Consider the following 57,671-nt stretch of genomic DNA (forward strand, 5'->3'; position numbering starts at 1 on the left):
GTGGCTCCAGCGGTACCAGTAGCTCCAGCCGGACCAGTGTCCCCAGCAGGACCAGTAGCTCCAACAGCACCAGTGGCTCCAGCGGTACCAGTAGCTCCAGCAGGACCAGTGTCCCCAGCAGGACCAGTAGCTCCAACAGCACCAGTGGCTCCAGCGGTACCAGTAGCTCCAGCCGGACCAGTGTCCCCAGCAGGACCAGTAGCTCCAACAGCACCAGTGGCTCCAGCGGCACCAGTGTCCCCAGCAGGACCAGTGGCTCCAGCGGCACCGGTAGCTCCAGCAGCACCAGTGGCTCCAGCGGCACCAGTGTCTCCAGCAGGACCAGTGGCTCCAGCGGCACCAGTAGCTCCAGCGGCACCAGTGTCTCCAGCAGGACCAGTGGCTCCAGCGGCACCAGTAGCTCCAGCGGCACCAGTAGCTCCAGCAGGACCAGTGTCTCCAGCGGCACCAGTAGCTCCAGCAGGACCAGTGTCTCCAGCGGCACCAGTAGCTCCAGCGGCACCAGTAGCTCCAGCAGGACCAGTGTCCCCAGCGGCACCAGTAGCTCCAGCGGCACCAGTAGCTCCAGCAGGACCAGTGTCCCCAGCAGCGCCAGGCGTACCAGGATCGCCGGTCGCTCCAGTCACACCGGTCGCACCAGTGTCTCCAGTAGCACCAGGCGTACCAGGATCACCGGTCGCACCAGTAGGGCCAGTAGGACCCCCAGGCTCACCAGGCGTTCCAGTGGCACCAGTCGCACCGGGCTCACCAGTCGCCCCGGTTGCGCCAGTAGCACCAGCAGCGCCAGGGTCACCAGTAGCACCGGTCGCGCCAGTCGCGCCAGGTGTACCAGTCGCGCCAGGCGTACCAGGCGTACCAGGAGTACCAGGCGTACCGGGGGCTCCAGTAGCGCCAGCAGCACCAGTAGCCCCGGTCGCACCAGCAGCGCCAGGCGTACCAGGAGTACCAGGAGTACCAGGGGCTCCAGTTGCCCCAGCGGCGCCAGGAGTACCAGTGGCACCTGTAGGTCCGGTCGCGCCAGTCGCCCCGGTTGCGCCGGTCGCCCCGCTAGCGTCAGTCCACAATTCGTTGGTAACCAAACGATGGGCGGCAACCAGTTCTCCATCATCATCTTTACCCCAAACAGAAATTTGAGCCGACGATGCTCCGACACCTGAGGTTGAGAAAACAAATTCAAAAGCATCCAAATCAGCGAAATAGGTTTTGGTAATGACCTGATTGGCAAAGACCACAAACAATTCTTCCACATATAGCGATCTGACAGTCCCTACATAATAGCCCGTAAGATAAAGGATATACGAGTTAGTAGAATGGCTGTTATCGATTTTGATAGTAACGGTTTGTGTAGGTCTAGTTCCGGTTTCTGGAACTATACTATTTTCAATCGGTCCAGTTGAGAATATAGGCAATTTATAATTCCTCCTTGTTAATTAAGATAACACCGCGACGAGTCGCTGAGTGTCAAGTAATCGGCCTGTGCCTGTTTTACCCCAAGCAGAGACCGCGGTTTGGTTGGCTCCTGCACCTCCGATAGTGAATTGGTACTCGTAGGCGTCAAAGTCGGCATAATACACTTTTAAAAACGTTTGGTTGGGTAATAAGCTAATCAATTCGCTGACATACATGGTGCGATCCCCGTTCAAGTAAAATCCATGAACAAGGACTGTGGACATGCTGAGCATGTCCCGGTTAACCATCCGCACCGTCAATTGCTGAACACGGTCAGTTGAGCCGACAGCATGATTAGCAACGGGGCCGGTTGACAGGAAGGGCATTGATTCTCCCCCCTCTCGATTTAGAGTAGTAAAACTCGTTGTAAACTAGTCGTGCAAGCAGAGGCTGCTAGACGAGGAACCTTAAGCATTGGACTACTTTTATGGCTCTATCTTAGTAGTATTCAATAGGGAATCATCTGTGTGGATAAACGAGTATAAATTACATAAATATTGTAAATCTAGGCGTATATCGATCTGAGAAATCCACTATTGGGATGGATGAAATGAAGGTTGACGCAGTATCCAATATTATCCTATAATTAATAAATCCAATGGAATAATTATATATAGCCATCTTTGTGATACTAGCAGCTTCACTAATTCGTTAGGGGGGTTCACTTATGTCCAAGATTTTCAGGCAACGAAAGCCGGCTATTCTCCTCATCCTCATTTCGCTTCTTGCTACCCTTTTCCCCACCATCAGCTTTGCCGCAACCAATCTCGCACTGAACAAAACAACCACCACATCATCCGTATGGGCAACCGGCTACGGAGGCGCCAAAGCCGTAGACGGCAACAGCACAGCCACTAGTTGGGCAAGTGCGCAATCCGAAGCAACCTCTTGGATTTACGTCAACCTGGGCTCCCTGCAAACGATTGACAGTGTTGTGGTCAAATGGCCGCAATACACGTATGCAACAGCTTTCAAGATCCAAACCTCCACAGATGCTTCAAACTGGGTCGATAAATACACGACAACTAGCGGAGCAGGAGGGACAACGACCGCGAATTTCACAGCTTCAAGCGCGCAATACGTCCGTGTCTACTTAACGGGCAAAGCCGACATTTACTACGAAATTTTTGAATTGGAAGTGTACAATAACGGCGGCGTTGGAGGTGGCGATACAATAGCACCAACTACACCTACTGGACTGACTTCTCCTTCGCAAACAGCTACAAGTGTAAGCCTCTCTTGGACGGCATCGACCGATAACGTGGCAGTAACAAGCTACGATGTGTACAAGAACGGTGCGAATCCGGTAAACGTATCGGGGACATCCGCCACCATTAGCGGCTTGTCAGCCAGCACGTCTTACTCGTTTACGGTCAAGGCGAAGGATGCCGCAGGCAACGCTTCTGCAGCAAGCACGCCGCTCTCCGTGACCACTTCTGCATCGGGAGGCGGCGGATGCTCCTCGAACTGCCATGTAAACAACGCTACATTTTTAAATTCGGCCTGGTTCGCTTCAGCGCAGAGCGCGGCAAACATCGCAACCTACGTCAATGAGCTTGCGGGTAAGAAGATCAAGTACCAATTTGCCGACATTGGCGTACTTGTCGATTCCGCTACATCCACTAACGGCACCTTGCCTGCGGCAGGCTATGCGGGTCTTGCGACTTGGATTAAGAACTCCAGGCTGACGGATCCGAATCAGTTGATTATTATCGACCTCAATTACGGCAGTCGGTTCACGAGAGTCGGCGGCACGAAGGTCGGAAATCCAAACTTCGGCAACACGACATTTAATACGAACGTCAATGCCATTATTAATACGCTCGTCAATGTTGGCGTCCAAGTCGGCGGAACAGGGCCATTCTATAAGGCGGACGGCGTTCATTTGGATATCGAAGGCTTTATGACGAATGACACGACGCTGTTGAATACACTGCAATATTTGCGCAACAACGCGCTGGCTTCGAACAATTATTTCTCCATCTCGACGCCTGCCGATCCTCCTTACAGCGGCGTGAGCAGCTACCAGTGGAGCAATGCGTATATCGGTCAAGTAGCCGCCATCGTCAACATGATGAACCCGATGATCTATGACGCGATGGGCTGGGGATCGGACATTACGACCGCCAATTCGTATAAGACGCTATGGACGAACGAGATTACAAGATACAGCAATGCAATCGGCAATACCGGCCCGGGCGGCGTTCGCAGTCAATTGGTACCAACCTTGCCTTCATATGAACTGAAATCCGCAGACGGCACAGTGTATCATGATCCGGCCGTGGAGAGCTTGCAGAAAGCAGCCGAAGGGTTAAATGCGGCTATTGCAGGCGGGGCGAATGTATATGGTGCAGGCATCTTCTGGTGGAGCAACTTTATTGGGCGCAATAGCGCGGTGTATGGTTCCTCGTTCTTCACACCGGACCAGACGAACTGGATGAGCTTGTGGGTCAATCATTCCTAAAGGCAAGGGATTAAAGTCAGGTCCCGATCCATGTCTAACGTGGGTCGGGATTTTTCTATATAACTATGAGGGGGCAGATCCAAATGATCGCATTCAACGAGGATAAAGTGCAAACGATGCTGGAGAAACTCAGTTTGAAGCAAAAGATATCACTTATGTGTGTAACAGGTGTGCCAGGACAACAAGTAACCGAGCAGGAACGAGGCAGAATCGGCAAAACTGAGGTAGGCGGGCTCGGTCTGTTCCCCCACAACATCAGCTCTGAGCCGCAGCTCAAACAGCTCGTGGCAGATATTCAAGCCGCATCGGCGAGGAATGGCCTTCCGTATCCGGCATTGCTGTCGATCGACGAAGAGGGCGGAAGTCTGTCCAACCTGACCGACTTCTATGTTTCAGTACCGGGTAATCGAGCGATTGGGTTAGCGGAGGATGCGGGCTTGGCCTATCTGACCGGTAAAGTAATCGGCAGCCAGCTATTCCACCTTGGCATTGGCATGGACTGGGCGCCTGTGCTCGATGTGAATACGAATCCGCTTAATCCGGTTATTGGCGTCCGCTCGTTTCATGAAGATGCTGCGATTGCGGCTGCATATGGACAAGCATTTATCTTAGGGATGCACCGCTCAGGCGTTGCGGCCACGGCTAAGCATTTTCCAGGCCATGGCGATGTTGCGGTTGATTCGCACAAGGCGCTGCCAACCTGCAGCTTAACGCTGGAACAGCTGCACCGTGAGGCGCTTATTCCATTCAAGGCGGCGATCGAGGCGGATGTAGATGCGATTATGGTGGCACATGTTGTGTTTGATCAAATTCCGGAAGCGGGAGGGCTGCCTGCATCGCTGTCACGTTATTTTGTCACGGAGCTGCTTCGAGGTGAGCTGGATTATCAAGGTGTGATTTGTACGGATGACATAGAGATGCATGCTATTGGACTGTACTTCAGTCCTGAGCAAGCAGGGGTGCTCGCGGTGAAAGCCGGCAACGATCAGATTCTGATGTGCCACACGCCGGAATTTCAAGATCGCGTAATGGCGGGCATTATAGCGGCTGTAGAGCAGGGGGATATCCCGATGCGGCAAATTGATGCGTCAGTCAGCCGAATACTCGCGCTCAAGCTGCGCATGGCCTCTTATAGACGCCTTGCGGCTCCGCTTACGCTGCAGGAGGCCGAAATGACCGCGCTGCATATTGCGACTTCCTCAATTGTCACAACCAGAGACCCGGCCGGACTGCTTCCGCTGTCGCACAATCCTGCTTATTTGCTCGTCGTACCAAGGCAGCGAAAGCTGACACAGGCCGACAGCACAGAGGGCAAAGAGATTGCACTGGCAGGCTACTTGGCGGAACAAGGCTATAACATGGTTACGGCTTATATCTCGCAACAGCCAACTGCGGATGAGATAGCCGCGATTATGGAGTTGCTTTCAAGTGTAGATGTCGTCATACAATGCTCGATTAACGCCCATATGTTCAAGGAACAGCTCAAGCTGGCGGCAATATGTGCCGAATCCAAGCCGCATCTATGCCTTATTCTTAGAAATCCATACGATGCAGATGAGCTTCCTGCAAGCAGCAGTGTCGTGTCCATTTGCTCAACATCAGAGATCAGCATGCGGGCGTTTATCGAACTACATACTCAGGACTAATTTATTAATCCAGTGGATTAATAAATTAGTAAAGGGCGTTGAATCGCAGACTCTTTTCGTTGTTAAAGGGAGTATTTCGCTGCACCGAATCACTTTATCATGAAGATACAAGAGAAACGAGATAGAAGGTGATTCCGGTGCAGAGTAAATCGTCGACAGAGAATCCGAAGATCAGCCGCTTCGCCGCACCAACGAGTGTACGTGCAGAACGGCCGCGCAAGAGCAAGCTGGTTATGTTTGGCCGACAGTGGGATTTGCAGCTTATGGTCCTTCCGGCACTGCTGTTCCTATTCGTATTCAGCTACATCCCGCTGTATGGCTTGTTAACGGCTTTCCAAGATTACGACATGTTCAAGGGGTTCTTCGCGAGTCCTTGGGTCGGCTTCAAGCACTTCCGCATCTTCTTCGAATCGCCTGAGTTCGGCGAGGTGCTCTCGAACACGATCTGGATCAGCGTCCTGAAGCTGCTCGTCTGCTTCCCGGCACCGATCGTACTCGCGCTAATGCTCAACGAAGTGAAGAACATGTACTTCAAGCGAATCGTGCAGACAATCAGCTACCTGCCTCATTTCTTCTCTTGGGTTATCGTGGCGGGCTTCGTCAGCTCCATGCTGGCAGTCGATAACGGAAGCTTGAATATGGCGCTTGAGAAGCTGAACCTCATCGATGAGCCGATCAATTTCCTCTCGCTGCCGGAATACTTCTGGACCATCTTAATCAGCGCGAACGTTTGGAAAGAGATCGGGTTTGCTTCCATCGTCTACTTAGCCGCAATCGCTGGTGTAGATCCAACGCTCTATGAAGCGGCCGCTATGGACGGCGCGAGCCGGTTCAAGCAAGTGTTTCTGGTCACGCTCCCGAGCATTCGACCGATCATTATTATTTTCATGATCCTGGCAGTCGGGAACATCCTTAATGCCGGATTCGAAGATATATTGCTGCTTGCCATCAGCCCTACATTGGCGGAAGTAGCAAACGTTGTAGATACCTATGTGTACCGAGTCGGGTTCAAGAATTCCAGATACTCTTACGCAACGGCGGTCGGCCTGCTCAAGTCCGTCATCAACCTTGGCTTGCTTATCGCAGCCAACGCAATCGCCAGAAGGAAGGGCTCAAGCCTATGGTAATCATTACACTACCGAGAGGAGGCAGCAGGCTATGAAACGCAGTACCGGAGATAAAATCTTTCACACATTCGTCTATACCCTGCTGGTCCTGCTGGCTTTCGTATGCTTCTATCCCTTCTGGAACTCGATTGTCATCTCGTTTAACCTCGGCTCCGACACAGAGCTTGGAGGCATCACCTTCTGGCCGCGCAGCTTCACGCTGCAGAACTACTCCATCGTCTTTCAAGACGGCAGGCTGCTGGACGCCTTCTATATATCCGTACTGCGGACGCTGATTGGTACCTTCGTCGCGATCCTCTGTACAGCGATTTTCTCCTTCGGGATGTCGCGAAAGAATCTCATCGGCCGCAAGGCATACATGCTCTTCTGCGTATTCACGATGTACTTCAGCGGCGGACTGATTCCGACTTACATGCTGATCCGCAACATGCACTTGCTGGATTCCTTCTGGGTGCTCGTTATCCCAGGCATCATAAACGTTTGGAATATGATTGTGTTTATCTCCTTCTTCAAGGATCTGCCCGATGGTTTAGAAGAATCTGCCCGCATCGACGGGTGCAGCAACTTCGGTGTTTTGTTCCGAATCGTGCTTCCATTATCCGGCCCCATCATCGCGACACTCTCTTTGTTTACGGCCGTCTCGCTCTGGAACGACTGGTTCTATGCGGGTCTGTACATTACGAAGACCGAGCTGTTGCCGATTCAGGCACTGCTCCAGCAAATTCTCAACTCCAACATCATGACGACTGAGCTTCTTAACTTGAACTCGGCTGCGCAAGATCGCATTACGGCAATGCAATCCATAACAACGAAGTCGTTATCGATGGCCACGATGATTGTGGCAGTGCTGCCCATTATGTTCACGTATCCGTTCGTTCAGAAGTATTTCGTGAAAGGCGTGCTTGTCGGTTCGCTGAAAGGCTAGCAATCGGCGAGATCGCAACTGCGATGCAAGCAGGTAGGAAAAGTGAGAATTTGTACAGCGGTTTTACGCGAAATAGCTTAATATAACAAGTACATGGAGGGTTATCGATGAAGAGAAAAAGAATCGCCACATCGCTCGGAGTTATGCTGCTTAGTACATCCATGTTAATGGCAGGATGCGCGTCAAAATCAGAAACGAACAACAACAACGATTCTACAGCCGCAACAACAGGCACGAATAACGAGGCAGCAGCAACGACGAATACACCTGAAGCTGCACCTGCATTTGAGTTTGGTGTTACGCCTGTCTCCTTCAGCTTCTATGGCAACTATGACTGGTATACCCAGAATCCATGGGGAGCCGATCCCGGCACGAAGTGGATTCAAGACAATAAGAAAGTAACGGTAACGGCTGTGCAAGCAGGCAGCTCGCCGGAAGTTAAACTCAATGCGATGATTGCATCCGATGAGCTGCCGGACGTCATCTGGGGCGAGCGCGATGCCAATGTCGAGAAGCTCAGAGCGGCAGGCAAGCTGGTTGCATTGGATGAGTACGTGGATAAATACCCGAACCTGAAGAAATGGGCCGGCGATGCTACGCTGAACATGCTCAAGGCAGAAGACGGTCACCTGTATGTATTCCCGAACTGGTATGCGAACTCCGCACGAGGTAACGGTGGATACATCGTCAATACGAAAATCTACACAGAGCTCGGTTCGCCGAAGCTGGAAACGTTCGATGATCTGTATGCTTATTTGAAGCTTGTGAAAGAGAAATATCCGAAGACCATTCCGTTTGAAACGAGTATCGGCGCACAAGGTATCTATGAGTTGTACTCCGGTTTCGCGGAAGATCATCCGGTGCAATTCGTCAGCCAGATGGCCGTGCCAAACGGCGACAAGCTGGAATCGATCTTCACCGATCCGACCTTCAAAGAAACGCTGCAATACGCAAGCAAGCTCTTCCGTGAGAAGCTTGTTACACAGGATGCGTTGACACAGAAAATCGAGCAAGTACGTGAGAAAGTAACGACCGGCAAAGTAGCCGTAGCAGCTGCTTATAACGTAACGGACTTGGGTGCAAGAGGTACGGTTGCCCTGAAGGCTGCAGACCCAACCGCTGGCTATACGATGATTTGGCCGCTGCAGAAAGGCGGATTGGATAAGAATAAGATTTTCGCAACGCAGTATGATTCCCTTGGCTGGAACGTCAACATGATTACAACATCGGCGAAAGATCCGGAAGGCATCTTCGCTTACCTGGACTGGCTGACAGGCGCTGAAGGACAACGCGTCGGCTTCTGGGGTCCTCCCGGTCTGTACTGGGATGGCGCTGACGAGACGGATGCACCGAAATTTACGGATAAATACGCAACAGATAAAGAAGGCTTGAGCAAAATGATGTCCACGATGGATTCCTTCAACTGGGCAGGCAACACAACCTTCATCGATCAAGCGAAATCGAAGCATGAATTGTCGCTGCCGGCTGATCAGCAAGAGTGGGCAACGATCGCACAGAATGCGGTAGCATGGAAAACAGCGTACAACATCACGCAATTTGCCAACATGGATCCGGCACCGACTTCGGAAGAAGGCGTAATTGCACAGCGGATCAGCGATATCTTTACACGAGTATTCGCGAAAGCGATCTTCGCGAAGGATGATGCCGAAGTGGAAGCGATGCTGAATACGGCGAGCGAAGAGGCAAACTCGGCGGGTTATGACAAGCTGCTTACCTTCAAAACAGCGAAGTGGCAGGACAACCTGAAACGTATCAACGCACAATAATTAACCATAGGTATATATGCCAAGAGAAGGTATACTAAGTATACCTTTTCTTGGCATTATTTGGAGGTGATGACGTGTACAGTGTTCTGGTTGTAGATGATGAAACGATGGATTTGATCGGACTGCAGCAGCATATCGACTGGGACAAGCTTGGCATGAACGTCGTCGCCGCAATTAACAACAGCTTTAGTGCGCTTGATTATATGAAGAATAACAAGGTGGATATCCTCGTAACGGACATCAACATGCCCATTATGTCGGGGCTCGAAATGGTTAGACAGATTATGGAGCAAAGACCGCAGCTTCGCGTTGTCTTTGTGAGCGGATATTCCGAATTCCATTATGCGAAGCAGGCGATCTCGCTCAGCGCGGCCGGATACGTGCTGAAGCCGGTTAATGATGATGAATTGTTCGAAGTGCTGCAAGGGGTCAAAGCGGAGCTCGACAGCGAGACGATTCGTTCCGAGTGGCACAAGAGCGAGGCGGTAAATCAACTGCTCAGCGGGCATTATGCGCGTACGGAGCTGACGCCGTCAATCGGCTTGTCCATCGGGATCATTGAGCTCGACGACATACACTGGAAGCTGCGTGCAGCGGGCGTGGAGAAACAAAGCACCGCCTTCGATAAGCAGCTGCAGCAAATTGCGGAGCTGCTCCTAGAGGAGAATCTGCCTTATTTCTGCAAAACCGATGAGAAACGTATGGTTGTCATCTTGGAAGGCACGCAGCCGCAGGAGCAGCTGAAGCTTGTCATGCATGCAGTCAGCTCGAAGCTGGATTGGTCGGTGACGGCAGGCCTCGGTACGCTCGTATATGAGCTCCATCAGCTTCCGGAATCGTATCAATGCGCGAAGGACGCGATCTCGAGCAAAATGTTTGTTGGCAAAGGCAAGGTCATTCCGTTCTCCGACATTAAACCCCAAACCGGCTTAAAGGCGAAACAGCTCAGCGAAGTGCTGGATTCGCTATTCACCGCCCTGATCCAATATCAACTCGTGCGAGTGGACGAATGTGTTGAGGATTTGTGCGCTTTGGTGAAAACATTCGATGATAAGCATGCCGTTTACGTTTATTTGCTTCATGTGATCTCCCAGCTTGATTTTCGCCTGCGCACCGTCAATGAGGACTTGTACCAGATTCTCGGCCTCAGCTTCGATAAGCTCGATATCGTCTTTCAATTCGAGACGGTGGAGGATATCCAGTGGTGGCTCAGAAGTCGGCTGTTCCAGCTCTCGGAGAGTCTCTATCAGCGGAAACAGAAGAAGAACCGGAAGCTGATTGAGGAAGTAGAGAAGTACATTATGGATCATGTCGAGGAAGAGCTGACGCTGAGGGACGTCGCGAACTATTTCTCCTTCTCGCCGAATTATTTGGGTTACATGTTCAAAGAGGAAGCGGGTCTGAACTTCAGCGATTATGTCATTGCCAAGCGCATGGAGCGGGCAAGTGTGCTGCTTCAGGTACCCAGCACGAAGGTGTACGAGGTGGCGAACCGCCTGGGCTACAAGAAGCTGAGCAGCTTTAACCGCCAGTTCAAGGATCAATTCGGCTTGACGCCAAGCGATTATCGAAAACAAGGATGAGTGACTCACATGGGGCCAGCCGCGCAGCATTCGAAATACCGTTCCGTCGGGAATAAGCTGTTTCTCTCTTATTTGATTCTGCTCCTCACACCCGTTCTGGCAATCGGCTACTATGCGTATACGTCTTCCGTTCGATCGGGGGAGGAGCAGACCAGCGCGGCCGTAAGCGGCACGCTGAGCCAGATTCATGACAATATCGCCTATCGAATGGAGGATATTAAACATATCTCCGACGAGCTGTACCTCGACCAAACGATGCAAAATAATTTGAGCAAGTACGAGGAAGGCTACTATAGCTATGAAAATATGTCACGCTACTTGCAACCGAAACTGACGAATATGCTCAGCTCCATGGTCAGTAATGTGTGGCTTGATATTTATACGGATAATCCGACCGTGCCTGAGGTATTCTTCGCTAGAGGAAGCGAGGTTGACCCGCTGTCCGCAGGACGAGACTTTGAAATTATGCATATGGATCGGTTGAGAGAGCTGGAATGGTATAAGCAGCTCGACTTCCCGCAAGAGATCTACGGGCAGACCTTCGTCTGGCGGCAAGTCGATAATGATGCGCGCTTTGGCAATATCTCGCTGATGCGCCGGTTGATCAATTTCGACGATGGCAGCAAGCAATTCGGGTTTATGCGGATTGTCACGAAGATCAGCGATCTGCTCCAGGCTGTCGATTATCGTAAAATCACAGACAAGAGCGTGCTGGTTGTAAGCGACTGGGACGGGAACACGCTGTATACCTCCGCGCCATCCTCGCTTGAAGCGACCTGGGACAGTGGGGCGGCGGGAAGCGATTATCTCGTCATTAAGAAGCCGATTGCGGGGCTGAACTGGCAGCTGTCCGCCTATATTCCCCGCAGCTATCTGAAGGAGAATGCGGTCTCTGTCCGGAATGTGTATATTATGATGTGCATGTTGGTGGTGGCTGTTCTTATCCTCATCAGTGCGCTGTTCTCGCGCTATTTTATCCGCAAAATGACGAAAATTATCGCGGCCATCGACTCCTTCCGCGAAGGGGATTTCTCCAAAAGAATTCATTTCAAGAGCCGCGACGAATTCGCCCAAATCGGTGATGCGTTTAACAATATGGGTCGGAACATGGAAGAGATGATTCAGAATTTGTATGTTGCGAATCTGCAGAAGAAGGAAGCGGAGCTGGAGTTTCTGCAAACGCAAATCAATCCGCATTTCTTATATAACACGCTGTCATCGATCAGCCGTTTGGCCAAGTTCGGGCAGAACGATAAACTGCAGAAGACGGTGTTTGGGCTTGCGAAGTTTTATCGTTTGTCGCTGAACGACGGGCGTATTCTTACTTCAATTACGAATGAGGTCGAGCACTGCAAGGTGTACACCGAGCTGCAGCAGGCCAAATACGAGAATCGACTGCGTGTTTATTACGAGATTGACCCTGAAATATTGGCGTATACGACCGTGAAGCTGATCTTGCAGCCTTTTATCGAGAATACGCTGAAGCATGCTTGGTATGGCGATCAAATCAACATTCGGATTACAGCGCAGAAGGAAGAGCATTATATTGCGTTTCGGATCATTGACGATGGCGTCGGCATTCGGCGCGACCTGCTGGAGCAGATCATGAATTCGCGCGGCGTGCAGGTTGGTTATGGCATCCGCAACGTCGATTCACGCATTAAGCTGCAATTCGGCGATGCGTATGGTGTCTCGTTATACAGCCGTCCGGGGATTGGAACCTCGGTAACGATTCGTATCCCCTTATATCAAGATCCGGCAATCATGCTCGGAGCTTGAGTTTATTACATGAACAGAAGGAGCAGCCGTCATGAAGCCGATCAAAGGAGACCTCCAGACGATGAAGGAGATGAATCGCGCCGCGATTCTTCGCTTATTTCATCGGAAAGGGACGTTAACCCGCGTGGAGATCGCGAAGTTAGCCCATTTGACACCGACAACCGTCTCTTCGCAGGTCGATGAATTGATTAGAGAAGGATTCATTGACGAGCTGGGGAAAACGGATACGACCGCCGTCGGGCGCAAAGCGGTGCAGCTCGAAATTACACGGAGCAAAGGATATGTCATCGTGATCGGCCTTGGCGGTCAAGCCTTTACATGCGCGCTGGTGAATTTCCACGGGGAGATCGTACATGTTGACGTATTGCCAAGCGTTCAAGGCAATGATGCTGTGGGACACTATCTGAGTGAGGCGATCCCTCGCATGATGAAGCAGGCTGGCATTGCCGAGCTGGCGCGGATTAAGGGCATCAGCATCGTGTCGCCCGGGATTATCGACGAGCAGAGCGGAACCATCAAGCTCTCGCGCGGCTTGCAGTTAAGCGGATTTGCGGTGAAAGCCCATCTGGCTGCAGATTATGATTGTGTCATTGAAGTGGTCAATGATATGAACGCATCGGTCTTCGCGGAGTATTATTATGGCCTGAACGCCGCGTATCGCAATGTCATTTACGTGTCCGTGGAGGAAGGGATCGGCGCTGGCATTATCATTAATGAGCAGATTTATGCCGGTTCTAATGGTGCCGCCGGCGAAATCGGTCATACGATCGCGGATTCGGGCGGCATGCTGTGCCAATGCGGCAATAGGGGCTGCATTGAAACGGTACTGACTGTGCCGTATATGCTGCAGCGTGCGCAGATGGCTGCGAGGGAGGCAGCGGATTCGGGCACCAATGTCGCTGTTGTTCCGCAGCATTTCGAGGATGTGCTGGCGTTATATGAGCAAGGCGCAGAGTGGCTGCTGCCGATGATGCAGCAAGCGGCGCAGGTCATGAGCCAGCTGATGGCTTCGATCTATAATTTCATGAGTCCGGAAATGTTAATTGTCGGCGGCTGGCCAAGCCGTTCGGCTGCCTTCATGCAGGAAGTGAAGCTGCGGCTTGATGCCTTTCCGTTCCCGACGGAGACGGGGGGCTCGCGATTTGTATTCAAGAGCGTAGAGCAGCATCAAATCCTCGCCGGTGCGGCGACGTGGCTGCTCCAGGATCTGTTCGGCGGCGTTCAATTCTCGCAGCGGTACAGCTAGTGATAGGTGGGGCGTCGAAACCGGTGCTCCCCGCCACCGACATACTAATTCGCATTTCGCCCCCTCGTTCAAAACGCTAACGAATCGCAGAGGTCTTATTTCAACCAAATGAGCGAGTTTGAAAATCTAACGAATCCTACATTAGCGCGCGTAACAGCGGAAAGAATGCCGAAGGATGTTTCGGGGGGGAGGAAACTAGCTCGCCCCATCGAAAGAAAATGAGCAAACCAATCATGCAATTATGATGGTGACTGGAATAAGAGGGAGCTGACATTGGAGATGAGCATCACTTTGCCCAAAATCACCACATTCTTAATGTTCGAAGGACATGCGGAAGCAGCCATGAACTTGTACACTTCCGTCATTGATGACTCCGAAATTGTCAGCATGCGCAAGTACGGGGCAGGGGAATCGGGCGCGGAGGGCAGCGTCATGCGTGCGGTGTTCAAACTGCAGGGCCAGACGTTTATGTGTATGGATAGCGATGTCAAGCATGCGTTTACCTTTACACCGTCGATATCGTTATTTGTAACATGCGGCTCGGAAGCGGAAATTGACCGCGTGTATGCGGCTCTGTCGGAGGGTGGCTCGGTTCTAATGCCGCTCGCAGCATACCCATTCAGCAAGAAATTCGCCTGGATCTCCGATAAGTTTGGCGTGACGTGGCAACTGACCTTGGCTTAACCGGACCTTGCAGGACCTTGCAGAGCTGGCTTTCAACTCTAACGAACCCCAGAGGCCTTATTTCAGCAAAATAACCGGGTTTGAAATTCTAACGAACCGTACAGGCGTTATATCGTCTCGAGATGCCCTTTTTTTCTTCATTTTCCCGAAATAAGGCCTACACGGTTCGTTAGATTTGATAAGGGGCTAATCTCGAGCAAATAAGACCCTCACGGTTCGTTAGAGCGTAACAGCGGCAACAAGTTGCTACCCCAGGAGTATTTTGCGGAATGACGGTTGGTGTCGCGCCCGCCGCAACACTTCATGCTGCAATAATCAAAAAAATGGCTGAACCGGATCATCCCAGTTCAGCCTCTTTCTAATAAAGTCTAGCGAGTAGCATAGGAGCCAATTGGCGCCGTCAAATAGGCAGCCAGCTTGTCCGCGCTTTGCGTGAGCTCTTCATCGGACAAACGAGGCGCGTGAAACACCATAAACGGCGGTACGTACTTCATCTCGGTCAGCAGAACCGTTGCTTGCAAAGGAAGCAGAAGCTGCTCCATCGTGTATAAGCTTTCGCCATCCGGACGATAGGACTCTTCAGCCCGACCAACGGAAATAGCGAGCACATACTCTTTGCCCTTCAACTGATTGCCTGTCCCGTAGCCGAAGCCATAGGTGTATACTTCATCCTGCCACTTCTTAAGCAGGGACGGCGTGCTGTACCAGTGAAACGGGAATTGAAACACGATGCGGTCATGCTGCAGCAGAAGCTGCTGTTCTTTCTCGACATCGATCATTTCATTCGGATAAGTTTGATATAAGTCATGTACCGTAATACCTGGCTCTCGCTCCAGACGTTCTTTCCACATCCGGTTAACGCGAGACTCCTGCATGTTAGGATGTGCGACAATCACAAGTGTTCTCATGGTGACGTAACTCCTCTAAGTAAGAAAATGATATAGGGATTATAGCATAGATCCGCAGCCGCTTATACCGCTCCGAAATAGATCTCCGTTGTATACTGGAAGCTAACTATACCGCCTTGTTGGTGCTTGGCGAACAACACCGTCAGAGCTTCCATATAAGGCTCGTAACTAGGTGAGCCGGGAAGCGGGACATAAGAGGACGAGAGGGTCCGCCCTTTAAGACCTTCCAGATCAAACCGCTGCTCGTTGGCAAATTCCACTTTCTTATAGCTGCCATCCCGGAAAAAGGAGGCAAAGTCCTCGTGATGAAGACGTCTATGGTTCACATCTTTATAATCCGGTGCGTAGTGTAGGAGAAGTTGGTCATAATCTGCCCCGAAAGGATCGTCGACCAGACGCGTGTTCCAGATCAGCGCTGCGTTGCCGTCAGCGCGCAGAATGCGTCGAAATTCAAGCCTTGTCGATTCCGGCTCAAACCAATGAAAGGCCTGCGCCGATACGATGCAATCAACCGAGCCGTCGTTCAGCGTGGTCGCTTCCGCCGAACCGTCGACGGATCGATAGCGATCGTAGCCGCCCAGCTGATCCTCTGCCGCAAGCCGCATATCTGTATTGGGCTCCACCGCGACGACGGTACTGCCCCGCTCGAGCAGCAGTCGAGTGAAAATCCCCGTACCTGCCCCAATATCGGCAATAACGGAGGTTGGGCTTAGGGCCGCTTCATTATAGAGAAAATCCAACGCCTCGGATGGATAACTTGGTCGATACTTCACGTATTGCTCTACACGATCTGAGAAACGTTTCGTATTATCCTTCATAGACAGAACCTCTCCTCTATACGCATTTATTGCAGTTCAAGTGATCCTCCACCGTCCGATTGAACCGTTGTAGCAGTTCACCGAACAGAGTAGATTCTTCCTCTGTCCATTCTTTCAGCACATCCGTAAAGAAGGTTTGGCGCAGCTGCCTTACTTTGAGCAGCATCTCGCTGCCCGAAGTGGTAACTTGGAGCAGGCTGACCCGGGCATCCTTCGGATCCACGGTTCGTTCCACATACCCCTTCGCTTCCAACGAGGCGGTCTGCCGACTGGCTGTTGAAATATCTAATTGAAAGGTATCGGCAAGTGCCTTAATACCGAGTGGTCCATGGTCAAACAGCCGCCTTAGCAATAAATAGGTAGAGCGATCAAGCCCGGTATTGGTAAAATAAGCAATACGGGCAGCCTCGGCTCTACGCATAAAAATAGCCATTTCGTGCTCAATTCGATGCAGGTTGTCTGGTTCTAAGTTCATGTTGGGTTCACCGCTTCTTTGGTTTGTGAATCGTAGTTATTCCAGCATATCGCTTCAATTTGCGCCGTGCAAGTGGAAGAGATAGACCGATTGACAGCTATTAAATACCTTGTATAATTACGAATAGACATAGTTGCATGATACAACTATACAACAGTACGTAATAAATTTCACATGCAAAAACGTGAAAGGAAAGCTGTGATGATGGAAAATGAAACTCAATCGGAGTTTGTAGCGTTAAACCATATAGTAGGACAATCGTCATCGCCCATGTTTGCCGCAGATGGCCTGTTGTCTATGCAGGATATGAAAGTTGGCGCACTGGTTCGGCTTAAGGTGTTTCCGGTTGCAGGCCGGCACAAGCAGCTGAAACAAGTGAACCATGCCATATCGGCGATGGAACGGGTATGGCAAGACGGAGATGTACAGAGCGGTGCTGTTCTGCGAGGTACTCGGGGGAAACATGTCGTTTCACTTGCGCTTGTCGATGCGCAGGCGGGGGAAGCTTCAGGCCCAAATCGTTATACAGTAGAGTACAGCGATCATACCGCAGCTCAGCCCTCCTCCAATAAGGTGCGAGGGGCAGAACATTTGTATTTCTTAAATATCGTACAGCTTGCACCTGGCAAACGAGAAGTCATGATTCGCAATTTCGAGCGCACGATGCCATATGTACGCAAGCAGCCTGGTTATATCTCGACGAATTTATTGGTTAGCCGGGATAATCGACTGGCAATCCATGTCGGGCAATTCGAGAGCAGGCGTCATTTTCAAGCGATTTTCCGCAAACAAGAGGTGCTTCGCGCCTTTGGTCGAGGGCTTGCGCCCGGCATGATGGCAACGATTTGCGGCGTGCTTCCCAAGCCGCCTAGTTTGCATCTGTTTGAACTCGCTCATGTAGTCGGATGGCCGGAGCACAATTTGCTCAACTAGCAGTTATTCCTATAAGGAACGTCCGGTGCAGGAGCAATGGCTTGCTGCCGGGGAAGGGGTTGTTAAAGGTGTCTCTATTGATGAGACTGCTTAATCGCAGATTTTTTTATTTTACAGTAATTCTATTGGTGAAGGGTATTCTGGCTTGGTCCGTCGTATTTGACGAAGGACCGTCTTGGATGACGCTCGTAACGGAAATTCCGTTCTTCTGGGTGGTGTTCTGTCTAATCGAATGGTTAGCAGGCAAACGGAAGATGCTCTACTATATGATCGTCAATTTATTGCTTACACTGCTCTATTTTACTGTACTCATGTACTACAAATATTATGGCATTATTGTTACGTATCATGCACTTGCCCAGGCCGATAAAGTAACCAAGGTCGGCGAAAGCACCTACTCGCTGCTTGATCCGTACTACTTGTTTATTTTCTTGGACATCGCTGTGCTGGCCTTTATCTTATGGAGACCGAAACATAAGCATATCCAGCAGCGCGTCAGCATGAGACCTGTGAAGAAAACAGGCATCACGATTATGTTCATTGTGTCTTCGCTGCTCTGTTTGCTTAATATTTGGCCAAACCGCGCCAGTATGAATGAGAATAAGCAAGCCGAAGAGATGGGGCTGCTTAATTACGAAATCTATACGATCTTTGCCGACAGCCGCAAAGACGATGCAACCGTCCCGATGGCGGACATTACGCAGAGCGCGATCGATGAGCTGAAAGGCACGGTGCAGCCGCAGCCACAGCCGCAATATTTTGGAGCGAACAAAGGGAAGAACCTCATTATCGTACAAATGGAATCCTTCCAGGATTTCTTGATTGGCTTAACGATCGACGGTCAAGAAGTAACGCCGAACATCAATAAGCTGGCACAGGAGAACATGCATTTTGATCATTTCTACACGATGGTAGGTCAGGGAACCACTTCGGATGCCGAGTACGTGGTGAATACATCCCTTTATGTGCCTCAGCATGATGCGGCGACCGACCACAACGTGGATAAGGCACTGCCGAGCTTGCCGAAGCTGCTGCACGCCAATGGGTACACGACGGCGACGTTCCACACGAACGATGTTTCTTTCTGGAACCGTACGGAGCTGTACAAAGCGGTTGGCTGGGATCATTACTATGACAAATCATTCTTCGGCGACGAAGATCATATTGCATTTGGATCATCGGATGAAGTGCTTTATCAGAAGACGATTGATGAATTGGTGAAGTTGGATGAAGGCGAACAGCCTTTCTATGCGCAGGTTATTTCGATGAGCGCCCACCATCCGTTCAATCTTCCGGAATCCAAGTACAGAATGAAGCTGCCGGAAAAGTTCGACGACACCATCGTCGGTAACTATATTCATGCCCAGAACTATGCCGATTACGCGCTCGGACAGTTCATCGACGATTTGAAGCAGCGCGGGTTATGGGAGGACAGCGTCATTCTGTTCTACGGCGATCATCAAGGATTGTCCCTGTACTCGCTTGATCGCGATGAGAAGAGCTTGGTGGCTGGCATGATTGGCCATGAATACGGCTATACCGACATGTTCCGTATCCCGCTTATTCTTCATGCACCCGGCGTGACGACGCCTTCCGTGCGGGAACAGACCGGCGGTCAGATCGATATTCTGCCAACGGCTGCTAATTTACTGGGTGTATCGTTAAGCGATCAGATTTATTTTGGCCAAGATTTGTTGAATCAGAGCTCCAACATGCTGCCGATGCGTCATTTCCTGCCGTCGGGCTCCGTTATTACGGATGACGATATGTTCCTGCCGGGCATTGAATATAGGGATGGTACGAACTATTCGCTTCGCGATAACAGTGAGACCGAGCATGGTGAAGGGACTACAGAGGATCAATACAATCGTACGCTGAGGTTGCTCACTTTATCAGACAGCTATGTCAGTCAACTGCCGGACAAAGACGAATAATGCACTTATCTATCATAAAAAAGCCGCAAGCATGATGATGCTTGCGGCTTTCTGCATGTTAATAAGGATCGGCCTTGTGTCCGGATTGCTTCGCCTGATCGACAGCCTTCTCCGGCCTCGATTGACCGCTGGCAATGTTGCGGCCGTCGGATTGCTTCAGCCCTTCTGCGACGCGTTGCCCGTAACTGGCATCTGCTTCCGTGAAATAACCAACCATTCGCGACCTTATATCCTCCTTGCACACCGACAGCGCACCGACCAAGTTGTCGATCAGCTCGTCTTGCTCCCAGTTCTCGAAGGCGCGGAACGTATCGCCGGCTTGCTTGAAATCGTTCGTCCGCTCAATCTTCTGCCGGGTCAGCTTCGCATCGTAGTGCGGCTCATGGTCTTTGCCGGTGGGAGCAGCCTCTTGCAATCCCCCCATGGAGGATGGCCCGTAGTTCACATGGGGATTTTGCCCGGCGGAGCGGTCAGGACGATACTGCATTTGTCCGCCGCTTTGATTGGTCGCGACATGCGTCTGAGGTGCGTTGACGGGCAGCTGTAAGTAGTTGGTTCCCACCCGGTGACGCTGCGTATCGGAATAGGAGAACGTTCGTCCCTGCAGCAGCTTGTCGTCGGAGAAATCAAGACCGTCCACAAGTACGCCGGTACCGAATGCTGCTTGCTCCACTTCGGTGAAATAGTCTTCGGGGTTGCGGTTCAGCGTCATTTTGCCAACGGGTAAGAACGGGAACTGCTCCGGCGGCCACAGCTTCGTCGGATCCAGCGGGTCAAAATCCAGCTCCGGATGCTCGTCATCCGTCATTAGCTGCACGCACAGCTCCCATTCCGGATAGTCTCCGGACTCGATAGCCTGGTACAAGTCAAGCGTGGCATGGTTGAAATTCATGCCCTGTATCTCGTTTGCCTCACGCTGCAGCAGGTTCTTAATGCCATGCTTCAGCGGCTCCCAATGATACTTCACGAGCATCGCTTCACCGTCTTGATTGACCCATTTGTATGTATTAACGCCCGAGCCCTGCATCTGCCTGTAGTTGGCGGGAATGCCCCAAGGGGAGAAGAGGAACGTAATCATATGCGTCGCCTCCGGCGTGAGCGAAACAAAATCGAAGAAGCGCTGCATATCCTGCACATTCGTTAACGGATCTGGTTTGAACGCATGTACCATATCCGGAAATTTGAGTGGATCCCGGATGAAGAAAATCTTCAGGTTATTGCCGACCATATCCCAGTTGCCGTCCTCGGTGTAGAACTTGACCGCGAATCCGCGAGGGTCGCGAAGCGTCTCCGGTGAATGATTGCCATGAATGACAGTGGAGAAGCGGACGAATACCGGTGTCTGCTTGCCAGCCTCTTGCAGCAGCTTGGCGCGTGTGTACTTCGAAACCGGTTCATTCCCGGCTTTGCCGTAGGCTTCGAAGATGCCATGAGCGCCGGCGCCGCGGGCATGAACGACACGCTCGGGGATGCGTTCCCGGTCAAAGTGAGTGATTTTCTCGATAAAATGATAGTTCTCCAGCGTGCTCGGTCCACGGCTGCCTACCGTTCGTATATTTTGATTGTCCGTTACAGGATGGCCCTGCCGGGTCGTGAGCGTTTGATCTGAATCCTTTTCCAAGTGCCAAGCTCCTCTCGCAGGTAAATGTGAACTTCAATGGTATTGTTACCCAGCACGCGGTTCCTGATTCAAATTCTCGTACAGGTGAAACGCTAATTTTGGAAGGCGATGTGCGTTGACAGTGAGGATGGAGTTGTCTAGAATACATACCCGTAGGGGTATATGGAAGTAGTTAAGGGGGACATCAATGCAATGGGGTTTCAAGTGGCGAAAGAAATGACACCGCAAGAGGTAGAGAAGCGCCTCGGTTTGGGTGAAAGCCTATATATGCTGGATGTCCGCGAGCCTGCCGAGTGGGCGGCCGGTCATCTAGCAGGTGCTGTTCACATCCCGCTCGGACAGCTGATCGAACGACTGGATGAACTGGATACTGAGCGCGAGATCATCGTGATGTGCAGAGGCGGTGGACGAAGCGGGTTAGCCTGCGAGCTACTTGGTGAAAGAGGTTTCTCGGTCGTGAATATGGCTGGTGGGCTGCTGGGCTGGACAGGCGAGCTGACAGGAGAATAGCGCAGGAGGCAGAGGAAATGGATATCGCGACTTGGCGCGTGGAGCGGGAAGCTCGTCGTTCAATAGTTGGATAAGGCTTGTTTGCAGCAAAGCATTGATGCTGTGAGCGGGCCTTTTTATTTTCGCGATAAGGACAAACTAGGCGTTAGATTCTGCACGATGACAAAATCTAACGTTGACGTTAACGTTATAGGGGGAGTAAGATGAAATCAAATGAACCACTTGAATCGACGAAAGGGAGGAGGAATTGAGATGGGAGAACGTTATAAGATCGATGATGTCGCCAAAGAGAGCGGTCTGACGAAACGTACGATTCGGTATTACGAGGAGATCGGTTTGCTGCCGCCTCCAGAGCGGACAGACGGCGGGACGCGTTTGTATGCGCGCATGCACATCGAGCGGCTAAAGCAGATCGTCAATGCAAGAGATGTGCTCGGCTTCTCCCTGCAGGAAATTATCGATTTTGTCGCTATACGCGAAGAGCTTGTCCAGCACGGCGATGCATACAGGAAAGCCGAGGAAGTGGAGCAGAAGCGGAAGCAGCTTGTAGAAGCAGGGCAGATGGTCGATAAGCAATTGCAAATGATCGATTATAAGCTCGAGAAAATGAAGGATTTTCGCAAAGAAATCGAACTGCTCAAGAAGCGCGTTACCGACGCGCTGGACCAAATGACTACGTAGAAAGAAGGAGTTTAAGTGTCAACACCAAATACAGCCCGTAAAGCTGCACCGCAAGCCCCATTGCAGCCAAACGCACAGAAAAGTAATTCGATGTTTAACCAGCCGATTGCCGTATGGGCGATCGCTTTTGCAAGTATCATCGCCTTTATGGGACTTGGCCTTGTCGATCCGATTCTGCCGATGATGAAGGATCAACTGCATGCCTCTGACAGTCAGCTTACCTTGCTGTTTACGAGCTACAACGCAGTTATGGCCGTCGCCATGCTGATCACGGGCGTTATCTCTGCCCGACTGGGTATTAAGCGAATGCTGCTTGCCGGTATCATCATCATCGCCGTGTTTTCCGCGCTGGCAGGCAGTGCGGGCGATGTAATGGAAATTGTTTGGCTTCGCGCCGGATGGGGGTTGGGTAACGCCTTCTTCGTCGCAACCGCATTGTCAGCAATCGTTTCGTTATCCCGCGTTGGTGTCGGTAAATCGATTATCTTGTTCGAAGTAGCAGTTGGACTCGGCATTTCAGTCGGCCCGCTGCTCGGAGGAGAGCTCGGCGCGATTTCGTGGCGGAGTCCTTTCTACGGCGTTGCCGGCCTGATGGTCATCGCATTCTGCCTCATTCTGTTCATGATGCCGAAGGCGAAGACACCAGCCGTGAAGCCAGTCGTGGTAAAGAAGAAAGCCTCCTTGCTTGATCCTTTCCGTGCACTTAAGCATCGCGCGCTGCTGGTCTTAGGGATCTCAGCTGCACTATACAATTTCGGATTCTTCACATTGCTTGTCTATGCCGCGCTCGTGCTTGGTCACCTTCATCACGTAGATGTACATGGGCTTGGTTATGTCTTCCTCGGATGGGGTCTGCTGCTCGCGTTTACATCCGTTGTAACGGCTCCTAAATTGCAGAAGCGCTATGGTACTGTGAAATCGATGTGCGTACAGCTTCTTCTGTTCGCGGTAACCTTGGTCATCATGGGCTATTGGACAACAGATAAGTCAGTCGTTATCGCGATGGTCATCTTGGCCGGTGCGTTCCTAGGCAATAATAATACGCTCATCACAACAGCGGTTATGAATGCTGCTCCGGTTGAACGTCCGACGGCATCGGCCGCTTACAGCTTCCTGCGTTTCATCGGCGGTGCGCTTGCACCTTACTATGCAGTTAAATTCGCGGAGTGGTTCGATTTCCACGCGCCTTTCTACATCGGCGGCGGGTTCGTCGTTCTGGCGGTTATCGTGATTTGGCTGAACCGCAAACACTTGAAGCATGTGGATGAGGCTGAAACTCATTAATCACAGATGGTACGTCCTTTTTTTTGGCTCTTAATCTAACGTTAACGTTAGTGTTATATTTTGAAGTGAGTAAACCCCGGAATCAACTCTGCTGAGTCGGTGCCGGGGTTTTCGTTTGTTTTGTTCACACAAGGAGTGGGAAGGTCGCTTGCTGATAGCGGATATGCCGCTCTCAGTCCCTTTATTGGATTGTTGGTCGACCTAAGAGAGGTACCAGCTACCGCACATGGAGAGAATTTACCGCAATTCTGCCATAAAGAGGGTTTCCTGGGTGTGATGTCGAATGATGTCTCCACACATTCATCATGGAGGTCGACATGAAGAGACCAGCATCGTCCGGCACGCTCGCCTATACGTTATTTACGTTAGAATCCAACCCATCACAACGCAGATTTGCTTTTATCGTTGGTGCGATCATAGCGCTGGCTTCGCTTGTTTCCATCCCATTCGCGCAAATACGGGTGCCCAATAATAACGCATTCTTGTCCGGATTGTGCGGTGCGGTGATCTGCTTCGAACTCATTACGGTGTTCGTCCTGTACAGCCAGTTCAAGGTCAGCCGTTCCCCTTCCATTCTCATCTTGGCAGGAGGCTACTTCTACTCGGCTTGTATGACGCTTCTCTATCTGTTCTCTTTCCCGGGTATTGTGCCTCCCAATGGTTTCGGTCCCGGCCCTATTGGCCAGAGACCAGGGCCAGGAATGGAGCATGGACCAGACCCCATGTTCTTCATGGGCGGCAATCAGTCGGCTGAATATATCTATGCCCTCTGGCATCTCGGATTTCCCCTCGCGATCCTGCTTCATATGGCCGTGGAGGTCAAGTATAAGCATGTACGTCTTCGCGATCAGACCGCGCGGATTATGACCCGACTTACCGGGGCAGCGATAATTGTAGTGGTAGCCGTGATTGGGTATGTCTCGCTAGCCCTGCACGACAAGCTCCCCATTCTAATGGATCGTGGCCGTATTACGCCGCTCGCCATGTATGGCTTCGGCTTGTCTACCTTGTTGATCAGCTTGCTTGCGCTAGTCCTCTACTATTACATGACGAGAGGGAGCACCGTAACCTCCTCCTGGCTGTGCGTCGCGCTGCTGGCTACCGTACTGGATGTTGGCATTAACATGAGCGGCGGCAATCGATTCAGTGTAGGCTGGTACGTCTCCAAGCTGGACACCTTCATCTGCGCCAATATCGTATTGGCAGGCATGATTTATGAGTTTACGAAAATGTATTACAAAATGACCGAACTCTACACGCAGGTAACTGACAGCGAGAGCCGGTATAAGACACTCTTCGCGAAGAGCCGTCTAGGTGAGCAAAAAATCGCCGAACAAAATAAAATCATCGAACGGATGCTGGAATCCAGCCACGAATCGATTGCGATGTGTGACAGCGACGGGCGCGTCGTATTCGTCAATCGCAGATTCAAAGCCATGTTCGGACGGGAGCTCTCCGTCGGACAGTCGCTGGCGATCTATTGCAAAGAGATGCGGGGGGATTATGGCAGCCTCGGCGATCAGATCAAGCAGTATTTTGAGCAGCGGCTGCAGCCGTTCCGGGAACGTGTTGCCTTCCATAAAGAAGGCGGCGAGATGCGGTATTACGAATGCTACGTCAGCCCGATTATCAGCAAGGACGGCGGTCTGCTGCATGGCCATCTCTTTACGTTCGGCGACCGAACGGATGAAGAACGCAAAGCGCACTACGACGATTTGACCGGACTGCCGAATCGCAGATACATTAATGAGCGATTGCGAATTGCGATGAGAAGAGCAGCAGAGGCAGGGACTTCATTTGCCGTCTTCTTCATGGACCTCGATGGCTTCAAACGGGTTAACGATACACACGGCCACGAGATAGGCGACCGATTGCTGCAGGAGGTGGGGATCATTCTGAAAAGCGGCATGGGAGGCTACGGCACCTGCGCCCGCTGGGCAGGCGATGAGTTCGTCGTACTGGTGGATGAAGCTGTAGGCGACAGCAAGCCGGAGGAGTTGGCCCAGGATCTCATTGGTGCAATCCGCCAGCTTGATATTGTAGACGGCAAACGAATACAAATTTCAGCCAGTATCGGGATCGCGATCTATCCGGATGACAGCGTGGACGGGACGAAGCTTCTCCAATGTGCGGACCAAGCGATGTATGAGGCGAAGACATTGGGCAGAGGCAAGTACTGCTTCTACACCGATTCGGCCCCAGCGGAACAAAGCAAATAAAAATAAATAGAGGACGGCGACTGCCGTTCTTTTTGCATTCATGATCCATCTCGGAATCGTCTAAATTTTATCCCTTTATGCTAAATCAATCGGCACTGGGATTAGCTATGATGATGAGAGGGGTATGGAAGATTCTAGGGGAGCAGAGGTGAGCCGCAAAATGGACACGAATGAGCAGCAAGTCTACGTATGTAAACAAATCAGTCGAGCCGAAGGTATAGATAGCGAATGGATCCTATTACGCGATACGGTAAGCGGGGACGCGCCAACAGAGTGGACGAAGGTTCGCTGCGGGTGGACAACAGATGCGCTGCTGATCCAGTTCCACTGTGAGGATGGGCATATCGTTTCGGATTACAGCGAACATGACGAGCCGTTATATAACCAGGACGTGGTAGAAGTATTTATCGATGAGGATGGCAGCGGTACCCATTACATAGAGCTGGAGGTCAGTCCCCGCAACGTCGTATTCGATGCGCGGATCACCAATGATGGCAGCGGTGCAGTCGGGATTGATACGGACTGGGACATTGAGGGGCTGCATACAGAAGTAAACGAGATTCAACCCGGGCAATGGATGTACGACATTCGTATTCCCGCGAGCACCTTCACACAGCCGCTGGAAGCCGGACTCCGTTGGCGCGTCAACTTCTATCGAATCGACGAACGGCGGGACGGTATTCGGGAGTACCAAGCCTGGCAGCCGACCGGATTGGTTAATTTTCATAAGCCGCAACGATTTGGCACGCTTGTATTCATTTAATTCAATTCCGAGGAGGAAGTATCGATGAACCTTAACCATAACCAGCTGGAGACGCGATGCGTCAGCTCACTCGTCAAAATTTTCGCCCAAGATGGCGAGCTCCAAGAGCCTGTCTATCAGCAGGGCAGCGCCCTCCGGGGTGAAGTTTATTCCTTTCAAGTAGCTTACCGCAGTGCGCAGATGCGCAAGAACATCAACCTAACCGTCACATCTCCGCTGCAAAATAGTACGATCACCGTCCGCTCAGTCGGACTAGTTCCGTCGGAGATGCCGATGTATGCCGATCACGATGGGCGGATATTCCAATCGACGCCGGGACTATTCCCTGATCCGCTGTATCCCATTGCAGAGGGAGCGGGTCTCACGGCGCTGCCGAATGTGTGGAGCTCCGTGTGGGTGACGGTTCAAGTGGATCGCGCCGAGCAAGGTGGCATCTATGACATCGCCATTGCCTTCGAATCGCCTCAAGGGGAAGCGCTCGGTCAGGAGAACTTCGCGCTCACGGTCATTCCGTGCGAGCTTCCCGAGCAGAAGCTGATCCACACCGAGTGGTTTCATACCGATTGTATTGCGACCCAGTACAATGTACCGGTGTTCAGCGAAGAACACTGGCGTTTGCTTGAAGCATTCATTGGTACAGCCGTAAAACATGGCATTAATTTGCTGCTGACACCGCTGTTCACGCCGCCGCTCGATACGGCTGTCGGCGGGGAACGCCCTACCGTACAGCTGGTGGATGTAGAGAAAACAGGCAACAATCAGTACACGTTCGGTTTCGATAAGCTGGATCGATGGGCTGATTTGTGTTTGGCGGTTGGCGTTCGATATTTCGAGTTCTCCCACCTCTACACGCAATGGGGCGCGAAGCACGCGCCTAAGATCATGGCTCATGAGAACGGCGAATACAAACGGATTTTTGGCTGGGAAACGGAAGCGGCCGGCGAGGAATACCGCAGCTTCCTCGGACAGCTTATTCCGAAGCTGCTGCAGTGGGTAGAGCGCCGCGGACTTCAGAAGCAGGTCTACTTCCACATCTCCGATGAGCCGAGCATGAGCGCGCTTGAGGATTACCGCGAAGCGAGCGACTGGCTGAGGCCGATGCTGCAAGGCTATCCGGTTATCGACGCCTTGTCCGATTATGAATTCTATGAATCCGGACTGGTTCCACGGCCGATTCCCGCGACGAATCATATTGAACCGTTCCTTGAGGCAGGCGTTCCGGATTTGTGGACGTACTACTGCTGCGGTCAATACAAGGAAGTTTCCAACCGGTTCTTTACGTTCCCATCCGCAAGAAACCGGATTATCGGCGTGCAGATGCACAAGTTTGGCATTACCGGCTTTCTGCACTGGGGCTTTAATTTCTGGTACAGCCAATATTCAATCAAGCCGATCAATCCCTATATCACAACAGATGCCGGCCACGCGTTCCCATCGGGGGATGCCTTCCTCGTCTACCCGGGAGAAGAGGGTCCAATCGAATCGATTCGTATGGAAGTGTTCTATGAGGCGCTGCAAGATATGAGAGCTTTTGCGCTGCTGGAAGAGCTCGGCGGCAAGGATCAACTGCAAGCGCTAATTGGCAATATTACGTTCAGCAGCTACCCTGCAGAGAGTGAATGGCTGCTCGAGCTGCGGGAAACGGTTAACAAGCGGATTGCCGAATTCATAGGCTAGGATGGCAGCCTCCGTGATCCGCCCTTGTGTTCGCCTCGAAATTTTGGGACAATACTAGTCAGAGAGTTCATGGGGACGAAATTCAAGGTGTTGAAAAGAGGATAACGGATATGCATAAACCATCCATATATGGCTTCACTTTCGATCAGCTGACCGGCTGGCTAGGGGAGCATGGACATAAACCGTCGCGCGCGCGGCAAGTATGGGATTGGCTGTATCGGAAAAGGGTTACGACATTTGGGGCGATGACTGACGTGAACGGAGCTTGCCTGGAGCTATTGGCAGAGCACTTCGACATTCAAACGCTCGGCGAGCATACGAAGCAAGAATCGGCTGACGGCACGATTAAGTTCCTGCTCAAGCTGCAGGATGGCAATCTGATCGAAACCGTGCTCATGCGGCATAAATTCGGGCTGTCCGTCTGCGTAACCACGCAGGTCGGCTGCAATATCGGCTGCAGCTTCTGTGCAAGCGGTCTGCTTGCCAAGAGCCGCGATCTGACAGCGGGCGAAATCGTCGGCCAGATTATGAAGGTACAGCTGCATCTGGATGCCGCGCAGCAAGGCGAATCGGTAAGCCATATCGTCGTAATGGGCATCGGGGAGCCGTTCGATAACTTCGAGAATATGGTCGACTTCATCGATACCGTCAAGGATCATAAGGGTCTTGCCATCGGGGCGAGACATATTACGGTTTCCACAAGCGGGCTGGCTGACAAAATCGTAGAATTTACCGATCGCAACCTAGGCGTTAACCTAGCGGTTTCGCTGCATGCGCCGAACAATGAGCTGCGCACACGCATTATGAAGATCAATCGCGCCATTCCGATTGAGCCGCTGATGAAGGCCATCGATTATTACCTGAGTAAGAATAAGCGCCGCGTGACGCTGGAATATATTTTGCTCAAAGATGTGAACGATCAGAAGGAGCATGCCTTGCAGCTGGCAGAGCTTGTCGGCGACCGCCGTCAGCTGGTGAACGTGAACCTGATTCCATACAATCCGGTCGACGAACACAGTCAATATCAGCGCAGCGAGCAGGAGTCGATTCGCATCTTCTACGATACGCTGAAGAAGCAGTCCGTCAGCGTCAGCGTTCGTCTCGAGCACGGGACTGATATCGACGCGGCTTGCGGCCAGCTCCGGAGTAAGCAAATTAAGGCTACTGTGTAATCAGCCGATCATGAACAACCAGATTAGGCGTATCCCGTGTCATACTCGGCGATGCGCCTTTTTTATGTATCATCGCAAGAAAAGTCAGGTGCACCAAGCAACGATGACCTAACATTGACGGTAAGGAGGTGATCCGAATGGAAGAGGAGGAGCGCTATGCCGGAATATGGCGGGCTGCCGCACATGTAGAACAGCATTTGCAGGAGGACCTTCGATTGGAGGAGCTTGCTAAGCTGGCCGGATATTCACCGTTTCACTTTCACAGGCTGTTCTGCGCTTGCACAGGAGAAACGCTGTCGCACTATATTCGAGAGCGTCGCTTAGCGTATGCGGCAAGAAGGCTGCGGGACTCGGAGCAGTCCGGAACGGGAATCGGCTTTGATATCGGATATGGCAGCCATGAATCCTTCATCCGCTCGTTTATGAAACGGTTCGGAGAGCCTCCGCAATCCCTGCGAAGGAGAGCGTGTACGATGAGAGAGCCGGTGTTGAAGGACTGCGAGACGATGCATGTCGCGGGCGTACTTTGCATGACGGATACGACGAAGGATCGCAACATTGCACAGGCCTGGAAATCGCTTAGCCGTATCTGGGCGAGCATACCGGGCAAGGTAAACGAACGGATTTGCTTCGGGCTCGAGATTTACAATCCGCAAACAAGCGGAGACCGGGAGAGGCAGTTTGCTTATTTGGCAGGCACTGAGGTGGCAGACCCTTCGTCGACGATGCCGGCAGGGGCTCAGGTGTATACAATCCCTGGGGGAAGATATGCGGTCTTCACGCATGTTGGTTCGACCGAGCTGCTCGGTGAGACATTCCGCTATATCTATGGCGAATGGCTTCCGGCATCCGGGGAGGCGCTGTGCAGCTTGGGCGATCGCGGCTTTGATTTCGAATACTACGATGAGCGTTGCCAAGAAGGCCGAGCCGACTCGGAGCTCGATATCTATGTGCCATTATGTCCAATCGTCTCTTCATCCTCTGAATAGGATAGCGTAGTATTGACTACGTGATGAAGGATGGATGCGAGTGATGGCCAAAGCTAAAGGACATCAAGCCAAGGTGGTCAAACGCGAGAACCAGGTCTATTCCAGCCGAGTGGTCCGCTCAGAGTTTGGCAACTATTGGCGAACCTCTCTAACCAGAAGCGGATATGTCGTGTATACGGCCACCCGAAATGATGCGAAGGTAACGGTGCTGCTAAGTACCGGCGCTTCCAAATTGCTTGTTTTCCCTAGTGGGGGCAAGGTTTTGGTAGGCGGCGGGGGCGTAAGTCATTATAGTAAACCGCATGTGGCGATCGATCTTTAGGAAAAAAATGGATTAACAATTATTGCAAGGGCTCCCCTCTTATAGGGAGCCTTTTTTTTGTCAACAATTATTGGGTGGGTTATCGAGGCGACATTCGCCCCCAAATCGAGTAGAATAGAGGAATCACATGGAACGGGAGCTGTAACGATGTCTAAGGAAGAAATGATTTTGACCAAAGAGGGCTACGCTAAATTGCAGGAGGAGCTTGACGACCTCAAGTATGTCAAACGCAAAGAGCTGGCCGAACGGATTAAGCTTGCCATTAGCTACGGGGATTTGAAAGAGAACAGCGAATATCATTCCGCGAAGAATGATCAATCATTCTTGGAAACACGCGTCATCATCTTAGAGAAAATGCTTAATACGGCGCGCATCGTGGAGGCCGATCCGAACAATACGAGCTCGGTTCAAATTGGCTCGAGCGTCATCTTAAATGATGTGGAGTTCAATGAACGGATTGAATATCAAATTGTAGCTCCGGCGGAAGCGGATGTACAGGCCAATAAAATTTCTTACGAAAGCCCGCTTGGCAAAGAACTGCTCGGGAAGACAGTGGGCAGCAAGATTAATGTGAATGCGCCGATGGGCGTAATCGTGTATGAGCTGCTTGAGGTCAAGACGCTCTAATTTTATACAATAAGTAAAGCTGCCGCAGCGATGCCGGCAGCTTTTTTCGTTAGGATCAGGATATCCCCGGCATCTCTCCCGATCGGAAGACCGCGAAAACAGGGCAGGCCATCGCCTTCCATGGCAAGCGTACAGGCCGCCTTGCTCGTCTGTGAATACAATGTGATGTATTCCAAAACAAGGAAGGAGAGAATACCTTGAAACGTAATTATCCACACATGGGCCAAGTTGCCGGTGCTAACATGGGCCCAAACATGGGACCCAATATGGGACCGAATATGGGACCGAACATGGTGGCAGGCGCGAACGACGAGTTTTGTCCGGACTGCCCTACACAAACCATCTATGATCCTCCAGTTACGCAATACGAGAATGTCTACCATCCGCAGCTTGTAAATGTTGTTCACGCCGTTGAAGTCGTAAAACAGCATCACTGCTGCCCAGTATATCAACACTGCTACACGTATTCCGAGAAAGATGTCATGGTTTCGAGCGTAAAACGCGGCAAACGCACTAGAACTTCCTCCAAAAAACGCACTAAAAAATAGTTCCTTTCTCAAAACGATGACCCGCACAGGGACACTTTACAACGAAGTGTCCTTGCTGCGGGTCATTTGTTTGGGAAGCGCAGCTAGAGGATATCATGATCCTCAATGAGATAATGCCCCATTCGAATGGCTGCTTCCGCATTTCCTGTCTTCGCGTAATAATGAAACAATTGCTGCTCTGACCGTCTGATGAGGTACGCATAGCCGAACTTACGAAAGACCGGCAGCGCCTCGTCGTTCAGATACTGATAGTACTCCGCCTCTTTGCCATTGATCAGAAGGAGCAGCATCGTGAAGAGCAGAATGAAGACTTGATCCTTCATTGCCTTCGAGCTTGTCAGGCCGGCCTGTGCCAGCCGCTGCAACTCTTCCTTCTGCAGCAGATCGCCCTTGTAGCAGCTGCGAAGATAGCCTTCCAATGACAGCAAATAAGGAAGCGTCTGGGGATTCTTAAGCTCCATGGATTGTTTGTAGAAGATGCTCGCTTTCTTATAATCCTTACGACGCAAATACTCATAGGCTAGATTATGTATGACCTTGGCTTTGCGGTCAGGCGCGTTGCACATATCGCAGCTCTGAATCAAATTCTCGAACCGCGCGATCACTTCTTTAAAATCATGCTGCGGATCATCCTGCACTTGAATGAGCATCAGCATCTCTGCATCGATGACACGGAGGAAGGAGTTAATATCCTTAAAGAAATTCCGTGCCTTCTCTGCGTAGAAGTAGGCCATGACCTCAGACTTCATCGTATGATAAGCCATAGCCAAATGGTGAAAGTACTCCGGATTATTATATTCCTTATCGTTAATGGTCTTGAGCGTTGCGATGGCTTCTACATAATTCTGTTTGGATATATGGTAGAGGCCTTCTACATGCTTCAGCAGGTTGCTTTCGAAGTCAGGCAGCCGCTCCGCTGTTTTGCGAATGCGATTGATGATGCGCAGCGCTTTCTCTTCCTCGCTCTTTAGGAGGAGGTACTTCGCTTGAAGCAGCAAATAAAGCGTTTCATACTCGGAGATTTGCAGAAGCGCTTCCTGCTCGATCTCTTCCTTAATCGTTTCCATGTCCATGGATAACTGCTTCACGATGGCATCGTGCCAATCGTACAGCCTTTTCTTGATATTGCTGAACTTCGCCAACTCATGCTCCATGCTGATGCCAAGTCGCTCGCACAGCAGGTCCAGTACTTCCTGCGAGTAATCGGTTATGCCCCGTTCGATTTTACTGATATGGGTGTCCGAGCAGATGCCGAGTCCCAATTGATCTTGTGTAAATTCTGCTTTTTCACGGTAAAATTTAATGATTTTTCCCTCATGCATTGGGATGAACCCCCTTTTGAGTAAGAACGCTAAATTCCCCTCAGTTGTTGCATATATTAGAAGTAAGTGAATACGGCAAAAAAGTGGATACACGCCTAATGAAGGTCACATACAAGGTAAATAAGTAGAAGTTTGTCACATTTCATGGTAAGACTATTGTACCAAAACAACGGCATCGAGGTAAAATTAGGCTATACTAATAGCATCCCAATGATTCGGCGAAGGAGCAACTATGCAAGTAAACCCTTTTCATACGTATCCATTAAGCGAGGAAATCGTTCGTGCACTAGATCATCTTGGTTATACGGAGCCGACACCGGTCCAGAGCAAAGTCATCCCGGAGGTGCTCGCACAGCGTGACCTTACCGTCCGCTCTCAAACCGGAAGCGGCAAGACGGCCGCCTTCGGCATTCCGATCTGCGAGCTCGTGGAATGGGAGGAGAACAGACCGCAGGCACTCGTTCTGACGCCAACGCGAGAGCTGGCGGGGCAGATCAAAGAGGATCTGATCAATATCGGCAGATTCAAACGCATTAAGGCGGTTGCGATCTACGGCAAGCAGCCGTTCGCCCAGCAGAAGCTGGAGCTGCAGCAGAAGGTCCATATCGTAGCGGGTACGCCCGGACGTGTGCTGGATCATATCAAACGCGGGACGCTGGATGTTGAGCGGCTGCGCTACCTGGTCATCGATGAGGCCGATGAGATGCTAAACCGCGGATTTATAGAGCAAGTGGAGTCTATAATCAAGGAGCTGCCTAAGGACCGGGTAACGCTGCTGTTCTCCGCAACGCTGCCGCCGGATGTAGAGCAGCTGTGCCATCGACATATGAAGAACCCCATGGATATTGAGATCGAAACCGCAGGCATTACGACCGATCGGATTGCTCATACCCTCTACATCGTGAAAGATGAGCGAAAGCCGGAGCTGCTGAAGGCAGTCACCACGATCCAAAATCCGGACAGCTGCATGATTTTCTGCCGCACGCAGGAAGCGGTTGACCAGGTAAGTCGTATGCTGCGGCAAAGCGGCTACCCTTGCGACAAAATCCACGGCGGTATGGAGCAAAATGATCGTTTCAGCGTCATGCATGCCTTCCGGCGGCGGGAGTTCCGCTACTTAGTGGCAACCGATCTGGCTGCCCGCGGGATCGATATCGAGAATATTACGCATGTCATCAATTACGACCTGCCGATGGATAAGGAAAACTTCGTGCACCGTACAGGCCGGACAGGTCGGGCGGGACAGAGCGGTATCGCGATTACGTTCGCTACGCCGAGTGAGGGCAGATACCTGGACGATATCCAAGGCTATATCGGCTTTGAGCTGCCGCGCGCAGAGCCGCCAAGTGCCGCACAGGTTGCGGAAGCCAAAGAAGCCTTCGAAGAGAAGCTGGGCGCCGTGGATGCGCCGCGCCTCGACAAACGAGAGCTGCTGAGTCAGGATATTACGAAGCTGTATTTTGGCGGCGGGAAGAAGAAGAAGCTGCGTACGGTGGATTTTGTCGGGACGATCGCAAAGCTTGAGGGCATGACCGCAGCAGACATCGGCATCATTACGATTGAGGATAGCGCGACCTTCGTGGAGATTCTGAATGGCAAAGGTTCACTTGTCCTGCGGGCGATGAAGAATACGACCGTAAAAGGGAAAGTGCTCAAAGTACATATTGCGAACAAGTGAGGCTCGCAGAAGAATTGGAGCTTCGCTGATCAGGATATGTGGCGTGACAGCTTGCTAGTTCGAGTAGGTGCAAAGAGAACTTGCTCGACCTAGGTGGTCACGCTTCAGTTGCGGCTATTGTTGCTGCGGCTGCTTCATGTTCAGCAGTGTCTTATGAATCCAGATAGCGGCTTGCGCACCTTCGCCCATCGCGATGGACACCTGCTCCGAATGCACGGCAACGTCACCGGCTGCCCAAACACCGAAGACACTGGTCATCTTGCTGCGTGGATCGGTCCAAATATGGCTGTTCTCATGCAGTTTGGCGCCAAGTTGACGGGCGAGCGAAGATCTCACTTCATTGCCGCCGTATGCGAGAAAAGCGCGATCCGCCTCGATGAGGGTGCCATCCTGCAAGGTGACACTCTGCAGATAACCGTCGCAATCGGCGTTGACATGAAGATGCTCGGCTCTCCGATATGCGATCGAAGCGGCTGCCAGCTGTTCTTGTACAAGGGCGTTTATTGACAGCGGTTCCGGCGCTTGGTCGATGTACAGCAGCTTGTCTGTCCATGTCCGCAGCGTGAGCGCCATGTGGGCACCCACATCGCCTGCGCCGAGAACGATGGTGCTGCGATCCCGTACTTCGTAGCCGTCACAATCCGGGCAGACGAATACGGTGAGTCCCAGACATGGCCGCAGCTCCGGATAATCCGGCAGTCGGTCCATGACGCCTGTGGCGATTAGCAGCGTGCGCGATTGGTAGAGTTCGCTGCCGGGCTTGCTGCCGCGGAGCTCAAACAAGCCGGAGGCGCTGCTGTGGGCTTCGAGGATGGTATCGGTGATGAAGTCGATGCCGTAGTCAGCAGCCTGTGCAACGCCTGCCTGCCGTAACGTCTCGCCGGACACACCTCCAGGATATCCCAGCAGATTTCGGTAGCTGCGGCAGATTTTGGATCGACCGTCTCCCGAATCGATGACGAGCACGTTGTGCATCGCATAGCGTCCAAGTTGAATAGCCGCCTGAAGTCCGGCAATACCGCCGCCGACGATGATGCAGTCATGAACCATGATGGCACCTCCTAAAAATCGCAAGAATTAATGGAACGACTTGTGCCTATCTTTCGTACTACCGTTATTGATACAATAGAAGATGAGAAAAGCAGCGTGGAGAGAGGACTAAACAACTGAATGATAGAAGCTGAGCAAGGCCAGTGGCGTAAAGAAATTGCAGCATACGAACGACCGAAACTTAGGAATAGTATTTGGCAAATCATTAACACGATCGGACCTGTAGTGCTGCTATGGCTCGCGGCTTATCTCTGCTTATCGATTTCAGCATGGTTAACAGTTGGCGTTTCAATCGTTGCAGGCGGTTTTCTCGTTCGGACTTTTATTATTTTCCATGATTGCTGTCACAAGTCATTTTTCAAAAATCGCAAAGCCAATGATATCGTTGGCACCATTACCGGTATCATGACTTATGTACCTTATATGCAATGGAAACACAGCCACACTGTCCATCATGCGACATGCGGCAACCTCGATCGTCGGGGAACAGGCGATATTTGGACGCTGACGGTAGACGAATATTTGAGCGCTTCACCGCTGCGCCGACTTGTGTATCGGTTGTATCGCAATCCACTTATTATGTTTACAATTGGGCCGATCTACATCTTCTTGATCGACTATCGCTTCAATCGCAAACGTGCGAACACGAAAGAACGGATTAACACGTATATTACGAATGCCGGAATTGTAACAGTAGCTACCCTGCTATGTTGGGCTGTTGGCTGGCAGGCATTTCTTCTGATTCAGGGAACCATCTTCTTTATCTCAAGTATTGCGGGGATTTGGCTGTTTTATGTGCAGCATCAATTCGAGGAGTCGTATTATGAGGCGGATGCGGAGTGGGATTTCGTGAAAGCTGCGATGCACGGCAGCTCTTATTATAAATTGCCGCGGATTCTGCACTGGATCACAGGCAACATCGGCTTCCATCATATTCACCATTTAAGCCCGCGTATTCCGAACTACAACTTGGAAGCGGTTCATGAGACGAACCCGCGCATGCAGGAAGTTAGGACGATTACGATCCTTACGAGCCTGAGCTCGCTTAATTTCCGGTTGTGGCATGAGCCAAGCAAGCGATTGATCGGGTTCCGCGATATGAAGCGGCTGATGCAAGTTGCGAAAACGACGGCTGCTGCTGCGGAATTATAAGAGATGAACGCTAAGATGAAACTATAAGCAATGAATCGCTCTTCAAGCTAAGCTTGGAGGGCGATTGTTTATTTTATTGCCTACATAATGTAGCTGGGAGGCTGAATGTTGTCATGATTAAATTGAAGGATGGGGCGCTGACGCTGTTCGAAAGCGCGCTGTATAAAACGATGTCGGCGGTCATTGAGACCGAGGATGCGATTATTATTGTTGATCCATGCTGGCTGCCTCATGAGGTCGAAGAGATTCGGCAGTATGCTGAAGAGGTGGCGGGCGGAAGGCCAAAGTATGTGTTATTCACGCATTCGGATTACGATCATATTATCGGATACGGGGCTTTCCCGGATGCGGAAGTGATTGCATCTGCTGCATTGGCAGATAAGAACGAATCAGATAAAGAAGCGATTCTCGAGCAAATTCGGGGTTTTGAAGACAGCTACTATTTGGAACGCGATTATGAGATTGCCTATCCAATTGTGCAGCACCGGGCGGAGTACGACGGGCAGGTACTGCAGCTTGGCAGTGGGACGAAACTGACCTTCTATCTTTCACCGGGGCATAATGACGATGGCATGTACACCGTGGTGGAGCCGCTTGGTTTGCTGTTTGCGGGTGATTATTGGTCGGATATTGAATTCCCGTATATTTATTTCAGCAGCACGTTGTACGAGGCGAGTATCAGCAAGCTGGATACGATCTTGGCCGCATATTCAATTGCGCGGTTGATTCCGGGTCACGGCAATTCGACTGTGGATCCCGATGAGATGAAACGCCGCCAAACGGTGGATTTCGCCTACATTGCGGCGATGCGGAAAGCCGTCGCAGCTGGGGATCAATCGGCTGTTGATGCGCTGATTGAGGGTTGTCCGTTCCCTCGCAATTTGCGCAAGTTCCACTTGGGAAATCAGCAGTTGTTTGAGCGGGAGCTGAAGGAGTCGAGGCGTTCGGTTGAAGAGTGAAGTGTGGAGCAGTGTGGAGTATGAAGCCATTCAACGAAGGTTAACTTTGCTGGGTAGAATCAGAATCGACGACGAGTAACTGCTTTTGTTCTAACGAACCCTGAGGGCGTTATTAGGGGCAAATGGAGCGAAAAACAGCATCAGAACACGGAATAGCGCCTGTAGGGTTCGTTAGATTTTCAAATCTCGTCATTTGGCTGAAATAAGGGCCCTAGGGTTCGTTAGAATATTGTTCTGCAATATCAAGTCACTTAAAAGCCAAGCAAACAAACAAGAGCTGCCTCAAAAGTCGTACACTTTTGGGGCAGCTCTTGTGTTTGTGAGGAAGCTAGTTTAGAGGCGAAGCTTGGCTAGGTCGAATGCAGGAACTAGGCCTTCTTGCGCAGCTCGTCCGAGCAGCGCTTCAACGGCAGCATAGCCGCTGTCGCCGAGGTTAGCGGAGTAGTCGTTGACGTACAGCGCGATGTGCTGCTTAGCAACGTCTGGCGACATTTCCTGTGCATGCTGCATGACATAAGCAGCAGACTCTTCGGGATGCGCCCATGCGTATTCGACAGAGGCACGAATCCACGACGTAAGCGATGCTGCATCGAGAGAACGGCGGGCAATAATGGCGCCGAGCGGAATTGGCAGACCGGTATCGGATTCCCACCAGCTGCCAAGGTCAGCTATCATGTTGAGGCCGTAGTTCTGGTACGTGAAGCGGGCTTCATGGATGACGAGACCTGCGTCGACGGAGCCATCTCTGACAGCAGGCATGATTTCATGGAATGGCATGACGATGATTTCCATGTTGCCGTCCGGGACAAGCTGCGCGGCCCATAGACGGAAGAGCAAGTAAGCGGTAGAGCGATCGCTTGGCACGGCAATTCGCTTGCCTGCTAGCGAGGCGGGATTGTTTGCGTCTCCGCTCGTCAGTACGAGCGGACCGCATCCGCGTCCCAGTGCACCGCCGCAAGGCAGCAAGGCGTATTCATCCAGCACCCAAGGCAGGGCGGCGTAGGAGATTTTGAGTACTTCGGGGCCGGCACCTTTCGCGGCCCATTTGTTTGTTATATCGATATCCGCATAAGTCACGTCAAATTCGGGTGCGCCCGGAATTAACCCGTGAACCAAAGCATGATAGATAAAGGTATCATTCGGACATGGCGAGAACGCTATATTCATTTTCATGCGAGCACCTCCTTTAGAATTGCGCAGCCGCGCTCAAGCGCCAGCAGCGCATCGCCGATGCGCCACGCTTCGCGGTCACGCGGGCCAACCGCGTTCGAGATCGCGCGCAGCTCCAGCACGGGCACGCCGAAGTGCTGAGCTGCGCTTGCCACGCCGAAGCCTTCCATCGCTTCGGCTGCGGCTTCCGGCACACGCCGCACATGCTCCGCTGCTGTGGCGGCTGTGCCTGTTGCCGTTGTCACGGTGAGCACCGGCCCCGTGACAACCGGCAGACCGGCCGCGCTAAGCGCCGCGGCCAAAGCGCCCGCGCTGCGCGCGCAGACCCCGATGCGGGATGAGCCGAAACCGAGCTCATCTACGCTGGCGAAGCCGCCCGGGGTCTCGACGCCTAGGTCGGCGGCGATGATCTCGCTCGCGACCACAAGCGAGCCGAGCGCGGCCCGCTCGGCAAAGCCGCCGGCAATGCCTGCGCTGATGACCAGGCGGTACCCGCCCGCGGTCGCGGCGGCGTCAGCGCAAGCCGCTAGGTCGCCCGCCTCAGCGGAGCCCGCCGCATAACCTGCGGCCAGGCTCGCCTTCGCCTCAATCCCGGCTCCGCCACCCAGCGCCAATGTCGCCGCTGTTACGGCCGCGGCTGCGGCCGGGCCAACTCCGGCGGCGATGACATGAAACTGCGCCGCCTCCGGGCCTAGCCCGCGCAGCACCGCGTCACGCTCGGCGTCAACAGCCGTCACAATCAAAATGCGACGAGCATCTTTCTTTCCCCCATCGATTCCATTTCCCCGATTTATTCCATTGACCCCATTACTCCCATTGCTTGGCATCACCATGAACATCTCCCTTACTCACGCTGAAACGGTATGGACCGATCGTTACTGTAGAGGTATTGTAACATTTTTTGAGTGGATATCCTAAGCGGGGGGCTTCTACTCGGCCTGGCCGACTTGAGACGAATGCATGTTAAGAGTAAGCTAGATGGTGAATCCATGGTGAGGTGACAGACGACAAAATGAAAGCTTTAGTTTTCCATACATTTGGCGGTCCGGAGGTGCTGGCGCTTCAAGATATCCCGGAACCGGAGCTTCAGGCAGGCACGGTAAAAGTTCGCATGCGGGCGATCGGTCTCAATTACGCGGATATCTATCGGCGGCGCGGCAATTACCATTTGGTCGGTGAGCCTCCTTATATACTGGGTTATGAAGGTGCTGGCGTGGTCGAGGAGGTAGCGTCTGACGTTGAAGGCATCGAGGTCGGTGACCGCATCGGGTTCGCGGATGTACCACGCGCAAATGCTGAGCTTGTCCTTGTGCCTGCTGACCGAGTTATCAAGCTTCCGGAGGGTATTAGTTACGAGGCAGCCGCAGCTGTCCTGCTGCAAGGGCTAACGGCACAATATCTTGTTAACGACAGTTACGCCGTAAAACAAGACGATAAGGTACTCGTTCACGCAGCCGCGGGCGGGGTTGGCCAACTGCTCATTCAATTATGTAAGGCTAGAGGCGCCGTAGTCATCGGCCTTACTTCCAGCCCTGCCAAACGTGATGCGGCGCTCGCGGCAGGGGCCGACGAAGTATTTCTGTACAACACGGACTGGGTGAGTGATGTGCTGAAGTGGTCTGCGGGGTATGATAACTCTGCTGAAAAAGGTCTCGATGTGGCTTACGACTCCGTAGGTTCTACGTTGATGGACAGCTTCAAAGCGGTTCGTACCAAAGGAACGGTCGTTTTCTTCGGGATGGCCGGTGGCGATCCGGCGCCGGTTGATCCGCGGATGCTGATGGATACGAGCAAAACACTCACCGGCGGTGACCTATGGAACCACATTACATCTGCCGAGGAACGCAGCAAGCGCGGAAACGCACTGTTTGCGGATATGCTGGAGGGCAGGATTCGCCTATCGCAGCCCAGAACATTCACGTTGGCCGATGGCGCTGAAGCGCATCGCTACTTAGAGAGCCGTGCGAGTACGGGCAAAATTTTGCTGATCCCCTAACTGGGATGATACAATGGTTTTACCACAATTAACCGACTAGGAGTTGACCCCACATGAGTGAAGAAATCAACATGCAAGAGCTGGTTCAGTTCATCGCCGGCAAAACAAAAGCAGCACCGAGCAGCATCGAACAGGTTCTGCAGCATGAGCAGACGTTCATCAACAACACGCAAGAAGACAAGAATGGCGAAGTGAACATCGACAGCGATGAGCTTGTGGATTATATTTTGAGCCGGCCTGGGCTGAAGCTGGACGAGCTGACGGTGGAAACGATTTTGGACGTTGAGATGGAATATTTGATGGATAAAGGTATTGCCGGCTACGTCGACTAAACGAACCTAAACGAGGCCAAGGCCCATGACTCTTGATGAAGAGTTGTGGGCCTTTTTGTTGTGCGCGGAAAATCATAGAGCGCCGTTTCCACTTCCTTACAGTCTGCACATACATAGTACTAGATTGATAGATAATGGACAGTCCATGAAGGAGGATCGTATGCCTCATACCGCGCTGGCTCGTTTATTGAAAGACATGTATGTCGTTCTCGAAGAGGCTAACCAGAGAAAAATCCCTTTTGAACAAGTCGTCTACGAATGGAAAAGAAAAGCCGCTCATCCGCTTGCGCTGCCTCACGCCGAGCCGATTACTTCCCCTTTTCATCCTCCGGTGAAAGCTTCGCAATCTGTACCCGTATCCCGAATCGCCATTATTGGAGGTGGTCTTGCCGGACTTACTTGTGCGTATCGGCTTGAGGAGGCAGGCTTCGCACCTGTTGTGTTCGAAGCTGATCATAAAAAGATTCCCGGCCGCGTAGATACCCGCCGAGGCGCTTTTGACGAGGGGCAGTCAATTGAGCGTGGCGGTATGCTGATTGATACTGGCCATGTTGCTTTGCGCAGGTTGATCGAGGAGCTCGGCCTTACGCTGAATGATTTGTTAGCTGCAGAGGTGGAGGGTACAGAGCCTTGTTATTATTTTGACGGAGTGCCTTATACACTGGCCGATGCGACGCGAGACTTTCAGGCGGTAGTGCCGAAGTTGAATGCGGATTTGAAGGCTGCAGGATTTCCAACGTTGTATAACCAATATACGCCGCGGGGCCTTGAGCTCGACCGAATGTCGGTCGTGGATTGGATTGAAGAGAGCGTACCCGGCGGCAAGCTTTCGAAGTTCGGGAAGCTGATTGATATTGCCTGCAACATTGAGTATGGGGCGGAGTCTTCGCAGCAAAGTGCCTTGAATTTCCTGTATCTACACGACTATATCCCGGATGGGGAGAAGTTTAGCGTGTTTGGCGTGTCGGATGAGCGCTACCATGTGCGTGGGGGGAACGATCAAATCATGCATCGGCTGATGGACAGGCTCGCGCCTGGCACACTGCAGCGTGGCTGCCGGTTAATCGCAATTACGGAGTCGGCAGATGGCAGCTATCGGCTGACTATGCAGGATCGGAATGGTACGCATGATGTGGTGGCGGAGCATGTGGTGCTTACGATCCCGTTCTCGATTCTGCGTAGTTCTGTGGATTACAGCAATGCGGGTTTTCGGCCGCTCAAAATGTACGCGATCGAGGAGCTCGGCATGGGGGCAAACAGCAAGCTTCATGTGCAGTTCACCGACCGCCACTGGAATTCGACCGGCTGCAACGGGGATACAATCACCGACGGCGGTTATCAAAATACATTCGATGTCACCCGCGGCCAATCGGGGAAATCGGGTATTCTGGTCGCGTATACGGGAGGCAACGTGGCTGAAGGGATGAACATCGGCTCGCTGCCGGAGCGAGCGCAGCAGTTTCTGCATCAGTTGGAGCCGGTGGTACCCGGTATTACGCAGCGCTGGAATGGCAAGGTGACGCGCGACTATTGGCCGGGCAATCCGTTCACGCTCGGCTCGTACGCCTACCGTAGGGTGGGACAGTATACCAAGTTCACTGGTATTGAAGCAGAGCGTGAAGGCAGTAAAGGCGCCTGCCATTTTGCCGGTGAGCACACCTCCGTCATCTTCCAAGGCTACATGAACGGCGCCGTCGAAAGTGGCGAGCGCGCCGCGGAGGAGATCATGGAGGCGCTGCGGGCGGAGGGGCAGCAGCAGCAGGGCTGAAGCTGTCGAGTGAAGAGTAGCTCCCAGAGCAACACATCTATCTAACCTCAGCTTACTTCAGCGTAAGAAGCACACCCAGATCTACATGAGCACCAATCAGCGAATTTCAGCGCAAGAAGCACACTCAGAGATCTACATGGTAGCTAATCAGCAAAATTCGGCGCAAGAAGCACACCCAGAGATCTACATGGTAGCTAATCGGCAAGCGACAATAAAAAGGCGGAGAGGGATATGCCTCTCCGCCTTTTTACCTCTCCGCCGCGCGCAAAGCTATTTGTTCGTCGCGTGCTGTTTGTTGCCCAGCTGCTTAGCTGGGGCGCCTTTGCCTGAGCGCTGTTTATTGCCTTCGGCTTTGGCCTGCGTGTCGTGCAGCTTGTTCACGAAATCGCTCGTTTGGTCCATGTGATTACCTCCTTCGGAATTCGCCTCTGTTAGTCTGACCAGACCCGGTTGCAAACATGCAAGAAACGCCTATTTTACACAGGTTTTGCGCCTTTTCGTCACAATCTATGAATATCGGAAAATAAAGTTTGCAACTGCTATTTTCCGACATTTTACACTCTTGTAACCTTCTATGAAAGCGCTACAATAATAGTAACAACAACCCAGGAGGTGATTACTATGAGCCATGAGGAAGAGGTAATTTCAGAAGAAATTTCTAGTGAGCTGGAGGCAGCTGAGGAAGTAGCTGCAGCAAGCGAAGAAGCTGCAGAAGAAGCAGCGGCTGAAGCATCCGAGGAAGCCGAAGAAGCAGCTGAAGAAGCTGAGGAAGCGGCAGAAGAATCCGAGGAAGAAGCATCTGAAGAAGAAGCATCATCCGAAGAAGAAGCAGCTGTAGAAGCTGAAGAATCGGAGGAAGTTGCGGAAGAAGCTGCTGCCGAAGAAGAAGCAGCAGAAGGTGAAACGGACTAATGATATCCATCATTTCTTATAAACAATAAGGGCTTTCCCGAGTGTCTGCTACTGGACGCGGGGGAGCCCTTATTTTTGTATAATAGGAGGCAGAAGCTTACACACGGAAATGAGGGTACATACGCGCAATGGCTCTGGCTCTAGATAGGTTCATGTGGGACTTGCCCACCCTGCTCATTCTGTTCGCACTTGGATTAGTCGCTTCGACCTTCGGTGCCATCGTCGGTCTCGGGGGCGGCGTCATTATCATACCTGCGCTGCTGCTGCTCGGTCCTTCTATGCTGGGCATGGACATCGATACAACCATGGCGGTCGGCGTTTCACTAGGCGTGCTCGTATTTACTTCGCTGACGTCGACGATCACTTTCTATAGAGAGGGCAAAACCGATCTTCGCTGCGCGCTTTTCTTCTCCATCTCGAGCGGTCCCATGTCGGTGGTCGGTGCCAGTTTAACCTCGCTGTTTGAGCCGGATGTTTTTCGACGGGCGTTCGGATACTTCATGCTGTTCATGGTCGTATTACTGCTGCTTCGCAGCCGCATCAAACCATTCCGAGGAGCATGGCGATATACGAAGTCGTACGTGGACGGAAGCGGGGCTCAGCATGACTATGGCTACAGCATGCTCCCGGCACTTCTCATCGGAGGGGCAGTCGGCCTGATCTCCGGATTGCTTGGCATCGGAGGCGGCGTGCTGCTTATCCCTGCTATGGTGCTGCTCTTTCGGTTTCCGCCACATATCGCGACAGCGACGTCGATGTCCGTCATCTTGGTTTCGGCACTCTTCGGCAGCGGCATGCATCTGTATCGCGGGGAGTGGGACTGGCAGCTGGTGCTGCCGCTTGCGCCGGGGGCGCTGATTGGCGGCTACTTAGGGGCGATTATCTCGCGAAAAATTGGCAGCAAGCTGCTCATTCGCATCATGTGCGCGGCACTCGCGCTATTCGCCGTGCGAATGATTCTAACGTAGCCTATAATAAAATCATCCTATTGTACCGGGAGGCATTACGGCCATGTCGCTACCTATACCGATCGGCCTGCTGCAGCTGGCCCCCTATGTGCGGTACGTTCACTACAATGAAGGCGACGAGCACTACCGCGTGCCGCGCAGAATAATTTACGACTATGAGTTTATTTATGTGACGCGAGGCAGCGCATGTTACACGCTGGGTGACGTTGAATATGTGCTGCGGGCAGGCGACCTGCATATTATTCCACCGCTCACGACTAATGCGTGCAGGGTGACGGGAGGCGGCGCTTTCGCTTATTATGCCTGCCACTTCGATCCGATCTATCTGGGGCAGGAGCAGGATTTCTCCGATGACGTGTATGTCAAAGTGGACTATGCCAATTTACCCGAGGTGCCGGTGCAAGAGGAACTGCTGGAGCGACAAACGCTGCAGTTTACAGACTTCGAGCTGCCGGCTGTCCATCATTCCGCAGCACAATCGCATCGATTCGGGGAACGGTTCGCGGAGCTGCTGGACCTGTTCGCGCGTAAGCCCTTCGGTTACCAGGTGCGGATGCGAGCGTGTCTGCTCGATGTGATCGGGATGCTGCTTGCAGACACGCACACTTCGGAGGGCATTAAACAGGACAGCCCGCACAAGGCGATGATTGCGGAAATGATTGAGCTCATGCGCAAGGGCTATCGCACGGAACTCGACTTAGATAGCATCGTCCGCAGCTACGGCATGACGGCTAAATACGCCCGAACCCTGTTCAAGCAAGCGACCGGGCTCTCGTGGACGCGCTACTTGGCGCGGTTTCGCATGGAGCGGGCCAAAGAGCTGCTGCGGCAAGGAGAGTTGTCCGTTGGCGAAATTGCTGTGTTGTGCGGCTACGAGGACTTGCATTATTTTAGCCGCCTCTTCAAGAAGCTTGAAGGGATGCCGCCGCGGTCGTATGGCGACTCCCTGCTTGGTACTCCTTAAGCTGTGGCTAGCAATTCCTCTGTCATTCGCTTTTTGTGCAAAAAATAACGCCTGCGCTCCAAATACAGGATCATCGCAGCTGGGGTAGGATGGACCTAGCAGATGATCCTTTTATTCGTTTGGAGGCCGATCAATTCGATGAGCAAACCTGAAGTAGCCGTCTATTATTTTCCGAACTATCATGTGGATAAGCGCAATGAAGCCTGGCATGGCAAAGGGTGGACAGAGTGGGAGCTGACGAAGCGGGCTGAGCCGCGTTTTGCAGGGCATGATCAACCGAAAGTGCCGCTGTGGGGCTATGAGGATGAAGCAGACCCTGCCGTTATGTCGCGCAAAATCGACGCCGCTGCCGACCATGGCGTGGATACGTTTATTTTCGACTGGTACTGGTACGAGGATGGGCCGTATTTGGATCGAGCGCTGGAGGAAGGTTTTCTGGGTGCGGACAACAACAGTCGGTTGAAATTTGCCTTGATGTGGGCGAACCATGATTGGATGGATATCCATCCGGCTCAGCGAAGCACGCCTTATAATATTTTGGCGCAAGGCACGGTTAGCCGTGAAGCCTTTACGCAGGCAACCGACCACATGATCAAGACCTATTTCACAAGGCCGAACTATTGGCGCGTGGACGAGAAGCTGTATTTCTCGGTGTACGAACTGATGAGTTTGGTCAAAGGGCTTGGCAGCATTGAGGCAACGAGAGAGGCACTCGAGGATTTCCGTGCGCGTGTCCGCGCGGCAGGGCTCGGCGAGCTGCATCTGAATGCGGTCGTATGGGGCGTGCAGATTCTTCCCGGCGAGCAGAAAATCACCAATGGCAACGAGCTGCTGGCTGCCCTTGGCATCGACAGCGTTTCCTCGTATGTATGGATTCACCATCAGGAGCTTCCGACGTTTCCGGAGACGCCGTATGCCGAGATCAGCGTGAAATCGGCTGAGGATTGGTCAAAATTTTCCGCGATGTACAGCCTCCCCTATCTGCCGAATGTGACGATGGGCTGGGACTCTTCGCCGCGAACCGTGCAGTCGGATGGGTATGAGAATCTCGGTTATCCGTACATGGGCATGCTGTCCGGCAACACACCGGAGCTGTTCGAGGAGTCACTGCAGTGCATGAAGCTTTTTCTGGCGAGCGGGGAGAACAGTTTTCCGGCGTTCACGGTCAACGCATGGAATGAATGGACGGAAGGCAGCTACTTGGAGCCGGATACGAAGAACGGGATGGCATATTTGGAGGCCATTAAGCGCGTGTTTGGCTAAACGATTATTCCACCGAAAAAATCCCCTTCACCGGGGGATGCAGCGCAATCTAGCGCTGCGGCCCGGATGAAGGGGATTTTTGTGCTGTTGCTGCTGCAGCTGTCATTGCGGATTTGCCGACTAACAGCAGGAAGATTACCAGAGCTAACACATCGAGAGCGGCAATGATGATCCCCATCGGAATCGCCGTATTGCTGCCGGCGATTCCGACAAACGGTGCAACGATGGAGCCAAACAGGAACGACATGAGTCCTTGCAGCGCCGAAGCACTTCCAGCCGCATGTCCCTGACTGCGCATCGACAGCGAGAAGCCCATTGTAGTGACCATCCCGACGCTTGCGACTACGAAGAACAGCGGAATCAGAACGAGCAGCAGCGGCGCATGGATAAGCAGCATGAGCAGCAGTGTGACGCCGCCGAGTGCAGCCAGACAAAGTCCGGTGAGGAGCAGCTTTACCTCGTTCACGCGGCCTGCCAACCGACCGGCGGTTTGGCTTGCTACGATAATGCCGAGACCGTTAATAGCGAAGCAGAGACTGAATATCTGCGGGGATACGCCATACACATCCTGCAGCACGAACGGTGAACCGGAGATATAGGCAAACATCGCGGCCATGACGAAGCCTTGTGCCAGTGCATACCCCATGAACGAACGGTTCGTCAGCAGACCGCGAAACGTCGAGAGAGTATTCAAGATGCCGCCTTTCGCACGTCGGTTGATCGGGAGTGTCTCAGGAAGACCTAGCAGAACGGCAATGAACATAATAAGACCAATCGCGCCAAGCACGACAAACACGCCATGCCAAGTCGTAAAGTGAAGCAGCTGTCCTCCGAATATAGGAGCGGCAATCGGCGCAATACCGTTGACGAGCATGAGCAGGGAGAAGAACTTGGTCAGCTCCGGCCCCGTATACAAGTCACGCACAATCGCGCGCGCGATGACGATGCCGGCCGCACCGGCCAGTCCCTGCACGAACCGCAGTACGATGAACGTTCCAATCGATGGTGCTATTGCACATAGCAGCGATGATACGGTGTACAGCAGCAAACCAATTAGGAGAGGCTGGCGGCGGCCGCGCACATCACTGATGGGGCCTGCGAACAGCTGGCCGAGCGCGAGTCCGATCAGGCAAGCGGTTAGGCTTAGCTGAGCTAGCGAGGTACTGGTGTTCAAATCGTCGGCCAGCTTCGGCAGCGCGGGCAAATACATATCGAGCGACAGCGGTCCGAATGCGCTAAGCGAGCCGAGCACGGCTGCAGTCCAGAGTCGTCTGGAGCGCGGCATGCCGGCGGTTTCGCCTGTCAGTTGATTCATAAGGTGACTTCCTTTCTGGTAAACGTGTAAGTAGCTCTATTTATTATAGTACACCCCTTTGGACTGTCAACGAACGAAAGCCCCTCTAATTTATCGCAGACTGTACAATCATGGGGGTAAGAGGAGGAATGAACCAAGGAAGAAGTTAGCATACTATCCCCAAAATAATAAGGGGGGATCACGTTGAAGACAGGATCAAACCGTTTATATATGACGCTTGCGGCTGCTGCACTGCTGACCTTTACTATGCCCGCTTGCGGCAAGCAAGAATCAAGCAATCATGCCGATGCGCCGGGCACCAATTTGCTGGAAACCATCAAATCGAACGGCGAGATTACGATTGGTACGGAGGGCACCTATGCCCCATTTACCTTTCATGATAAAGATGGGAAGCTTACGGGCTTTGATGTGCAGATCGCGGAAGAAGTGGCCAAGCGGCTTGGCGTAAAAGCGAAGTTCATCGAAACGAAGTGGGATGGCATGCTGGCAGGTCTTGATGCGAAACGCTTCGAAATGGTGGCGAACGAGGTTACGATTCGGGATGATCGGAAGGAGAAGTATGACTTCTCCGATCCTTATATTGTTTCAAAGGCTGTGCTCATCGTGCAGGAGAGCAACACCGACATTAAGAAACTGGCTGATCTCAAAGGCAAGAAGTCCGGGCAGTCGCTGACTAGCGACCTAGGCGATATTGCAAAGGCGAACGGCGCGGAGCTTGTCCAGATTGACGGTTTTAACCAAGCAATCGACCTGCTCACCTCCGGCCGAATCGATGCAACCATTAATGATAAGCTCAGTTTTCTGGATTTGAAAAAGCAGCGTCCTGATGTCCCGATCAAAGTAGTCGACGAGACGAATAATGCTTCCCAAAGCGGCTTGCTGCTCCATAAAGGCAATGCTGAACTGGTCACTGCTATTAATAAGGCACTTGCTGATATGAAAGCGGACGGCACCTATTTGACTATTTCCAAAACCTATTTCGGCGAGGATGTATCGCAGTAAAAGAGGCGGTTAATCATCATGAGCGATCGTACAGAGCGGCTGCTGCACATATTTTTCGAGTCTTTCATGCCCTTGCTGAAGGCAGGGTTAGCTTTCACAGTACCCTTAACGCTTATTTCGTTTGTGCTTGGGCTGCTGCTGGCAGTCGTGACCGCACTTGTACGGCTGTCGGATTTGCGCGCACTGGCTCAGTTGGCACGCTTCTATGTTTGGATCATCCGCGGAACGCCGCTGATTGTTCAGCTTTTTATTATTTTCTACGGGCTGCCGAGTGTCGGAATTACAATGGGTGTATTCCCAGCGGCGGTAATCGGGTTCTCGCTCAGCGTAGGTGCATATGGCTCGGAAATCATACGTGCCGCAATCATCTCCATTCCACGAGGGCAGTGGGAAGCTGCTTATTCACTTGGACAGACGCGCTTAACGGCGCTGCGCCGAATTATCCTGCCCCAGGCTGCGCGCGTATCCGTGCCGCCGTTATCGAATTCGTTTATCAGCCTGGTGAAGGATACTTCGCTGGCGGCGACGTTGACATTAACCGAATTGTTCCAGAAAGGTCAGCAAATTGTGGCAAGGGTCTATGAACCGCTGCTCATCTATTGTGAAGTGGCACTGATCTATTTGCTGCTATGCACGGTGCTATCCACGCTCCAGCGGCGATTGGAACGATATTACGAACGGTATGATGCCGGGTAGAGGAGTGTGATGAAAGAGCGATGATCCAGGTTCAAAATCTAACCAAATCGTTCGGCACCTCTGCCGTGCTTAGAGGCATCGATATGCGAATTGAGCAGGGCAGCGTGCTTGTCGTTATTGGACCGTCCGGCTCAGGCAAATCAACGCTGCTGCGCTGTCTGAATGTGCTGGAGGTACCGACCTCGGGCTCGGTTGCGATTGGCAAGGCGAGCATCGACTTTCAGCCCGGCGTGAAGCCGAAGATAGCGGACGTGCTGTCACTGCGGCGGCAAACGGGGATGGTGTTTCAGGCGTATCATTTGTTCCCTCATTTGACGGCTCTTCAGAACGTTATGGAGGGGCAGATTACGGCACTGCGCCGAACGAAAGCGCAGGCAAGAGCGCGGGCGCTGGAGCTGCTCGATAAAGTAGGACTCGCGGATAAAGCGGATGCTTACCCGCATCAGCTATCAGGCGGTCAGCAGCAGCGGATCGGTATAGCGCGCGCCATGTCCATCGATCCCAAGCTGCTGCTCTTCGACGAACCGACCTCCGCGCTCGATCCTGAATTGGTGCAGGAGGTATTGAAAGTCATCCGCGAGCTTGCCAAAGAAGGACGGACGATGATGATCGTCACGCATGAGATGAAGTTTGCTCGTGAAGTGGCCGACCGCATTATCATGATCGACGAGGGCGTAATCGTCGAAGAAGGCCCACCTGAGCAAATATTTGGAAGTCCTCGGCAGGAGCGAACTAAGCAATTTTTATCGATTTTGCTGGAGAAATGACAGTTAAACTGGAAAAAATGGAAACATAATTACAATTGAAAGCCCCGTCCTATCTAAGGATGGGGCTTTTTTATGCCGAAATTCCCCCCATTGTGGCTTGGTAGGATTGCAAGTAGATTTACATAATAGAGTTGTTCTATTCTATTATTTTTTCTACTTGAAGGAGAGTCGGTATGCACAAAAGCAGCAGAAACAAGCTAGTTTCGAAAGTTATCGTCGGCAGTATGCTATTATCGCTTGCCCTTCCCTATAATGTGTTTGCAGCGAATCCGATTCAGGACGCTAGTCCTTCCAACTACAAGCTCTCACCCGCGCAAAAGAACGCACTGAAACAGCTGGACTTCAAGCGTCCTGTTATTTCGCCTGAGCTTGACCTTACTAGCTCGGCTTCCGTCTCCGTCATCGTGGAATTTAAGCAGGCACCTGCACAGGTGGAAGTGCTCAAACAATCGTCCAAAGGTGTGAACATTTCCCCTAACAAAGCGTTAGAGGAAGCTGAAGACGACCATGCGACGTTCAAAAGCTATGTGCAGCAGTTGGTAGAGAAGAAAGCGGCCCAGCAAGGCCCGACTACCTATGAAGCTGAAGAAGTAGCAATTACCAGAGAATATCACCATGCTTTTAACGGCGTTGCCATGACTTTGCCGGGCAAAGATATCGAAAGCCTGCTTCGTTCAGGCGTCGTTAAAACGATTTATAAGGACAATGTCGTACAGCTGGATCCGAAAGAGATGGAGCTGCTGACCGGTACAGAAGCCGTCCAGCAATCCGATGCGCCGTCCACCGATAACTCGATTCCGCTGGACGGCATTAATGACTTGCATGCGCAGGGCATTAAAGGCCAAGGGATTAAAGTTGGCGTTCTCGACACGGGGATCGACTATAACCATCCGGATTTGACGCACGCCTACAAAGGCTATCGCGCGCAAGAGGGCGTGGATCCAAAGACGATCGATCCGTCTACAATTAAAGGCTGGGACGCCATCGATAACGATGCAGACCCGATGGAAACCACGTATAAGGATTGGCAAGCATCCGGTCAACCGGAGGATCAGGGAAGCGGAACCTACTACACGTCTCACGGTACGCACGTATCGGGAACAATCGTTGGCCGCGCCGAGAACACCGCAACCGACGCTCCGACACTGGGCGTAGCGCCTGAGGCGGACTTGTACGTATACCGCGTATTGGGCCCTTACGGCAGCGGCACGGAGAGTCAAATTATGGCGGGGATAGATAAAGCCGTTCAAGACGGCATGGATGTCATCAATCTTTCTCTTGGGGTTATGGTTAATGACCCGCTCATGGCTGAGGCCGTCTCAATCAATAACGCTACGCTGCTTGGGGTAGCATGCGCGGTAGCGGCAGGGAATGCGGGGCCGGATGAGAAGACGGTAACTTCACCAGGTACATCGCCGCTAGGCATCACAGTTGGTGCAAGCGATTTTGCGATTGCGCTGAAGACCATGTCGGGCAGTGTGTCGGATGCTTCGGGTTCGATTTCTCTGGAAGAGATGCATGTTATTGCATACAACTATTCCTCAATGGAAGGTTTGCTGAACACAGAACAACCTTTCGAAATTGTTGATGTAGGATTAGCGGATACGGCTGACTTCGAAGGCAAGGACCTTGCGGGTAAAGTTGCTTTCATTCAGCGCGGAACGCTTCCTCTTCAAACCAAAGTCGAGAATGCAGCGAAAGCTGGCGCTATTGCTGCGATCATGTCTAATAACGTAGATGGCGATATTCCTTTTGTTGGCGATGGTTCCGGTTTAATCCCAACCTTCGGAACCACCCTAGCAAATGGTGAAGCTTTGAAAGGAATGGCAGCTCCGAAAGTATCGTTCAGCGCCATGGGAAGCACCGTTACAGAAGGCGGCCATTTAGCTGGTTTCAGCGGAGTAGGCCCGGTTAATGGCAGCTATGATATCAAACCGGATGTCGTTGGACCAGGCGTGAATGTCTATTCCACTTACCCGGAGTATATTCACAGCAAGGAAGAAGGCATTGACTATTCGCATGCTTATTCGCGAATCTCCGGCACATCGATGGCAACGCCTCATGTAGCGGGTATTATCGCTCTGATTTTGCAGCAGCATCCCGAGTATACACCTTTCGATGTCCGAGCAGCGCTGATGAATACGGCGGATGACCTGAACGGCGACTACTCCGTCTATCAAGTCGGTGCAGGCGAAGTCGATGTGAAGGAAGCCGTGAATGCGGATGTGTCCATCACGGTACTGAACAAAGTCCAGACGCTTGATCAGAATGGAATGCCGGTGACAATCGACAACCCTACGGGTTCGATTTCCTACGGCAATCACGCGAAGTTCACGGACATTGGCGAAAGCAGAAATATGACCATCGCGAATCATAGCGCAATCGATAAAACATTTACGTTTGCTGCTGAGTTCTTCGCAGGTGGCAGCGTGAGCGCGGCCGACAACAACGTTACGGTTGATGTGGGTGGCGTCGATTCCGTTAAAGTTCCGGCAGGCGCATCCGTAACGTTGCCGGTAACGGTTGTCGTTCCGCAGACTGCGGCAAACGGCAGATACGAAGGCTATGTCCACCTCACCAACGCAGATAATGGGAATGAGAAGTATCAGGTTCCTTTTGCGATTCGTGTTGTGGAGCCAGGCATCGACGAAATGTATCTGTACAACCCGGCGTTCATGTCGGAGTATCCGTCGGTAAGTCACCCGTTCCAAGATGGTACTAAATTTATGATGTTCAAGCTGAATAGCGCCATGGTCTCTATCGAAAGCGTTGTGACGGACAAGGATGGAAATCCAATTGGCAGTTTCAATCCGGAACCTCTTGATGCAACTGATGCTCCAATTGATGAATTGATCTGGTTACAAGTGGGTGAATGGTATTTACCATATATCGGGGATCCTGCCGACAATCATATTTCGACGCAGTATGAACTTCTGAAAGAAGGCGAATATACGCTGCGCATGATTGCGAAAGATGCGAAAGGAACCAGCTATACGAAGGAAACCATGTTTATTATCGACAATAAGCGCCCTACGCTCACGTTCGAAGATTATGCACCGGGCGTGTATGAGGTCGAAGATTCTATGTTTACGACTGAGGAGTTGCAAGGCACCAGCCACAATGCCATTTGGATTCATGCCAATCTGTTCGACGAAGGGACGGCAAAGCTGGCGCCGCTTGGCATCACGCAAGCCGCTAACCGTCTGTTCTATTACCAGAATCAGAACGTCTACCCGGACGGCGAGTTCAAAGTCGAGGACAACGGCGATGTGAAGTTTGGCGTCACGCGCGAAGATCTGATTGATCCGGAAACGAAAAAGGACAAGCCGCTTACGCTGACCTTATTCCCAATCGATTTGGCGACGAACGGTTATTTGGTTGCTGATTTCCAGCATTACGGATTTATTAAAGCAGGCTCTCCGTATGTCGTGCCAGAGTATGATTTGGATCGCGTTGTTTTGGGTGACGAGGTCACGATGACGCTCAACCTGAACAATGTTGAAGACTTGATTGCTGGCAACTACGATGTAAGCTTCTACAAGTTCTTTGAATTTGTAGACGTGAAAGCAAACCCTGCATTCCAGGCAAAAGCGGATGAAGCAGGCGTAACTGTCAAGCTGGATGATGCGGTTGTTCGTCCTGACGAGGTTTACGGATCCAAGAGCAGGGTTAGAGTCGGCGCTTCTTTAGTCGGCGATCATGTTACCGGATTTGATGGCGATATGCCATTCCTGGATGTGACCTTCAAACTGGTCAATGACAAGAACTATACCGGCCTCGATAAGATGAATATTGAACAAAATATCGAAACATTCAATTACACGAAAGCAGGAGAAGAAGCTGCTGCCGAAATGCCTGTTTTTAATCAAATTGACGGGTTTAAAGTAATTGCTAAACACTCAGAGCTGGAAGGCTCAATATTCCCAGAAACGTTCATGACCTTCTACGAGGGCATGGGCGGCAGCTTAAATTATCCGAAGGACTACAGTAAGATCGGAGCTCAAGTATCCGCGAGTCTTGATGGCTCAACGTATGAAGGATTGATTGAACCGAATGGCAGAGCTTACTTTGATGAGATTCCGCTCAGTGAGAACGCGATTGAATTCACAGTCAAGATCCCTGGACACTTGATTAGCACATCAACTATGAAACTCGGGAAAACGATGTTTGATGAAGCCGTGGGCGAAAATGCAATCATGCCTCAAATGCTTAGTCTTGCAGGTGATGTGAACGGTGACCATATGATCGATATCTTGGATGCGCAGCTGGTAGCCGCACAAGCCTACAAGCGATCCGATACGAATTTCCCGGCGGAAGATTTGAACCAGGATGGACTCGTTGACGGAGAGGATCTGGCGTTTATCGACAAGAACTTCCTGGAAGTGGATTCGGAAGCGACGGGAACGCCGCAAGAGACAATCGATGGCAAAGGCTTGCAGGACTTCGTCGATGAGCTGGCAGCTACTGAAGCGATCAGCGACCTCACGAATAAATCGTTTAACGAGCATGAGGCCGAATTCGAATGGACAGCTGTGGCTGGAGCGAAAGCGATTTCGATCGACCAGTCGAGTGACGATGGAGTAACTTGGAAAGCAGCGAAGACGACTGCACCGCTTGCTCTAAACGCTTCGAATGCGAAGGTACAGGGCCTGAAGGCAGGTACCGCCTACAAATTCAGAATCGTTGTCACGGGCGGTCCGAATGCCGGCGTGTCCAACATCGTGGATGTGACGACCATAGCGACACCGATCACCGATTTCACGAATAAAGCCGTTACCGAAACAGAAGCTCAGTTCGAATGGACCGCTGTATCGGAAGCTTGGGAGCTGGCTATCGAACAATCGACCGATAACGGGGCAACATGGACCAAATCCGAAACGACAGAATGGCTTGCATCAGATGCTGCAACGGCGACGGTAAAAGGCCTAAAGGCGGGCAAGGCTTATAAATTCAGGATTGTTGTATCCGGAGGACCGAGCGCGGGTGAATCCAATATCGTATCGGTGACAACGGCATCGACGTTTGTTCCGGGAGGCCCTAGCGTACCGACACTGCCGGATAACCCTGTAACCGATGGGGATAATGGTGTTGTTCTTACTCCGGATGCTAATGACGTGAAAACAGGCACAACGCCGGACGGTAAAACCGTTATAACGGTTACGCCGAATACCGAGGATCTTACGAAGGCGTTCGAATCGCTGAAAGGCAAGGACGCATCGAAACAAACGATCGTGATCCATCTCGATCAAGCGGCAGATAACATCGATTTCAATTTGCCGGCAAGTGTGCTTGCTGATGCAGCAGCATCGACTCCGAATGCGGTCATCGTTGTAGAGACCGATAACGGAAGCTTCAATTTACCGATTAGCACAGTGGACTATAAAGGTCTTGCGAAATCGCTTGGTTCCGATTTAAGCGGCATGACGGTTTCCATCGAGATGACGGCTCCGACGAAGGAGCAAGAGCAGCAAATCGCAGACAGCGCGAAAGCGAACAACATGAACGTTGTCGGTGTCGTTAACTTTACCGTGACTGCAAGCGCAGGCGGTAAATCCGAAGAGATCACAAACTTCGGCAGCACCTATGTAACCAGAACAATCGTTGTAGAAGGTCAAGGTGCAGACAAGCAGTTTATGGCTGTTCTCGTTGATCCTGCAACAGGCGAAATGTCCTTCATCCCGGCAACGGTGACGAATGACAAAGGTACAGTAGAAGCCGTTATTAAGGCTCCTCATGCAAGCCTCTACGGTATCGTCCAAGTCGCTCCAAAAACATTTGCCGATGTGACCACGCATTGGGCGAAGAAAGAAATCGAGTTGCTCGCTTCGGCGCTGCTTGTGAAGGGCACTTCAACAAGCACATTCTCGCCAAGCAGCACTGTAACACGTGCGGAGTTTGCCGCTATGTTGGCAAGAGCGCTTGGTCTTGAGATGGTGGAAACCGATACAGCCTTTACTGATGTTCCGGCTGACAAATGGTACGCAAGTGCCGTTCATGCCGTAGTAGAAGCAGGCATCGTTTCCGGACGCAGCAAGGACAGCTTTGCGCCGAACGCAACGATTACGCGTGAAGAAATGGCTGTCATGCTGGCTGGAGCGCTTAAGTTCGCGGGTAAATCATCCGCTGCAACGTCGCTTTCCTTCACAGACAAAGGCAGCATTGCAGGCTGGGCACAGGCTGCTGTAG

General features: G+C 52.0%; 49 protein-coding genes (1 of these 49 running past the window's edge). 36 read left to right on the forward strand and 13 right to left on the reverse strand.

All coding sequences use genetic code 11. From position 1 onward, the window contains the following. Positions 1 to 1,409 (reverse strand): collagen-like triple helix repeat-containing protein (locus AC506A_RS28450; RefSeq protein WP_495464390.1); only part of this gene is annotated, 1,409 nt, incomplete at its 3' end. Between the two features lie 21 nt (positions 1,410 to 1,430). Then, positions 1,431 to 1,775, reverse strand: coding sequence for a hypothetical protein (locus AC506A_RS28455; RefSeq protein ID WP_495464391.1), 345 nt, complete (start codon positions 1,773 to 1,775; stop codon positions 1,431 to 1,433). 341 nt (positions 1,776 to 2,116) lie between these two features. Between AC506A_RS28455 and AC506A_RS28460 the strand changes: the two genes are divergently transcribed. From AC506A_RS28460 to AC506A_RS28500, 9 genes are all read left to right on the forward strand, one after another. Continuing rightward, positions 2,117 to 3,913, forward strand: a complete 1,797-nt coding sequence (locus AC506A_RS28460) for a galactose-binding domain-containing protein (RefSeq protein WP_495464392.1) — start codon at positions 2,117 to 2,119, stop codon at positions 3,911 to 3,913. A gap of 83 nt (positions 3,914 to 3,996) precedes the next feature. Next, positions 3,997 to 5,559: a beta-N-acetylhexosaminidase gene (gene nagZ, locus AC506A_RS28465; protein WP_495464393.1), complete on the forward strand. Its 1,563-nt coding sequence runs from the start codon at positions 3,997 to 3,999 to the stop codon at positions 5,557 to 5,559. Between the two features lie 233 nt (positions 5,560 to 5,792). Then, positions 5,793 to 6,686 carry an ABC transporter permease gene (locus tag AC506A_RS28470; RefSeq protein ID WP_495464480.1) on the forward strand — a complete coding sequence of 298 codons (894 nt, stop codon included), beginning with the start codon at positions 5,793 to 5,795 and terminating at the stop codon, positions 6,684 to 6,686. Between the two features lie 31 nt (positions 6,687 to 6,717). Continuing rightward, positions 6,718 to 7,611, forward strand: coding sequence for a carbohydrate ABC transporter permease (locus AC506A_RS28475; protein WP_495464394.1), 894 nt, complete (start codon positions 6,718 to 6,720; stop codon positions 7,609 to 7,611). Between the two features lie 107 nt (positions 7,612 to 7,718). Further along, positions 7,719 to 9,398, forward strand: a complete 1,680-nt coding sequence (locus AC506A_RS28480) for a type 2 periplasmic-binding domain-containing protein (RefSeq protein WP_495464395.1) — start codon at positions 7,719 to 7,721, stop codon at positions 9,396 to 9,398. A gap of 74 nt (positions 9,399 to 9,472) precedes the next feature. After that, positions 9,473 to 10,981, forward strand: coding sequence for a response regulator (locus tag AC506A_RS28485; protein ID WP_495464396.1), 1,509 nt, complete (start codon positions 9,473 to 9,475; stop codon positions 10,979 to 10,981). A 9-nt stretch (positions 10,982 to 10,990) separates the two neighbouring features. Further along, the gene (locus tag AC506A_RS28490; protein WP_495464397.1) at positions 10,991 to 12,760 is read left to right on the forward strand and encodes a sensor histidine kinase; all 1,770 of its coding nucleotides are present in this window, start codon (positions 10,991 to 10,993) and stop codon (positions 12,758 to 12,760) included. A gap of 31 nt (positions 12,761 to 12,791) precedes the next feature. Next, entirely contained in the window at positions 12,792 to 14,006 is a 1,215-nt protein-coding gene (locus AC506A_RS28495; protein WP_495464398.1) for an ROK family transcriptional regulator, read from the forward strand. A 279-nt stretch (positions 14,007 to 14,285) separates the two neighbouring features. Continuing rightward, the gene (locus AC506A_RS28500; RefSeq protein WP_495464399.1) at positions 14,286 to 14,690 is read left to right on the forward strand and encodes a VOC family protein; all 405 of its coding nucleotides are present in this window, start codon (positions 14,286 to 14,288) and stop codon (positions 14,688 to 14,690) included. A gap of 368 nt (positions 14,691 to 15,058) precedes the next feature. On the opposite strand, the gene AC506A_RS28505 is transcribed toward AC506A_RS28500, so the two are convergent. The 3 genes from AC506A_RS28505 to AC506A_RS28515 form a co-directional block, all read right to left on the reverse strand. Then, a complete protein-coding gene (locus tag AC506A_RS28505) occupies positions 15,059 to 15,598 on the reverse strand; it encodes an NAD(P)H-dependent oxidoreductase (RefSeq protein WP_495464400.1) in 540 nt (179 codons plus the stop codon). A 62-nt stretch (positions 15,599 to 15,660) separates the two neighbouring features. After that, positions 15,661 to 16,416, reverse strand: coding sequence for a class I SAM-dependent methyltransferase (locus AC506A_RS28510; RefSeq protein WP_495464401.1), 756 nt, complete (start codon positions 16,414 to 16,416; stop codon positions 15,661 to 15,663). Between the two features lie 16 nt (positions 16,417 to 16,432). After that, complete coding sequence (locus AC506A_RS28515; protein ID WP_495464402.1) at positions 16,433 to 16,891, reverse strand: MarR family winged helix-turn-helix transcriptional regulator; 459 nt, start codon at positions 16,889 to 16,891, stop codon at positions 16,433 to 16,435. Positions 16,892 to 17,092: 201 nt separating this feature from the next. Here AC506A_RS28515 and AC506A_RS28520 point away from each other — a divergent pair, with 201 nt between their 5' ends. After that, complete coding sequence (locus AC506A_RS28520) at positions 17,093 to 17,824, forward strand: antibiotic biosynthesis monooxygenase family protein (protein ID WP_495464403.1); 732 nt, start codon at positions 17,093 to 17,095, stop codon at positions 17,822 to 17,824. A gap of 80 nt (positions 17,825 to 17,904) precedes the next feature. Beyond that, positions 17,905 to 19,758 carry an LTA synthase family protein gene (locus AC506A_RS28525; RefSeq protein ID WP_495464404.1) on the forward strand — a complete coding sequence of 618 codons (1,854 nt, stop codon included), beginning with the start codon at positions 17,905 to 17,907 and terminating at the stop codon, positions 19,756 to 19,758. A gap of 58 nt (positions 19,759 to 19,816) precedes the next feature. Here AC506A_RS28525 and AC506A_RS28530 read toward each other — a convergent pair whose 3' ends face one another. Further along, a complete protein-coding gene (locus AC506A_RS28530; protein ID WP_495464405.1) occupies positions 19,817 to 21,379 on the reverse strand; it encodes a catalase in 1,563 nt (520 codons plus the stop codon). A 192-nt stretch (positions 21,380 to 21,571) separates the two neighbouring features. Between AC506A_RS28530 and AC506A_RS28535 the strand changes: the two genes are divergently transcribed. From AC506A_RS28535 to greA, 10 genes are all read left to right on the forward strand, one after another. Next, positions 21,572 to 21,889 carry a rhodanese-like domain-containing protein gene (locus tag AC506A_RS28535; protein WP_495464406.1) on the forward strand — a complete coding sequence of 106 codons (318 nt, stop codon included), beginning with the start codon at positions 21,572 to 21,574 and terminating at the stop codon, positions 21,887 to 21,889. A gap of 252 nt (positions 21,890 to 22,141) precedes the next feature. After that, positions 22,142 to 22,570 carry a MerR family transcriptional regulator gene (locus AC506A_RS28540; RefSeq protein WP_495464407.1) on the forward strand — a complete coding sequence of 143 codons (429 nt, stop codon included), beginning with the start codon at positions 22,142 to 22,144 and terminating at the stop codon, positions 22,568 to 22,570. 90 nt (positions 22,571 to 22,660) lie between these two features. Next, complete coding sequence (locus AC506A_RS28545; protein ID WP_495464481.1) at positions 22,661 to 23,854, forward strand: MFS transporter; 1,194 nt, start codon at positions 22,661 to 22,663, stop codon at positions 23,852 to 23,854. 317 nt (positions 23,855 to 24,171) lie between these two features. Beyond that, positions 24,172 to 26,073 (forward strand): diguanylate cyclase domain-containing protein, encoded by a 1,902-nt coding sequence (locus AC506A_RS28550; protein WP_495464408.1) that lies wholly within the window; start codon positions 24,172 to 24,174, stop codon positions 26,071 to 26,073. Between the two features lie 124 nt (positions 26,074 to 26,197). Beyond that, positions 26,198 to 26,836, forward strand: coding sequence for a carbohydrate-binding family 9-like protein (locus AC506A_RS28555; protein ID WP_495464409.1), 639 nt, complete (start codon positions 26,198 to 26,200; stop codon positions 26,834 to 26,836). Positions 26,837 to 26,860: 24 nt separating this feature from the next. Beyond that, complete coding sequence (locus AC506A_RS28560; RefSeq protein ID WP_495464410.1) at positions 26,861 to 28,513, forward strand: DUF4091 domain-containing protein; 1,653 nt, start codon at positions 26,861 to 26,863, stop codon at positions 28,511 to 28,513. 110 nt (positions 28,514 to 28,623) lie between these two features. After that, positions 28,624 to 29,685 carry a dual-specificity RNA methyltransferase RlmN gene (gene rlmN, locus AC506A_RS28565; protein WP_495464411.1) on the forward strand — a complete coding sequence of 354 codons (1,062 nt, stop codon included), beginning with the start codon at positions 28,624 to 28,626 and terminating at the stop codon, positions 29,683 to 29,685. A 137-nt stretch (positions 29,686 to 29,822) separates the two neighbouring features. Further along, positions 29,823 to 30,674 (forward strand): AraC family transcriptional regulator, encoded by an 852-nt coding sequence (locus AC506A_RS28570; protein WP_495464412.1) that lies wholly within the window; start codon positions 29,823 to 29,825, stop codon positions 30,672 to 30,674. A 43-nt stretch (positions 30,675 to 30,717) separates the two neighbouring features. Further along, positions 30,718 to 30,996, forward strand: coding sequence for a hypothetical protein (locus AC506A_RS28575; RefSeq protein ID WP_495464413.1), 279 nt, complete (start codon positions 30,718 to 30,720; stop codon positions 30,994 to 30,996). Between the two features lie 147 nt (positions 30,997 to 31,143). After that, positions 31,144 to 31,623, forward strand: a complete 480-nt coding sequence (greA, locus tag AC506A_RS28580) for a transcription elongation factor GreA (protein ID WP_495464414.1) — start codon at positions 31,144 to 31,146, stop codon at positions 31,621 to 31,623. A 2-nt stretch (positions 31,624 to 31,625) separates the two neighbouring features. On the opposite strand, the gene AC506A_RS28585 is transcribed toward greA, so the two are convergent. Then, positions 31,626 to 31,784, reverse strand: a complete 159-nt coding sequence (locus AC506A_RS28585; protein ID WP_495464415.1) for a hypothetical protein — start codon at positions 31,782 to 31,784, stop codon at positions 31,626 to 31,628. A 36-nt stretch (positions 31,785 to 31,820) separates the two neighbouring features. On the opposite strand from AC506A_RS28585, the gene AC506A_RS28590 reads away from it, so the two are divergent. Beyond that, positions 31,821 to 32,171: a hypothetical protein gene (locus tag AC506A_RS28590; protein ID WP_495464416.1), complete on the forward strand. Its 351-nt coding sequence runs from the start codon at positions 31,821 to 31,823 to the stop codon at positions 32,169 to 32,171. 83 nt (positions 32,172 to 32,254) lie between these two features. On the opposite strand, the gene AC506A_RS28595 is transcribed toward AC506A_RS28590, so the two are convergent. After that, positions 32,255 to 33,493 (reverse strand): helix-turn-helix domain-containing protein, encoded by a 1,239-nt coding sequence (locus tag AC506A_RS28595; RefSeq protein WP_495464417.1) that lies wholly within the window; start codon positions 33,491 to 33,493, stop codon positions 32,255 to 32,257. Between the two features lie 232 nt (positions 33,494 to 33,725). Between AC506A_RS28595 and AC506A_RS28600 the strand changes: the two genes are divergently transcribed. Then, the gene (locus AC506A_RS28600; RefSeq protein WP_495464418.1) at positions 33,726 to 35,171 is read left to right on the forward strand and encodes a DEAD/DEAH box helicase; all 1,446 of its coding nucleotides are present in this window, start codon (positions 33,726 to 33,728) and stop codon (positions 35,169 to 35,171) included. A gap of 114 nt (positions 35,172 to 35,285) precedes the next feature. Here the strand turns inward: AC506A_RS28600 and AC506A_RS28605 are convergent, their stop codons facing one another. Beyond that, positions 35,286 to 36,221 (reverse strand): NAD(P)/FAD-dependent oxidoreductase, encoded by a 936-nt coding sequence (locus AC506A_RS28605; protein WP_495464419.1) that lies wholly within the window; start codon positions 36,219 to 36,221, stop codon positions 35,286 to 35,288. Between the two features lie 120 nt (positions 36,222 to 36,341). Between AC506A_RS28605 and desA the strand changes: the two genes are divergently transcribed. Both desA and AC506A_RS28615 read left to right on the forward strand, forming a co-directional pair. Beyond that, positions 36,342 to 37,373: a Delta(5) desaturase DesA gene (desA, locus tag AC506A_RS28610; RefSeq protein WP_495464420.1), complete on the forward strand. Its 1,032-nt coding sequence runs from the start codon at positions 36,342 to 36,344 to the stop codon at positions 37,371 to 37,373. Positions 37,374 to 37,486: 113 nt separating this feature from the next. After that, the gene (locus AC506A_RS28615; RefSeq protein ID WP_495464421.1) at positions 37,487 to 38,332 is read left to right on the forward strand and encodes an MBL fold metallo-hydrolase; all 846 of its coding nucleotides are present in this window, start codon (positions 37,487 to 37,489) and stop codon (positions 38,330 to 38,332) included. 333 nt (positions 38,333 to 38,665) lie between these two features. Here the strand turns inward: AC506A_RS28615 and AC506A_RS28620 are convergent, their stop codons facing one another. Further along, the gene (locus AC506A_RS28620; protein ID WP_495464482.1) at positions 38,666 to 39,499 is read right to left on the reverse strand and encodes a 1,4-dihydroxy-6-naphtoate synthase; all 834 of its coding nucleotides are present in this window, start codon (positions 39,497 to 39,499) and stop codon (positions 38,666 to 38,668) included. 2 nt (positions 39,500 to 39,501) lie between these two features. Next, the gene (locus AC506A_RS28625; RefSeq protein WP_495464422.1) at positions 39,502 to 40,341 is read right to left on the reverse strand and encodes a futalosine hydrolase; all 840 of its coding nucleotides are present in this window, start codon (positions 40,339 to 40,341) and stop codon (positions 39,502 to 39,504) included. A gap of 173 nt (positions 40,342 to 40,514) precedes the next feature. Between AC506A_RS28625 and AC506A_RS28630 the strand changes: the two genes are divergently transcribed. The 3 genes from AC506A_RS28630 to AC506A_RS28640 all read left to right on the forward strand — a co-directional run bounded on the left by AC506A_RS28630 (position 40,515) and on the right by AC506A_RS28640 (position 43,598). Then, positions 40,515 to 41,498: a quinone oxidoreductase family protein gene (locus tag AC506A_RS28630; protein ID WP_495464423.1), complete on the forward strand. Its 984-nt coding sequence runs from the start codon at positions 40,515 to 40,517 to the stop codon at positions 41,496 to 41,498. Between the two features lie 53 nt (positions 41,499 to 41,551). Next, positions 41,552 to 41,830 (forward strand): hypothetical protein, encoded by a 279-nt coding sequence (locus tag AC506A_RS28635; protein ID WP_495464424.1) that lies wholly within the window; start codon positions 41,552 to 41,554, stop codon positions 41,828 to 41,830. Positions 41,831 to 41,990: 160 nt separating this feature from the next. Continuing rightward, a complete protein-coding gene (locus AC506A_RS28640; protein ID WP_495464425.1) occupies positions 41,991 to 43,598 on the forward strand; it encodes a flavin monoamine oxidase family protein in 1,608 nt (535 codons plus the stop codon). A gap of 270 nt (positions 43,599 to 43,868) precedes the next feature. On the opposite strand, the gene AC506A_RS28645 is transcribed toward AC506A_RS28640, so the two are convergent. Further along, a complete protein-coding gene (locus AC506A_RS28645; protein ID WP_495464426.1) occupies positions 43,869 to 44,000 on the reverse strand; it encodes a DUF4023 domain-containing protein in 132 nt (43 codons plus the stop codon). 219 nt (positions 44,001 to 44,219) lie between these two features. Between AC506A_RS28645 and AC506A_RS28650 the strand changes: the two genes are divergently transcribed. From AC506A_RS28650 to AC506A_RS28665, 4 genes are all read left to right on the forward strand, one after another. Continuing rightward, the gene (locus AC506A_RS28650; RefSeq protein ID WP_495464427.1) at positions 44,220 to 44,510 is read left to right on the forward strand and encodes a hypothetical protein; all 291 of its coding nucleotides are present in this window, start codon (positions 44,220 to 44,222) and stop codon (positions 44,508 to 44,510) included. 128 nt (positions 44,511 to 44,638) lie between these two features. Continuing rightward, positions 44,639 to 45,478 carry a sulfite exporter TauE/SafE family protein gene (locus tag AC506A_RS28655; RefSeq protein ID WP_495464428.1) on the forward strand — a complete coding sequence of 280 codons (840 nt, stop codon included), beginning with the start codon at positions 44,639 to 44,641 and terminating at the stop codon, positions 45,476 to 45,478. A gap of 43 nt (positions 45,479 to 45,521) precedes the next feature. Next, on the forward strand, positions 45,522 to 46,442 hold the full coding sequence (locus AC506A_RS28660) for a helix-turn-helix domain-containing protein (protein ID WP_495464429.1): 921 nt from the start codon (positions 45,522 to 45,524) through the stop codon (positions 46,440 to 46,442). 138 nt (positions 46,443 to 46,580) lie between these two features. Then, complete coding sequence (locus AC506A_RS28665) at positions 46,581 to 47,705, forward strand: glycosyltransferase WbsX family protein (RefSeq protein ID WP_495464430.1); 1,125 nt, start codon at positions 46,581 to 46,583, stop codon at positions 47,703 to 47,705. A 49-nt stretch (positions 47,706 to 47,754) separates the two neighbouring features. Here the strand turns inward: AC506A_RS28665 and AC506A_RS28670 are convergent, their stop codons facing one another. After that, positions 47,755 to 49,020: a multidrug effflux MFS transporter gene (locus tag AC506A_RS28670; protein WP_495464431.1), complete on the reverse strand. Its 1,266-nt coding sequence runs from the start codon at positions 49,018 to 49,020 to the stop codon at positions 47,755 to 47,757. A 246-nt stretch (positions 49,021 to 49,266) separates the two neighbouring features. Here AC506A_RS28670 and AC506A_RS28675 point away from each other — a divergent pair, with 246 nt between their 5' ends. The 4 genes from AC506A_RS28675 to AC506A_RS28690 all read left to right on the forward strand — a co-directional run. Beyond that, positions 49,267 to 50,022, forward strand: a complete 756-nt coding sequence (locus AC506A_RS28675) for an amino acid ABC transporter substrate-binding protein (protein ID WP_495464483.1) — start codon at positions 49,267 to 49,269, stop codon at positions 50,020 to 50,022. Positions 50,023 to 50,040: 18 nt separating this feature from the next. Then, positions 50,041 to 50,718: an amino acid ABC transporter permease gene (locus tag AC506A_RS28680; protein ID WP_495464432.1), complete on the forward strand. Its 678-nt coding sequence runs from the start codon at positions 50,041 to 50,043 to the stop codon at positions 50,716 to 50,718. Positions 50,719 to 50,738: 20 nt separating this feature from the next. Continuing rightward, complete coding sequence (locus AC506A_RS28685; protein WP_495464433.1) at positions 50,739 to 51,485, forward strand: amino acid ABC transporter ATP-binding protein; 747 nt, start codon at positions 50,739 to 50,741, stop codon at positions 51,483 to 51,485. A gap of 173 nt (positions 51,486 to 51,658) precedes the next feature. Further along, positions 51,659 to 57,671, forward strand: the 5' portion of a protein-coding gene (locus AC506A_RS28690; protein ID WP_495464434.1) for a S8 family serine peptidase. Its footprint extends 131 nt past the window's final position; the window shows 6,013 of its 6,144 coding nt (coding positions 1-6,013); the start codon lies at positions 51,659 to 51,661; its stop codon lies off the right edge, out of view.

This window comes from Paenibacillus sp. N22P23 (assembly GCF_059383735.1).

Coding starts and splice junctions, on each gene's coding strand:
- AC506A_RS28455 (WP_495464391.1), bottom strand. CDS start 1,775: ATGCCCTTCCTGTCAACCGGCCCCGTTGCTAATCATGCTGTCGGCTCA.
- AC506A_RS28460 (WP_495464392.1), top strand. CDS start 2,117: ATGTCCAAGATTTTCAGGCAACGAAAGCCGGCTATTCTCCTCATCCTC.
- nagZ (WP_495464393.1), top strand. CDS start 3,997: ATGATCGCATTCAACGAGGATAAAGTGCAAACGATGCTGGAGAAACTC.
- AC506A_RS28470 (WP_495464480.1), top strand. CDS start 5,793: ATGTTTGGCCGACAGTGGGATTTGCAGCTTATGGTCCTTCCGGCACTG.
- AC506A_RS28475 (WP_495464394.1), top strand. CDS start 6,718: ATGAAACGCAGTACCGGAGATAAAATCTTTCACACATTCGTCTATACC.
- AC506A_RS28480 (WP_495464395.1), top strand. CDS start 7,719: ATGAAGAGAAAAAGAATCGCCACATCGCTCGGAGTTATGCTGCTTAGT.
- AC506A_RS28490 (WP_495464397.1), top strand. CDS start 10,991: ATGGGGCCAGCCGCGCAGCATTCGAAATACCGTTCCGTCGGGAATAAG.
- AC506A_RS28495 (WP_495464398.1), top strand. CDS start 12,792: ATGAAGCCGATCAAAGGAGACCTCCAGACGATGAAGGAGATGAATCGC.
- AC506A_RS28500 (WP_495464399.1), top strand. CDS start 14,286: ATGAGCATCACTTTGCCCAAAATCACCACATTCTTAATGTTCGAAGGA.
- AC506A_RS28505 (WP_495464400.1), bottom strand. CDS start 15,598: ATGAGAACACTTGTGATTGTCGCACATCCTAACATGCAGGAGTCTCGC.
- AC506A_RS28510 (WP_495464401.1), bottom strand. CDS start 16,416: ATGAAGGATAATACGAAACGTTTCTCAGATCGTGTAGAGCAATACGTG.
- AC506A_RS28515 (WP_495464402.1), bottom strand. CDS start 16,891: ATGAACTTAGAACCAGACAACCTGCATCGAATTGAGCACGAAATGGCT.
- AC506A_RS28520 (WP_495464403.1), top strand. CDS start 17,093: ATGATGGAAAATGAAACTCAATCGGAGTTTGTAGCGTTAAACCATATA.
- AC506A_RS28525 (WP_495464404.1), top strand. CDS start 17,905: ATGAGACTGCTTAATCGCAGATTTTTTTATTTTACAGTAATTCTATTG.
- AC506A_RS28535 (WP_495464406.1), top strand. CDS start 21,572: ATGGGGTTTCAAGTGGCGAAAGAAATGACACCGCAAGAGGTAGAGAAG.
- AC506A_RS28540 (WP_495464407.1), top strand. CDS start 22,142: ATGGGAGAACGTTATAAGATCGATGATGTCGCCAAAGAGAGCGGTCTG.
- AC506A_RS28545 (WP_495464481.1), top strand. CDS start 22,661: ATGTTTAACCAGCCGATTGCCGTATGGGCGATCGCTTTTGCAAGTATC.
- AC506A_RS28550 (WP_495464408.1), top strand. CDS start 24,172: ATGAAGAGACCAGCATCGTCCGGCACGCTCGCCTATACGTTATTTACG.
- AC506A_RS28555 (WP_495464409.1), top strand. CDS start 26,198: ATGGAAGATTCTAGGGGAGCAGAGGTGAGCCGCAAAATGGACACGAAT.
- AC506A_RS28560 (WP_495464410.1), top strand. CDS start 26,861: ATGAACCTTAACCATAACCAGCTGGAGACGCGATGCGTCAGCTCACTC.
- rlmN (WP_495464411.1), top strand. CDS start 28,624: ATGCATAAACCATCCATATATGGCTTCACTTTCGATCAGCTGACCGGC.
- AC506A_RS28570 (WP_495464412.1), top strand. CDS start 29,823: ATGGAAGAGGAGGAGCGCTATGCCGGAATATGGCGGGCTGCCGCACAT.
- AC506A_RS28575 (WP_495464413.1), top strand. CDS start 30,718: ATGGCCAAAGCTAAAGGACATCAAGCCAAGGTGGTCAAACGCGAGAAC.
- greA (WP_495464414.1), top strand. CDS start 31,144: ATGTCTAAGGAAGAAATGATTTTGACCAAAGAGGGCTACGCTAAATTG.
- AC506A_RS28595 (WP_495464417.1), bottom strand. CDS start 33,493: ATGCATGAGGGAAAAATCATTAAATTTTACCGTGAAAAAGCAGAATTT.
- AC506A_RS28600 (WP_495464418.1), top strand. CDS start 33,726: ATGCAAGTAAACCCTTTTCATACGTATCCATTAAGCGAGGAAATCGTT.
- AC506A_RS28605 (WP_495464419.1), bottom strand. CDS start 36,221: ATGGTTCATGACTGCATCATCGTCGGCGGCGGTATTGCCGGACTTCAG.
- desA (WP_495464420.1), top strand. CDS start 36,342: ATGATAGAAGCTGAGCAAGGCCAGTGGCGTAAAGAAATTGCAGCATAC.
- AC506A_RS28615 (WP_495464421.1), top strand. CDS start 37,487: ATGATTAAATTGAAGGATGGGGCGCTGACGCTGTTCGAAAGCGCGCTG.
- AC506A_RS28620 (WP_495464482.1), bottom strand. CDS start 39,499: ATGAATATAGCGTTCTCGCCATGTCCGAATGATACCTTTATCTATCAT.
- AC506A_RS28625 (WP_495464422.1), bottom strand. CDS start 40,341: ATGTTCATGGTGATGCCAAGCAATGGGAGTAATGGGGTCAATGGAATA.
- AC506A_RS28630 (WP_495464423.1), top strand. CDS start 40,515: ATGAAAGCTTTAGTTTTCCATACATTTGGCGGTCCGGAGGTGCTGGCG.
- AC506A_RS28635 (WP_495464424.1), top strand. CDS start 41,552: ATGAGTGAAGAAATCAACATGCAAGAGCTGGTTCAGTTCATCGCCGGC.
- AC506A_RS28640 (WP_495464425.1), top strand. CDS start 41,991: ATGCCTCATACCGCGCTGGCTCGTTTATTGAAAGACATGTATGTCGTT.
- AC506A_RS28645 (WP_495464426.1), bottom strand. CDS start 44,000: ATGGACCAAACGAGCGATTTCGTGAACAAGCTGCACGACACGCAGGCC.
- AC506A_RS28650 (WP_495464427.1), top strand. CDS start 44,220: ATGAGCCATGAGGAAGAGGTAATTTCAGAAGAAATTTCTAGTGAGCTG.
- AC506A_RS28655 (WP_495464428.1), top strand. CDS start 44,639: ATGGCTCTGGCTCTAGATAGGTTCATGTGGGACTTGCCCACCCTGCTC.
- AC506A_RS28660 (WP_495464429.1), top strand. CDS start 45,522: ATGTCGCTACCTATACCGATCGGCCTGCTGCAGCTGGCCCCCTATGTG.
- AC506A_RS28665 (WP_495464430.1), top strand. CDS start 46,581: ATGAGCAAACCTGAAGTAGCCGTCTATTATTTTCCGAACTATCATGTG.
- AC506A_RS28670 (WP_495464431.1), bottom strand. CDS start 49,020: ATGAATCAACTGACAGGCGAAACCGCCGGCATGCCGCGCTCCAGACGA.
- AC506A_RS28675 (WP_495464483.1), top strand. CDS start 49,267: ATGCCCGCTTGCGGCAAGCAAGAATCAAGCAATCATGCCGATGCGCCG.
- AC506A_RS28680 (WP_495464432.1), top strand. CDS start 50,041: ATGAGCGATCGTACAGAGCGGCTGCTGCACATATTTTTCGAGTCTTTC.
- AC506A_RS28685 (WP_495464433.1), top strand. CDS start 50,739: ATGATCCAGGTTCAAAATCTAACCAAATCGTTCGGCACCTCTGCCGTG.